The 57,671-nt window shown below is 30.6% G+C and carries 55 protein-coding genes (2 of these 55 cut by a window edge); 18 read left to right on the forward strand and 37 right to left on the reverse strand.

The window, feature by feature from the left end; translation table 11 throughout:
• A protein-coding gene (locus tag UEQ13_RS02455) for a hypothetical protein (protein WP_329804806.1) crosses the window boundary here: on the forward strand, positions 1-424 show its 3' portion. Its footprint begins 170 nt before the window's first position; the window shows 424 of its 594 coding nt (coding positions 171-594); the start codon falls outside the window, past its left edge; the stop codon is at positions 422-424.
• Positions 425-708: 284 nt separating this feature from the next.
• Here UEQ13_RS02455 and UEQ13_RS02460 read toward each other — a convergent pair whose 3' ends face one another.
• Positions 709-951, reverse strand: a complete 243-nt coding sequence (locus tag UEQ13_RS02460) for a hypothetical protein (protein WP_329804807.1) — start codon at positions 949-951, stop codon at positions 709-711.
• Between the two features lie 163 nt (positions 952-1,114).
• Here UEQ13_RS02460 and UEQ13_RS02465 point away from each other — a divergent pair, with 163 nt between their 5' ends.
• Positions 1,115-1,471: a helix-turn-helix domain-containing protein gene (locus UEQ13_RS02465; protein ID WP_329804808.1), complete on the forward strand. Its 357-nt coding sequence runs from the start codon at positions 1,115-1,117 to the stop codon at positions 1,469-1,471.
• A gap of 72 nt (positions 1,472-1,543) precedes the next feature.
• Here UEQ13_RS02465 and UEQ13_RS02470 read toward each other — a convergent pair whose 3' ends face one another.
• The 6 genes from UEQ13_RS02470 to UEQ13_RS02495 all read right to left on the reverse strand — a co-directional run bounded on the left by UEQ13_RS02470 (position 1,544) and on the right by UEQ13_RS02495 (position 11,336).
• Positions 1,544-1,918, reverse strand: a complete 375-nt coding sequence (locus UEQ13_RS02470) for a methylglyoxal synthase (protein ID WP_329804809.1) — start codon at positions 1,916-1,918, stop codon at positions 1,544-1,546.
• Between the two features lie 228 nt (positions 1,919-2,146).
• Entirely contained in the window at positions 2,147-3,298 is a 1,152-nt protein-coding gene (gene nhaA, locus UEQ13_RS02475; RefSeq protein ID WP_329804810.1) for a Na+/H+ antiporter NhaA, read from the reverse strand.
• 138 nt (positions 3,299-3,436) lie between these two features.
• Positions 3,437-4,288 carry an N-acetylglucosamine kinase gene (locus UEQ13_RS02480; RefSeq protein ID WP_329804811.1) on the reverse strand — a complete coding sequence of 284 codons (852 nt, stop codon included), beginning with the start codon at positions 4,286-4,288 and terminating at the stop codon, positions 3,437-3,439.
• 72 nt (positions 4,289-4,360) lie between these two features.
• Positions 4,361-5,371, reverse strand: coding sequence for a type I glyceraldehyde-3-phosphate dehydrogenase (gene gap, locus UEQ13_RS02485; protein WP_329804812.1), 1,011 nt, complete (start codon positions 5,369-5,371; stop codon positions 4,361-4,363).
• Positions 5,372-5,607: 236 nt separating this feature from the next.
• Positions 5,608-6,594 carry a 6-phosphofructokinase gene (gene pfkA / locus UEQ13_RS02490; RefSeq protein ID WP_329804878.1) on the reverse strand — a complete coding sequence of 329 codons (987 nt, stop codon included), beginning with the start codon at positions 6,592-6,594 and terminating at the stop codon, positions 5,608-5,610.
• Between the two features lie 227 nt (positions 6,595-6,821).
• A complete protein-coding gene (locus UEQ13_RS02495) occupies positions 6,822-11,336 on the reverse strand; it encodes a translocation/assembly module TamB domain-containing protein (RefSeq protein WP_456237518.1) in 4,515 nt (1,504 codons plus the stop codon).
• Positions 11,337-11,440: 104 nt separating this feature from the next.
• Between UEQ13_RS02495 and tsaD the strand changes: the two genes are divergently transcribed.
• The 12 genes from tsaD to UEQ13_RS02555 all read left to right on the forward strand — a co-directional run bounded on the left by tsaD (position 11,441) and on the right by UEQ13_RS02555 (position 20,921).
• Positions 11,441-12,475 (forward strand): tRNA (adenosine(37)-N6)-threonylcarbamoyltransferase complex transferase subunit TsaD, encoded by a 1,035-nt coding sequence (tsaD, locus tag UEQ13_RS02500; protein ID WP_329804814.1) that lies wholly within the window; start codon positions 11,441-11,443, stop codon positions 12,473-12,475.
• Positions 12,476-12,480: 5 nt separating this feature from the next.
• A complete protein-coding gene (locus tag UEQ13_RS02505; RefSeq protein ID WP_329804816.1) occupies positions 12,481-13,185 on the forward strand; it encodes a 16S rRNA (uracil(1498)-N(3))-methyltransferase in 705 nt (234 codons plus the stop codon).
• Positions 13,178-13,819: a DUF4159 domain-containing protein gene (locus UEQ13_RS02510; RefSeq protein ID WP_329804818.1), complete on the forward strand. Its 642-nt coding sequence runs from the start codon at positions 13,178-13,180 to the stop codon at positions 13,817-13,819. Before UEQ13_RS02505 ends, UEQ13_RS02510 begins: the two co-directional genes overlap by 8 nt.
• A 119-nt stretch (positions 13,820-13,938) precedes the next feature.
• Positions 13,939-14,892, forward strand: a complete 954-nt coding sequence (locus UEQ13_RS02515) for an isopenicillin N synthase family dioxygenase (RefSeq protein ID WP_329804820.1) — start codon at positions 13,939-13,941, stop codon at positions 14,890-14,892.
• A 165-nt stretch (positions 14,893-15,057) separates the two neighbouring features.
• Positions 15,058-15,456, forward strand: a complete 399-nt coding sequence (locus UEQ13_RS02520) for a GxxExxY protein (RefSeq protein ID WP_329804821.1) — start codon at positions 15,058-15,060, stop codon at positions 15,454-15,456.
• A 45-nt stretch (positions 15,457-15,501) separates the two neighbouring features.
• On the forward strand, positions 15,502-15,834 hold the full coding sequence (locus tag UEQ13_RS02525; RefSeq protein ID WP_091313569.1) for a translation initiation factor: 333 nt from the start codon (positions 15,502-15,504) through the stop codon (positions 15,832-15,834).
• A 78-nt stretch (positions 15,835-15,912) separates the two neighbouring features.
• Positions 15,913-16,779: a nucleoside phosphorylase gene (locus UEQ13_RS02530; RefSeq protein ID WP_329804823.1), complete on the forward strand. Its 867-nt coding sequence runs from the start codon at positions 15,913-15,915 to the stop codon at positions 16,777-16,779.
• Between the two features lie 172 nt (positions 16,780-16,951).
• The gene (locus tag UEQ13_RS02535; RefSeq protein WP_329804824.1) at positions 16,952-17,329 is read left to right on the forward strand and encodes a VOC family protein; all 378 of its coding nucleotides are present in this window, start codon (positions 16,952-16,954) and stop codon (positions 17,327-17,329) included.
• Positions 17,330-17,397: 68 nt separating this feature from the next.
• Positions 17,398-17,931 (forward strand): GNAT family N-acetyltransferase, encoded by a 534-nt coding sequence (locus tag UEQ13_RS02540; RefSeq protein ID WP_329804826.1) that lies wholly within the window; start codon positions 17,398-17,400, stop codon positions 17,929-17,931.
• Positions 17,932-17,961: 30 nt separating this feature from the next.
• Positions 17,962-18,966, forward strand: a complete 1,005-nt coding sequence (locus tag UEQ13_RS02545) for a GNAT family N-acetyltransferase (RefSeq protein WP_329804827.1) — start codon at positions 17,962-17,964, stop codon at positions 18,964-18,966.
• Between the two features lie 52 nt (positions 18,967-19,018).
• A complete protein-coding gene (locus tag UEQ13_RS02550; RefSeq protein ID WP_329804828.1) occupies positions 19,019-19,870 on the forward strand; it encodes a substrate-binding domain-containing protein in 852 nt (283 codons plus the stop codon).
• A gap of 82 nt (positions 19,871-19,952) precedes the next feature.
• Positions 19,953-20,921, forward strand: coding sequence for a transglutaminase (locus tag UEQ13_RS02555; protein ID WP_329804829.1), 969 nt, complete (start codon positions 19,953-19,955; stop codon positions 20,919-20,921).
• On the opposite strand, the gene ung is transcribed toward UEQ13_RS02555, so the two are convergent.
• Positions 20,893-21,564, reverse strand: a complete 672-nt coding sequence (ung, locus tag UEQ13_RS02560) for a uracil-DNA glycosylase (protein WP_329804830.1) — start codon at positions 21,562-21,564, stop codon at positions 20,893-20,895. The two genes, UEQ13_RS02555 and ung, sit on opposite strands and share 29 nt — an antisense overlap.
• 67 nt (positions 21,565-21,631) lie before the next feature.
• Here ung and UEQ13_RS02565 point away from each other — a divergent pair, with 67 nt between their 5' ends.
• Positions 21,632-23,797, forward strand: a complete 2,166-nt coding sequence (locus tag UEQ13_RS02565) for an endonuclease MutS2 (protein ID WP_329804831.1) — start codon at positions 21,632-21,634, stop codon at positions 23,795-23,797.
• Between the two features lie 715 nt (positions 23,798-24,512).
• Positions 24,513-25,529, forward strand: a complete 1,017-nt coding sequence (locus UEQ13_RS02570; protein ID WP_329804832.1) for a T9SS type A sorting domain-containing protein — start codon at positions 24,513-24,515, stop codon at positions 25,527-25,529.
• Here UEQ13_RS02570 and UEQ13_RS02575 read toward each other — a convergent pair.
• From UEQ13_RS02575 to UEQ13_RS02630, 12 genes are all read right to left on the reverse strand, one after another.
• On the reverse strand, positions 25,526-26,191 hold the full coding sequence (locus UEQ13_RS02575; RefSeq protein WP_329804833.1) for a DUF2461 domain-containing protein: 666 nt from the start codon (positions 26,189-26,191) through the stop codon (positions 25,526-25,528). The two genes, UEQ13_RS02570 and UEQ13_RS02575, sit on opposite strands and share 4 nt — an antisense overlap.
• A gap of 111 nt (positions 26,192-26,302) precedes the next feature.
• Positions 26,303-27,319, reverse strand: coding sequence for a dipeptide epimerase (locus UEQ13_RS02580; RefSeq protein WP_329804834.1), 1,017 nt, complete (start codon positions 27,317-27,319; stop codon positions 26,303-26,305).
• Positions 27,320-27,413: 94 nt separating this feature from the next.
• Positions 27,414-27,809, reverse strand: coding sequence for an acyl-CoA thioesterase (locus UEQ13_RS02585; RefSeq protein ID WP_329804835.1), 396 nt, complete (start codon positions 27,807-27,809; stop codon positions 27,414-27,416).
• Positions 27,810-27,913: 104 nt separating this feature from the next.
• Entirely contained in the window at positions 27,914-28,510 is a 597-nt protein-coding gene (hisIE, locus tag UEQ13_RS02590; protein WP_329804836.1) for a bifunctional phosphoribosyl-AMP cyclohydrolase/phosphoribosyl-ATP diphosphatase HisIE, read from the reverse strand.
• A gap of 110 nt (positions 28,511-28,620) precedes the next feature.
• On the reverse strand, positions 28,621-29,376 hold the full coding sequence (hisF, locus tag UEQ13_RS02595) for an imidazole glycerol phosphate synthase subunit HisF (protein ID WP_329804837.1): 756 nt from the start codon (positions 29,374-29,376) through the stop codon (positions 28,621-28,623).
• Position 29,377: 1 nt separating this feature from the next.
• Positions 29,378-30,133, reverse strand: a complete 756-nt coding sequence (locus UEQ13_RS02600; protein WP_329804880.1) for a 1-(5-phosphoribosyl)-5-[(5-phosphoribosylamino)methylideneamino]imidazole-4-carboxamide isomerase — start codon at positions 30,131-30,133, stop codon at positions 29,378-29,380.
• Between the two features lie 16 nt (positions 30,134-30,149).
• Complete coding sequence (gene hisH, locus UEQ13_RS02605; protein ID WP_329804838.1) at positions 30,150-30,731, reverse strand: imidazole glycerol phosphate synthase subunit HisH; 582 nt, start codon at positions 30,729-30,731, stop codon at positions 30,150-30,152.
• Between the two features lie 72 nt (positions 30,732-30,803).
• Positions 30,804-31,940 carry a bifunctional histidinol-phosphatase/imidazoleglycerol-phosphate dehydratase HisB gene (gene hisB, locus UEQ13_RS02610; RefSeq protein ID WP_329804839.1) on the reverse strand — a complete coding sequence of 379 codons (1,137 nt, stop codon included), beginning with the start codon at positions 31,938-31,940 and terminating at the stop codon, positions 30,804-30,806.
• Positions 31,940-33,001, reverse strand: a complete 1,062-nt coding sequence (gene hisC / locus UEQ13_RS02615; RefSeq protein ID WP_329804841.1) for a histidinol-phosphate transaminase — start codon at positions 32,999-33,001, stop codon at positions 31,940-31,942. The genes hisB and hisC overlap by 1 nt, the downstream gene beginning before the upstream one ends.
• Positions 33,002-33,016: 15 nt before the next feature.
• Positions 33,017-34,300, reverse strand: a complete 1,284-nt coding sequence (gene hisD / locus UEQ13_RS02620; RefSeq protein ID WP_329804842.1) for a histidinol dehydrogenase — start codon at positions 34,298-34,300, stop codon at positions 33,017-33,019.
• Positions 34,301-34,346: 46 nt separating this feature from the next.
• The gene (gene hisG, locus UEQ13_RS02625; RefSeq protein ID WP_329804843.1) at positions 34,347-35,204 is read right to left on the reverse strand and encodes an ATP phosphoribosyltransferase; all 858 of its coding nucleotides are present in this window, start codon (positions 35,202-35,204) and stop codon (positions 34,347-34,349) included.
• Between the two features lie 239 nt (positions 35,205-35,443).
• Entirely contained in the window at positions 35,444-35,947 is a 504-nt protein-coding gene (locus UEQ13_RS02630) for a hypothetical protein (protein ID WP_329804844.1), read from the reverse strand.
• Between the two features lie 82 nt (positions 35,948-36,029).
• Between UEQ13_RS02630 and UEQ13_RS02635 the strand changes: the two genes are divergently transcribed.
• Complete coding sequence (locus UEQ13_RS02635) at positions 36,030-38,126, forward strand: LTA synthase family protein (protein ID WP_329804846.1); 2,097 nt, start codon at positions 36,030-36,032, stop codon at positions 38,124-38,126.
• Between the two features lie 80 nt (positions 38,127-38,206).
• Here UEQ13_RS02635 and UEQ13_RS02640 read toward each other — a convergent pair whose 3' ends face one another.
• From UEQ13_RS02640 to fabG, 6 genes are all read right to left on the reverse strand, one after another.
• Complete coding sequence (locus UEQ13_RS02640; RefSeq protein WP_329804848.1) at positions 38,207-39,331, reverse strand: efflux RND transporter periplasmic adaptor subunit; 1,125 nt, start codon at positions 39,329-39,331, stop codon at positions 38,207-38,209.
• Positions 39,332-39,348: 17 nt separating this feature from the next.
• Positions 39,349-43,674: a CusA/CzcA family heavy metal efflux RND transporter gene (locus tag UEQ13_RS02645; protein ID WP_329804849.1), complete on the reverse strand. Its 4,326-nt coding sequence runs from the start codon at positions 43,672-43,674 to the stop codon at positions 39,349-39,351.
• A 60-nt stretch (positions 43,675-43,734) separates the two neighbouring features.
• A complete protein-coding gene (locus tag UEQ13_RS02650; RefSeq protein ID WP_329804850.1) occupies positions 43,735-44,121 on the reverse strand; it encodes a hypothetical protein in 387 nt (128 codons plus the stop codon).
• Positions 44,122-44,154: 33 nt separating this feature from the next.
• Positions 44,155-46,182: a hypothetical protein gene (locus tag UEQ13_RS02655; protein WP_329804851.1), complete on the reverse strand. Its 2,028-nt coding sequence runs from the start codon at positions 46,180-46,182 to the stop codon at positions 44,155-44,157.
• 67 nt (positions 46,183-46,249) lie between these two features.
• Complete coding sequence (locus tag UEQ13_RS02660; protein ID WP_329804852.1) at positions 46,250-46,618, reverse strand: four helix bundle protein; 369 nt, start codon at positions 46,616-46,618, stop codon at positions 46,250-46,252.
• Between the two features lie 81 nt (positions 46,619-46,699).
• Positions 46,700-47,446, reverse strand: a complete 747-nt coding sequence (gene fabG, locus UEQ13_RS02665; protein ID WP_166077196.1) for a 3-oxoacyl-[acyl-carrier-protein] reductase — start codon at positions 47,444-47,446, stop codon at positions 46,700-46,702.
• Between the two features lie 136 nt (positions 47,447-47,582).
• Between fabG and UEQ13_RS02670 the strand changes: the two genes are divergently transcribed.
• The gene (locus UEQ13_RS02670) at positions 47,583-48,773 is read left to right on the forward strand and encodes a cytochrome-c peroxidase (RefSeq protein WP_329804853.1); all 1,191 of its coding nucleotides are present in this window, start codon (positions 47,583-47,585) and stop codon (positions 48,771-48,773) included.
• Positions 48,774-48,830: 57 nt separating this feature from the next.
• Here the strand turns inward: UEQ13_RS02670 and UEQ13_RS02675 are convergent, their stop codons facing one another.
• The 11 genes from UEQ13_RS02675 to UEQ13_RS02725 all read right to left on the reverse strand — a co-directional run.
• The gene (locus tag UEQ13_RS02675; protein WP_329804854.1) at positions 48,831-49,259 is read right to left on the reverse strand and encodes a hypothetical protein; all 429 of its coding nucleotides are present in this window, start codon (positions 49,257-49,259) and stop codon (positions 48,831-48,833) included.
• A gap of 114 nt (positions 49,260-49,373) precedes the next feature.
• Positions 49,374-50,246 (reverse strand): succinate--CoA ligase subunit alpha, encoded by an 873-nt coding sequence (gene sucD, locus UEQ13_RS02680; RefSeq protein ID WP_329804855.1) that lies wholly within the window; start codon positions 50,244-50,246, stop codon positions 49,374-49,376.
• 76 nt (positions 50,247-50,322) lie between these two features.
• Entirely contained in the window at positions 50,323-50,685 is a 363-nt protein-coding gene (locus UEQ13_RS02685) for a nuclear transport factor 2-like protein (RefSeq protein WP_329804856.1), read from the reverse strand.
• On the reverse strand, positions 50,685-51,614 hold the full coding sequence (locus UEQ13_RS02690; protein WP_329804857.1) for a UDP-3-O-(3-hydroxymyristoyl)glucosamine N-acyltransferase: 930 nt from the start codon (positions 51,612-51,614) through the stop codon (positions 50,685-50,687). Before UEQ13_RS02690 ends, UEQ13_RS02685 begins: the two co-directional genes overlap by 1 nt.
• A gap of 9 nt (positions 51,615-51,623) precedes the next feature.
• Positions 51,624-52,190, reverse strand: coding sequence for an elongation factor P (gene efp, locus UEQ13_RS02695; RefSeq protein WP_166125385.1), 567 nt, complete (start codon positions 52,188-52,190; stop codon positions 51,624-51,626).
• Between the two features lie 32 nt (positions 52,191-52,222).
• Positions 52,223-53,008 (reverse strand): acyl-ACP--UDP-N-acetylglucosamine O-acyltransferase, encoded by a 786-nt coding sequence (gene lpxA / locus UEQ13_RS02700; protein ID WP_329804859.1) that lies wholly within the window; start codon positions 53,006-53,008, stop codon positions 52,223-52,225.
• A 2-nt stretch (positions 53,009-53,010) separates the two neighbouring features.
• A complete protein-coding gene (locus UEQ13_RS02705; RefSeq protein WP_329804860.1) occupies positions 53,011-54,405 on the reverse strand; it encodes a bifunctional UDP-3-O-[3-hydroxymyristoyl] N-acetylglucosamine deacetylase/3-hydroxyacyl-ACP dehydratase in 1,395 nt (464 codons plus the stop codon).
• Between the two features lie 2 nt (positions 54,406-54,407).
• Positions 54,408-55,196: a hypothetical protein gene (locus UEQ13_RS02710; RefSeq protein WP_329804861.1), complete on the reverse strand. Its 789-nt coding sequence runs from the start codon at positions 55,194-55,196 to the stop codon at positions 54,408-54,410.
• The gene (gene lpxD, locus UEQ13_RS02715) at positions 55,193-56,209 is read right to left on the reverse strand and encodes a UDP-3-O-(3-hydroxymyristoyl)glucosamine N-acyltransferase (RefSeq protein WP_329804862.1); all 1,017 of its coding nucleotides are present in this window, start codon (positions 56,207-56,209) and stop codon (positions 55,193-55,195) included. The genes UEQ13_RS02710 and lpxD overlap by 4 nt, the downstream gene beginning before the upstream one ends.
• A gap of 117 nt (positions 56,210-56,326) precedes the next feature.
• A complete protein-coding gene (locus tag UEQ13_RS02720; RefSeq protein ID WP_329804863.1) occupies positions 56,327-57,556 on the reverse strand; it encodes an HD domain-containing protein in 1,230 nt (409 codons plus the stop codon).
• Positions 57,557-57,605: 49 nt separating this feature from the next.
• On the reverse strand, positions 57,606-57,671 hold the final stretch of the coding sequence (locus tag UEQ13_RS02725; protein ID WP_329804864.1) for a hypothetical protein. Its footprint extends 558 nt past the window's final position; only the last 66 of its 624 coding nucleotides appear in the window; its start codon lies off the right edge, out of view — the gene reads right to left on this strand; the stop codon is at positions 57,606-57,608.

The following is a 57,671-nucleotide window of genomic DNA, read 5'->3' on the forward strand; positions in this document are numbered from 1 at the left end:
TTGGGTTAGTTATCAACCTCATTTATTATCAACCAAAATAGGAATTGTATTAATTATTTTAGCAATGACAGTTTATATTATCAGCTCAAGCCAAAATATAATTCCACATTTAAATAAGATAAACACAGCCCAAAGCAACAAAGATTATTTAACCAATTTATTAGTCTTTAAAGAAAAACAACAATTGATACAATCTAAAATCTCTAATTTATATTATGTTCTGTTTACCTCTGGAATTTGTTTGTATTTTTATGAAAATGCCTTAAAAATGTCTGTTAATAAAGCTATTTCTACTTATTTAGCAATAATAGCATTAATTATTTTGGGGAAATTTTATATAAAACCTAGGTTAATTAAAAAAAATCAAATTAAGCTTGATGAAATTATAGAGAAATTTGAAAATATTAATACTCAATTAGATTAAGAAAAGGCTCCCGCTAGCGCGAGCATCTTGCTCGTGCCCATTCCTATATTAAAACTTGATGGCACGGATTTCCATTCCGTCCCTTCCCTATCCACTCTTACCCACCACTTGTGCGCGAATCCTTTCGCGTTCGTTCTTTAACTATAAAAATTTGTAATTTACAATCGAGTAAAATGCAATTCCATTTTCATTTTTTATAATTTCATTCCCACTTTTAACAACTATATTTCCATTTTTTAAATAAACATTTCTATTTATTGAAAAGTTATTTCCATTAAATGCACTTACATTTCCATTAAATGCACCGACATTTCCGTTAAATGCACCGATATTTCCATTAAATGTACCGATATTTCCGTTAAATGCACCGATATTTCCATTAAATGCGCCGATATTTCCGTTAAATGCACCGATATTTCCATTAAATGCACCGATATTTCCGTTAAATGCACCGATATTTCCATTAAATGCACCGACATTTCCATTAAATGGATCGATATTTCCGTTAAATGCACCGATATTTCCATTAAATGGATCGATATTTCCGTTTAATGCACCGATATTTCCATTTATTAAGTAAATATTTCCACTTTTAACTACTTTATTCCCACTTTTATAAAAATTATTGGTAGTATTTGTAAAATATTTTTATATTTTACAAATACTATTAATCTAACTAACATAACTTATATGCTTTATTTCAACTTAGCACCCATATTTAAAGCCCGCGGAATCGAGAGACCTCACAACTTTTTAGTAAAAGCTGGTATATCATCCCATTCTGCTCAAAACATATTAAATAGTCAATCTAGAACATTCCGTTTAGATCACGTCGAAATATTGTGCAGAGTACTTATTTGCGAACCAAGCGACATCTTAACCTACAAAGAAAATCCAAACCATAAAATTTCAGAAGACCATCCATTAAACAACTTGATACAACCAGAATCTAGTATATCAATCAATGATACAATCACAACAATGCCCTATAAACAACTGAAAGAACTAACAAAGCAAATCAATCAGAAAGAAACAGAAAGCAAATAATAAAAATTTACCAAAAAAAAAGACCAGACAAGTTTTAAAAACCTGTCTGGTCTAATAATATATTCAAATTAGTTACTCCTCCAACAACAACGCATTCAACAACATTTGTGCTGTAGCCTCGTTTGTTGCTAAAGGAACATTATGCACATCACAAATACGAATCAACATATTTATATCAGGTTCGTGAGCATGACTGCTTGAGGGATCTTTAAAAAACAACACCATTTTAGTTTTGCCTTCTGCTACTCTAGCCGCAATTTGTGCATCGCCGCCTAATGGTCCACTTAGCATTTTCTTTACTTTTATGCCCGTAGCTTCCACTTTTCCACCAGTAGTTCCTGTAGCAATAATTTTAATATTTTCTTTTAGTAAAATGTTGCGGTTTTTGTTTAAAAACTGAACCATATCGGCTTTTTTACCATCGTGAGCAATGACTGCTATTTCCATTTTTTTATCCATCTTCTTCTATTTTCAGCCACGAATTAATTGATTTTATTTTAATCGTCCATAGAGTTCTGGATCATTAAAATTGAATTTAACTCGTTGGGTGTAATTATCAAATTGTTTTATTTTTTTCTTTTGCCACGAATTCTCAAATATCAAAAAAAGAAACATAAAAATTAGTTCATCTTTGATGAAAATTCGTGGCTAATTTCATTTAATCAAATAATAATTTCATTCTTCAATATGCGAATCTTTCAAAGTGGCTTTCAAAAATACAAATCCTACAACTCCAGCCACAAGTGAAGACAATAGAATAATAAATTTAGCATTATTAATTACGGTTTCATTATCAAAAGCCAATAAAGTAATAAAAATCGACATCGTAAAACCAATTCCACCTAAAAACCCAACACCTAAAACCGATTTCCAATTTAAGTCGCTAGGCAATTTACAAAATCCAACTTTTACTGCGATAAACGTAATTAAAAAGATGCCTAAAGGTTTTCCGATAATTAATCCGAGTGCAATTCCTAAACTATAATTTTCAGTCAGAATTTCTGAAATATTTCCACTCATTACAATGGCAGTGTTCGCCAAAGCAAAAATGGGAAGAATAATAAAAGCCACAGGTTTATGAAGAAAATGTTGTAAAATATACGAAGTTGATTTCTCTCCACCATTTCCAAAAGGAATCGCGAAAGCTAATAAAACTCCAGTAATTGTTGCATGAACTCCAGAATTCAGCATGAAATACCACATAATCACACCACCAATTAAATACGGAATTAAATTTTTGACTTTAAAATATTTTCCTAAAACATATAAGAACACAAACATACCTAATGCGATGAATAAATTGGTCCAAAGTAAGGTTTTAGTATAAAAAATAGCGATGATTAAAATCGCACCTAAATCGTCAATTACAGCTAAAGCAGTTAAAAATATTTTTAATGAAAGTGGCACTCTGTTTCCTAATAACGACAAAACTCCTAATGCAAAAGCAATATCTGTGGCCATCGGAATTCCAGCTCCTGATTGGGTTTCTGTACCAAAATTGAAAAACAAGAATAGTGCAGCTGGAACAATCATTCCTCCTATTGCTGCAAAAATAGGCAATAATGCATCTTTAATATTCGATAATTCGCCTTGATAAATTTCTCGTTCTAATTCTAAACCAATTAACAAAAAGAAGATAGTCATTAATCCATCGTTTATCCAATATTCGATGCTTTGTCCTGCAAATTCGGTTAACCAAAAATGATGATAACTTTCACCAAAAGAAGAATTAGCAAGTAATAAAGAAAGTAAAGTACAAATAATTAAGACTAATCCACCAAGTTTTTCGCTTTCAAAAAAGGCTTTAAATAGTTTGGTGATTTTCATAGTTAATAGAATTATATTAGTAAGTAGTCTTACAAAATTACGATTTTTTACTGACTTTTTCAAATAAAAAACCTTAGTAAATAGTACTACTCACTAAGGTTTTGATATTTTAACTAACGGAATTAGTTTTATTTTTTTTTAGCTATTGGCTACATGAAACTCAATTAAACCATCAATTGGTCTTCTTAAAACATTTCCTATTTTGATTCCATATTCATTTAAAATAGTTTCTAATTCGTCTTTTAAATAAAACGCTATAGAACCAATAAAATGAACGGGAACTTCTTTATGATTTTCAAATTGCATGATGTAATTCTCTACAAAAGCAATCATTTCTTCACGTATAAATCCTTGACAAATTTCCTCGTCTTTATTCTTGATTAAAAATTTGGCAAACGTTGCTAAATAGGCATTTGGATTAGGTTCTTTATAGAAGTTTTGCTTAATTACATCAGCTTCTAAATTATATTCTTTTTCAAAACTTTCTGCTAAATGTTTTGGCATTTTATTAAAATAATATGCTCTAATTAAATGACGTCCAAAACGGTTTCCACTGCAATCATCCATCGCAATATAACCCAACGATTGTACTTTTTGATGCAAAACATTTCCATCAAAATAACTACAATTTGAACCGGTTCCTAAAATACAAACAATGGCTTTTTCATTTTTGGGAGTAGTAGCAAAAACAGCTGCATACGTATCTTCATAAACTGAAACCTTTGCGTTTGAAAAATAGTCCTGAAACACTTCTGTTAAAAAAATTTTCATTCTATCTGTACCGCAACCTGCTCCGTAAAAATATAGGAAATCAGCTTTATCTTTATTGTGAGAAATATCAAATTTAGCTTCTAAACGAGCAATAATTTCTTCTTTTGTTAATACTTCTGGATTTAAACCCAAAGATTGTGTAGTAAATAAAATTTTTCCATTTGAATCAATGGCAATCCAATCGGCTTTTGTGGAACCGCTATCTACAAGTAATTTCATTTTAGTTTAGTTAGTGATTGGCAAAAATAAAAAAATTGATTCGTTAATAAAAACAAATCACTTTTTTAAATATTATTTTACAGAATTAATATGTACCGCTAAATCAATTAATTTGCTTGAATATCCGTATTCATTATCGTACCAAGAAACCAATTTGAAAAAGGTGGAATTTAAACCAATTCCGGCTTTTGCATCCACAATTGAAGTATGTGTATTGGAAACAAAATCTTGAGAAACTACGTCATCTTCTGTATAGCCTAAAATTCCTTTCATTGAAGTTTCTGAAGCATTTTTAAGGACTTTCATAATTTCTTCATAAGTGGTTTCTTTCGCTAATTTCACAGTTAAATCGACTACTGAAACATCGGCAACTGGAACTCGCATTGACATTCCTGTTAATTTTCCTTTTAATTCTGGAATTACTTTTGTAACCGCAACGGCAGCACCAGTTGAAGAAGGAATAATATTTAATAAGGCCGAACGTCCACCACGGAAATCTTTACGAGAAGGTCCATCAACAGTTAATTGCGTAGCAGTTGTCGCGTGAATCGTTGTCATTAATCCTTCTACAATTCCGAAATTATCATTGATTACTTTTGCCAATGGCGCTAAACCATTTGTTGTACAAGATGCGTTTGAAACAATAGTATCTGCAGCTGTAACTTTCTCGTGATTTACACCCATTACAAACATTGGTGCATCAGCAGAAGGTGATGAAATAACTACTTTTTTAGCACCACCTTTAATGTGAGCATTGGCAGTTTCTAAGGTTGTAAAAATTCCTGTACATTCGGCAACGACATCAACATCTACTGATGTTTCATCCCATTTAATTAATGTTGGATCTTTTTCCGATGTAACACGAATGTATTTATCGTTTACATATAATTTTCCGTCTTTTACTTCTACTTTTCCTGCAAAACGACCATGAACTGAATCGTATTTTAATAAATAAGCTAAATGATCAACTGCTAATAAATCGTTGATCGCAACAACTTCTACATTATCTCTGTTGTATGTTTCTCTAAATACAATTCTTCCAATTCTTCCGAATCCGTTTATTCCTATTTTTACTGTTGACATATCCTATAAATATTTGATTCCGATGGAATCATTAATGGTTTTAATTGCTTGTGGTTTATTATATATGATTTTGCTATAAATATTTGATTCCGCTATAAATATTTGATTCCGATGGAATCATTAATGTTTATCAAAATCGAAAAGCTCCTCTTAACTTAACTCTTTTTACTTTTTACTTTAGCCTTTTTACTTGGCTCTTTTTACTTTTTACTTTAGCCTTTTTACTTGGCTCTTCTCTATGAAGAAACAATATCTGAAACTTTTACTAATTCCATATCAATCTCACTTTGTCCTTTTATGGCTTGTTCTAATGGGGTTAAGGTAATTCTATCGTATTGCAATCCCACCATAAAATTTGATTTTCCTTCTAATAAAGTTTCAACCGCTTTTACACCTAAGCGAGATGCTAAAACTCTATCAAAACAAGAAGGTGCGCCACCACGTTGCATGTGTCCTAAAACAGAAACTCGTACATCGTATTCAGGCATATTTTCTTCTACATAATCTTTTAGTTCGAAAACATTTTTACCAATTTTATCACCTTCTGAAACTACTACAATACTTGATGTTTTTCCTGATTCTTTACTTTTCTTTAAAGATTCAATTAATCGATCTAAACCAAAAGCTTCTTCAGGAATTAAAATTTCCTCTGCTCCTGCTCCAATACCTGCATTTAAAGCGATATGACCTGCATCTCTTCCCATTACTTCTACAAAAAATAATCGGTTATGAGAATTGGCAGTGTCTCTAATTTTATCAATAGCTTCTACCACTGTATTTAATGCGGTGTCATATCCTAAAGTATGACTAGTTCCGAAAATATCATTATCAATAGTTCCAGGAATTCCTATTACAGAGAATCCAAATTCTTCATTAAAAATTTCTGCACCCGTAAAAGAACCATCTCCACCAATTACAACTAGTGAATCTACGCCACTTGCTTTTAAATTATCGTGAGCAATTTTTCTACCTTCTGGTGTCATAAAATCTTTTGAACGAGCCGTTTTTAAAATAGTTCCTCCTTTATTGATAATGTTTTTTACATCACGAGGTCCCATTGGTTTAAAATCGCCTTCAATCATACCTTGATAACCACGGTAAATTCCAACACATTCTACTTTATAATAAGCACAAGCACGAACAACAGCTCGAATGGCTGCATTCATTCCTGGAGAATCTCCTCCCGAAGTTAACACTCCTATTTTTTTAATTGTTGCTGACATATCCATATTATATTATTTGTAAAATTAGCAAAGGAAATTACTTATTATGCTAAAAAATAACTTATTTTTTAGCATAATATCAGTTTCAAACGTTTTCGTTAATAAATTTTTCAGATTTAAGAGAAAGTATTGATTTAATTCTTAGTTCGAGTTGTTTTTCTTGATGAATCTTGGTTTCAAAAAGTTTGTGTTACAAACGATGAAATAACTAAATCAATTGAAATGAATTAATTTACATCATTAATATCTGGAACTCTGTTTTTAGGATCGACTTTTTTCTCTTCTTTAATTTGTCGTTTTCTAGTTTCTTCAATAAAGTTAATAAACTCTGGGTTAGTTTCTGAATCTTGAGAATCATCAACAGGATTATTTAGGTTTTCTCTTGTTTTTTGAGATTTGAATAATTTGTGAAGTAATTCTTTAAAATCATCAAAATCGACGCTATATGATAAACCAATCCCTTGCGTATAGCCAATATTTTGACCAATTGAATTAGAATTTAAGTCATTTTCTTTATTGAAAACGTGAGCGGACAAGGTACCATCTGTATTTAATCTCATTACAACTTCTACATTTCCAACTACATACGATTGATTTACACCACCTACTGGAACTCCAACATTTCCATTAATACTTATCTTATCATTAATTTGAGTGGTTAAAGTAACTAAAGCTCTATCTGAAATTTCTTGTTGTCTATTACCTAATTGATAATTTACACCTAATTGTAATTTATTTTCACCATCTGATAAAACATCTCCAAAAATACTACTTGCTTTTTCAAATAAAGAACCAAAATAGTTGGTGTTTGTAGAAGAAGAGCTAAATTCTCCAGTTCCCATCAGAATAAATGCTTGTTGTTGTCTGAAATCTTTATCTTGTAATTTATAATCTAAATCACTTCTTAAAACAGAACTTACATTTGGGAAATTAATATTAAAATCAGATTGTGGTGCATTTAATTCTCCCGTAATCCCAATTGTTACTTCGGTTGGAATTTTTTGGTTAAAACTAGAATTTTCTAATAGAACACTTGGATTGGCTTGAGTTTTGTAAACGGCTTCTAAATTTAGTTTGGCTCCTAATGGATCACCTTCCCAACTTATAGTTCCACCTTTTTTTACCATAAATTTCTTATCGATAAAACTTCCATATCTAAATGAATATTCTCCTTTACTTACGATAAAGTCACCATTCATTTGGAATTTACCCAAAGTATTTATACTCATATACATAGAACCAAAACCACTTCCTTTCATGGCGTGTCCGTTATCTCTGTTTAAAATGACTTCAATTTCTGCATCTGGAGTGATTTCAAAATCGAAATTTAAATCGATTCCTTGATATGTTTTAGTTGGTTTGTTATTTGGATCTTTAATTCCATATTTTTCTTCACGAGTGGTAAAATGCACTACTCCATTATCACTCACACTTTCAGAATCGTTTACAGGAATTTTGATTGAAGTTCCTCTAGCACTTTCACCTTTAGCACTAATTACTAAAGCTTCGATTGGTCCTTCAATAGTCGCATAACCATCAAAATAAGCTTTCCCAAAATAATACGCATCATCCGAGTCTTTGGTATCTAAAACTAACAATCTATCAGATGCAATTTTCAAATCCATTTCCCAATCGGCAAATTTATCATGCGAAATGGTTCCACTTAATATTCCTCTTGTTTTATCCGGAGTAGTATCTACAATATCAATATTTCTGAAAATAAATTTTTCTTGGGTTAAATCAATTTTTGAATCTTTATCAAAATCGTAATCTACATTTAAATATGGGACTCTCATTCCGGCATTAGACAAATACAAAACACCGTCAACTTCAGGATTATCAATAGATCCAACAATATGTGCTTGCCCTTTTACAAAACCACGAACATTATCCAATATTCCTTTCAAGAATCCACCAATTGGCTTAATATTGAAATTTTCGAATCCAGCATCTAAATTCAACATTGTCTTATCATTGACCACTTCTACAAATCCAGTAGTAAAAAAAGTTTCTTGACCTTGATTTGATATCGTGGCGTCTACATTAAATTTTTTAAAACTTTGATCTCCAAAAACCTCTAATTTTAAATCTCCAACATCAATATCATTCACTACTAAACTATCAATAGTTAAGTTTGTGGAAGGTTCATAAATTAAATCGTCTTGTTTGTATTTTAATTCCCCATTTAATTTTCCGCCAAGGTCTAAATTCTTAATATCTGGTGTGACTTTAGAAATATCTACATCATTAAATGTAAAATTGAAATCTTTAAAAGTATCGCCTTTCATTACACCATTGAAATCAATATATTGATTATTGTGCGATAATGTTAATTGATTGAAATTGAAATTTTTAAAGCCTTTATCAAAAACGACAGTGTTTCCTTTAGTTTCATTTTCATTAATATACCATTGGTAATTTTTGAAGGTAATATCTGATTTTTTGAAACCAATTACAGATTGCTTATTCTCATCAATGGTATGATATAAGTTTAAATCAAATTTATCTTCTCCTTTGGCACCACCTTTAAACTCAGTTCTAGCGAATAAAGTATCGTTTAGTGTTAAATTAATTAAGCTAAATTCTGATATTTTGTAATTCTTGGTATTTAAACTATCTAACTCAATATAAGCATTATATAAAGGGTTTTTGTTGTCTATATCAACTTTAATTCCGTTAAATTTATTTTCGAAAGCATTTACAAATGGCGATTTAAAATCGAATTGAAACAAACCATCATCAGCATTTATTTTTCCTTTTACTCGTGTGTTTTCTCCAATTGTTACGTCTGGATAGAAAACTTCTAAAATCTTATTATAAATCGTAAAATCGAAATCTAAAAACTGATTTTTGTATAATTTATGAGGGGAATAATTGGCATATAAACTACCCACTGCATTTTCTACAATTTTGCGAATTTGTTTGGTTTGATATTTTCCAACTATTTGTCCATCAATCATATCTGAAGAATTCAGCGTGATTGTTCTAATGTTCTGACTATCAAAAGAAGACGTTATGTAAGCATTATCAAAAGTATAATCCGCCTTTTGATTTGAATATGAAATGTTTTCTAATTCAACAACACCAGCTAAATCTTCCAAGGTATTACCTTTGGCTTTCATTTTGATATTTCCAGAGAAAATAGATTTAGCATCTTTAGTATACAGATTTGTTTTTTTCAAATCAGCATAAGCAATTTTCGCATCGAAATCGTATTCTTTTTTCTTTTTACTTAAATCGACTAAACCATCGAATGTCATTTTTAAATTAGAGTCTTTACTGTTCAAAGAACCTTTAAAATAGGGCATCTTGAACGTTCCATCTACATCAATATTTCTGTAAGTATACCCGTTATATTTAAACTGACCAACATTTCCTTTCGCTTTGGTATTCAAATATTTTTTCGAAAACCCAGTACCATTTATATCTAAAACCACTGAAGTTCTACCTAAATCTTTTTCGTCTAAAAAGGCTCCTAAATCGAAATTATCTAACTGAAATTTTCCGTTATAAGTCGCGCGATCAATGTTATCCAATTTATCCATTTTGAAATCACCAACCACATGACCTAACTTTGAAAACAAATCCACATCAGCTATCACCCATTTCTGAGTCATTTCTACATCACCTTTTAAATCAACTCGTCCTAATTTTTGTAATTGTTTTGGTAAATTTTTTCCTAAAAGATTCGGTAAAACTTTACTAACACTTGCCTGACTAGCGGTTAATCTATCAAAACTTCCTTTCATGTAAAATTTCTGGTCGCCTTTACCGAAAAGATTTTTCAATTGAAGATTTCCAACAACTTCGTTATCATTTAAATCGTTGAACTTTAAATTATTAAATTTCAAATCGTTTAAAGTTCCTAAAATATGGGAATCGATATAAAATTTCTGATCTTTTCCGAATTCTGGATAAAAGTAATTTAAATCGTTACTAGAAATTTTTCCTTCTTTTATGTCTAAATCGAAAATAACTTTATTATTGAAATCTTTGAAATCTTTTCTATCGTAACGCAATTCTGTTCTTCCTTTAAAAGATGAATTTTCTGTTTCTAAGATTAATTCGTTTAATAAAATATTCTTTTTCGTGTAGGTGAAATCAGAAGTTAAGTTTTTCATTACTAAACCTCTATGATCTTTAAACGACATTTTATATACATATGCGTAAACATTCGAACCTTTTACGAAAAAATCATCTAATTGTCCGTTAAGATTCGTGAAATCTAAAAGTTTTGGGTTTTCTAAATTTTCATCAATATATCTAAAACGGCTATTTTGCAGCGCAATTGAATTAATTTTTAATCTGAATTTTCCTGTGGATGGCCTTCCTGAATCATCGTCAAAAGCAGCAACAAATTTATCTAAATTGGTTTCCTTCTCACCTTTATATTGTTTGATTTTTAAATTTAAACCATCTGCAAGCAAATCACCAAAGTAAGGATGACCATTTTCAAATAGTTTTTTATAACTTAATATAGAAGTATTGATTCTTGTAAAATGAAATAAAGTATCATTATGATGGTCTCTAGCTAAAACACCTTTTAATTTCACACCTCCGAACGGATTGATTGCTACTTTTTCAACGGTAATATCTACGCCATAATCTTTTTTCAATTCATCGGTTGCGTATTGTCCAAGTTTTGTTTGAACAACAGGTAAAGCCAATAGTATGGCTACTATAAGCAACAAAAGTAGTATTCCAATTAAGGAACGAACAAATATTTTTTTTACCGATTTGATATATTATTTATTTAATTTTGAAAAACAAATCTATTTTTATTTGCTTATAGCAACAAAAATAAGCAATTTTGTAAGACATTTACAATTGTTTTATACCAAATTTCATGCCTAGTATCACAAATTCGGAAAATATTTACACTTTAGCTATAGAAAGTTCATGTGACGACACCTCTGCCGCAGTTTTATGCAATGATAAAGTATTGTCAAATATTGTGGCTGGACAAAAAGTTCATGAAGAATATGGTGGCGTTGTTCCAGAATTAGCTTCTCGTGCACACCAGCAAAATATAGTTCCTGTAGTGGAAATGGCGATCAAAAAAGCCGGAATTACAAAAGAAGAATTAAATTGTATTGCTTTCACTCAAGGTCCAGGATTAATGGGTTCACTTTTAGTTGGTGGAAGTTTTGCCAAATCATTAAGTTTAGGATTAAATATTCCACTAATTGCTATCAATCACATGAAAGCGCATGTTTTAGCACATTTTATAGACGAAGAAGGATATGATAAACCTACATTTCCGTTTATAGCTTTAACTATTTCAGGTGGTCACACGCAAATAATTAAAGTTTCAAGCTTTTTCGATTTAGAAATTATTGGCGAAACAACTGACGATGCTGTTGGTGAGGCTTTTGATAAAAGTGCCAAAATATTAGGACTTCCCTATCCTGGCGGACCTTTGATTGATAAATACGCTAAACTAGGTAACCCGAAAGCTTTCCCTTTTACAAAACCAAAAGTGGATGGATTAAATTTTAGTTTTAGTGGTTTAAAAACTAATATTTTATACTTTATTCAGAAAAAAGTAGCTGAAAATGAAAATTTCATAGCCGAAAATTTAAACGATATTTGTGCTTCTATTCAATATACCATTATTGAAATTTTAATGGATAAATTGAAATTGGCTGTGGCCGAAACGGGTATCAACCAAATTACAATTGGCGGTGGAGTTTCCGCGAATTCAGGAATAAGAAATACACTTAAAGAAGCCGAATCAAAATACGGTTGGAAGACTTATATTCCAAAATTTGAATACACAACAGACAACGCTGCAATGATTGGAATTGTAGGTTATTATAACTTTTTAGAAGAAAATTTCAGTACATCTGATGTCGTTTCTAAAGCAAGAATTGAATTTTAAAAACTATGCAATTATTCTATAATTCCGAAATAAAATCAGGTGATAAAACGTTTACTTTTGATAAAGAAGAAAGTAAACATATTATTAAAGTTTTACGCAAACAAGAAGGTCATAAAATTCATATTACGAATGGATTAGGGTATTTATTTATTTCAGAAATAATTTTAGGATTAGAAAAAAAATGCGAAGTAAAAATCATTGAAGAACAGTTTTTTAAACCATCCACTTTTTATACACATATCGCCGTTGCTCCAACCAAAATGCACGACAGAATGGAATGGTTTTTAGAGAAAGCGACAGAAATCGGAATTCACGAAATCACACCAATTATTTGCGAACATTCTGAAAGAAAAATATTCAAAATTGATAGAGCAGAAAAAATCATTCAATCGGCAACAAAGCAATCCAATCAATATTATTTACCGAAAATAAATGAAGCGATAACGCTATCAGAATTCATTAAAAAAAATCATGAGGGTCAGAAATTTATTGCACATTGTGAAGAAACAGATAAAAAATCATTCTCAAAAGAAATTGAAAAAGAGCAATCAGTGACAATTTTAATTGGTCCAGAAGGCGATTTTTCTACAAAAGAAATTAAATTAGCTTTAGAAAATAATTTTATTCCTGTAACTTTGGGAACCACACGATTAAGAACTGAAACCGCTGCTTTAGTAGCTTGCCATACAATTGTATTGAAAAATGAATAAACTTTTAGTTTTTGGAATTTTATTAGTGTTTAATTTAGGATTTTCCCAAGACATTGCCGTTTTGAAATATTCTGGTGGTGGCGATTGGTATGCTAATCCGACTTCTTTACCTAATTTAGTTAAGTTTTGCAACCAAAACATAAATACAAAATTGAATCCTAAAGTAAATTCTGTAGATGTTGGTAGCGCTGAATTATTCCTCTATCCTTTTGTTCATATGACCGGACACGGAAATGTTATTTTTAGTAATAACGATGTTCAAAATCTTAGAAATTATTTAAATGCTGGTGGGTTTTTACATATTGACGACAATTACGGAATGGATGAATACATCAGAAAAGAAATTAAAAAATTATATCCTGATAATGCACTAATTGAAATTCCGAAAACACATCCAATTTTTCAAGCGCCTTATTCTTTCCCAAATGGATTACCGAAAATCCACGAACACGATAACAAACAACCCATGGCTTATGGTATTTTCATCGAAAACCGATTAGCTCTTTTATACACTTTCGAATGTGATTTAGGAGATGGATGGGAAAGTCCTGAAGTTCACAACGACCCTTTGACTATCAGAGAAAAAGCTTTAAAAATGGGTGCTAATATTTTAAACTACGTGTTTTCAAACTAATTCTATTTGTTAACAATTTTCTTTTCAACAATTTTACCTTAAAAATAAATATTTTTTTATATTTGTATAAGTAAGAATTCAACTCAATATCTGAGTTGGAAAACAAATAATTTTTTATAATGCAAAAAATTCCAAGTGTAGACTTACGTGATTTCCTGTCGGATGACCCGACACGTAAACAAAAATTTGTAAATGAAATCGGAAAAGCATACGAAGACATAGGTTTCGTAGCATTAAAAGGTCATTTTTTAGATGACAAATTGGTTGAAAACTTATATGCTGAAGTGCGAAACTTCTTCAGTTTACCAGTTGAAACTAAAGAAAAATATGAAATTCCAGGAATTGGAGGTCAAAGAGGTTATGTTTCTTTTGGAAAAGAACACGCTAAAGGTCGTTCAGCTGGAGATTTAAAAGAGTTTTGGCATTTCGGACAATACGTTTCAGAAGGTTCAAAATACGCAGGAGAATATCCAGACAATGTAACAGTTTCAGAATTACCAAACTTCAATAGTACAGGTAAAGAAGCTTACAAAATGATTGAAAAAACAGGTGTTTATGTGTTAAGAGCTTTAGCAATTCATATCGGGTTAGATGAATTTTATTTTGATAAGTATATTACTGATGGAAATAGTATTTTAAGACCAATTCATTACCCACCTATTACTGATGAACCTAAAGATGGTGCCGTTCGTGCAGCAGCTCATGGAGACATCAACTTGATTACTTTATTAATGGGTGCTCAAGGGAAAGGTTTACAAGTACAAAACCATGAAGGACAATGGATTGATGCAATTGCAGAGCCAGATGAAATGGTAATTAATGTTGGAGATATGTTAGCACGTCATACCAATAACAAACTAAAATCAACGATTCATCAAGTGGTAAATCCACCAAGAGAATTATGGGGAACTTCCCGTTTTTCTATTCCATTTTTTATGCATCCTGTAAGTGAGATGAAATTAGATTGCTTAGCAGAATGTATTGATGAAAATAATCCAAAATCTTTCGAAGATATTACCGCTGGTGATTTTCTACATGAAAGATTAGTAGAATTAGGATTGATAAAGAAATAACATTTCATAAAATTCCAAAATAAAAATTCCAAATTCCAAGTAAAATTGGGGTTTGGTTTTTTGTTTAAAAGTTTAAAATTATACGCCATATTAGAACGCGGATAAAACGGGTTTACTTCGTAAAACGCAGATTAAAACAGATTATAAACCATAAATATTTTATACATGCACTTATTATACAATGAATTAACGTCTTTAATTCTAAAAACTTATTATGAAGTTTATAATGAGTTAGGTTATGGTTTTCTTGAAAAAGTTTATCAAAATGCCTTACTTATTGAATTAAAAAATAAAGGTTTAGAAGTAACTCCTAACAAAAAAATAAAAGTTTATTATAAAGGAGAAAATGTAGGCGATTATTATGCAGACATAATTGTAAATGATACAGTTGTATTAGAATTAAAAGCTGCAGAATACATAATTGATCAATTTGAAAGCCAATTACTCAATTATTTAAAAGGTACAGATTGTGAAGTTGGACTATTGTTAAATTTTGGCAAGAAACCAGAATTCAGAAGAAAAATTTACGAAAACAAAAGAAAAAATAGAAAAAATCAGTTTTAATCTGCGTTTCGCTATAGCGAATCCGTTTAATCCGCGTTCTAAAATATGGATTTACAAGACCAACTAAAAAACCTTTTCCCAGACCACGTTCCTTCTAATGAACCAGAAGAAACGGAAGAAGTAGCACACGAATTATACGTTCAAAAAGAACCTATGATTTGTAAGTACGAAAAACGTAAAGGAAAAGCGACTACAATCATTGAAGGTTATGAAGGAACCGACGAAGATTTTAAAATTCTTGCCAAAGAAATCAAAACTAAATTGAGTGTTGGCGGTAGTTTTAAAGACGGAGCCATTATTCTTCAAGGCGATTATAGAGATAAAATAATGAAAATGCTTCAAGACAAAGGTTTCAAAACCAAACGAGTTGGAGGTTAATTTGTTTCAAATTTAATGTTTCAAGTTTAAAACAAACTAACTTGAAACCTAAAACCTGAAACTTTAAACAAAAATAACATGATAAAATCATCAGAATTAATATTAAATCCAGATGGAAGTGTGTATCACTTAAATCTAAAACCTGAAAACATTGCGCACGATATTATTTTTGTGGGTGATCAGGAACGTGTATCAAAAATCACGCAACATTTCGATAGTATTGAATTTTCGACACAAAAAAGAGAGTTCAAAACGGAAACTGGAATATATAAAGGAAAACGTTTAACGGTTCAATCTACTGGAATTGGTCCAGACAATATTGACATCGTTTTTAATGAATTAGACGCTTTAGTAAATGTCGATTTAAACACAAGAGAAATCAAAGAAAATCACACTGCTTTAAACATTGTTCGTATTGGAACTTCTGGTTCTTTACAAGCGGATATTCCTGTTGACAGTTGGGTGATGAGTAAATATGCGATTGGTTTAGACAACATGCTTCGCTCCTATTTAATTGAAGAACATTCGATTGCAGAATTAGAAGATGCTTTTATCACTCAAACCAATTGGGATTTAAGAAAAGGACGTCCAACTGTTGTTCCTTGTGCGGAAGCTTTAGAAAACAAAATTTTTTCGGATAAATTTCAAAAAGGTTTCACTGGAACTGCTGGAGGATTTTATGGTCCACAAGGTCGTGTTGTTCGTTTAAACATACAAGATCCACAATTAAATAGCAAAATGGATGCTTTTAATTACAACGGAACGCGTATGACAAATTTAGAAATGGAAACTTCGGCTATCTATGGTTTAGGAAAATTATTAGGTCATAATTGTTTGTCATTGAACGCTATTATTGCCAATAGAGCAGTTGGTGAATTTAGTTCGAATCCTGAAAAAACAGTTAATGAATTGATTGCTTATACTTTGGATAAATTAATAGGATAAAATTGGTACGCTGATTTAACAGATTTACTTCGTAAAACGCAGATTAAAACTGATAAAGGCAACAATAAAATTAGTTTTCCGAATTATTAATAAATGCAGGTAAAAAAATTAATTAAAATCAGTAAAATCAGCGTTTCGCTTTAGCGAATCCGTTTAATCAGCGTACCAAAATATGAAATTTCGCTTTGCCAGACATACCAATAATTTAGATAAACTTAAAAAGTTTTATACCACTATTTTAGGTTTTGAAGTTCTAGGAAGTTTTGAAAATCATAATAACTATGATGGAATTTTTGTTGGAAAACAAAACTTAGATTGGCATTTAGAATTCACACAAACAGATGAAATCGTTGCATTCAATTTTAATGAAGATGATATATTAGTATTTTATCCTGAAACCAATCTAGAATATGGTGTATTGATTGAAAACATTTCTAAAAACAATATCAGTTTTATTGCATCTAAAAATCCATTTTGGAATACTAATGGGAAAATGATTTTAGATCCAGATGGCTATAGAATAGTTATATCAAATTTAAAAGCAAAATAAAACAACACATATTAAAGAAATTATTCTAATTTTTAAAATTTCTCAAATCTGTGTTTAAAATAAAAGTTATGAATTTAATTATAGAAACCCCACGCCTAATCCTTCGCCCGTTTGAAAAATCAGATGCAGAAGAATTGTTTGATATGGACAAAAATCCTAACGTTCATAAATACTTATGGTTAAAACCTGTGGAAAGTATTGATGAAGTGTATGCCTATATTGAAATGGTTCAAAAACAATATGAAGAAAGAGGAATCGGAAGATTTTCTACGATTTTAAAAGAAACTGGCGAATTAATTGGCTGGACAGGCATCAAATTTGTAAACGATCATATCGAAAATGGGAATACTAATTTTTATGATTATGGTTATCGTTTAAACGAAAAATTTTGGAATAAAGGTTACGCTTCCGAGGCTACTAAAGCTTGGTTTGATCATGGTTTCAATGAAATGAAAATTGAATCGATGCATGCTTACACACATGCTGAAAATGGCGCTTCCAATCATGTTTTAGAAAAATATGGCATGCAATTTATGGAAGAATATACTGCAGAAGATGGCATCAATTGGAAATGGTGGCAAATGGAAAACCCCTTTTTATAGAAATTAGTAAAGAGTCAATTAATTAATCTTATGATTGAAACGTTTTACATAGAAACTGAAAGAACCATTTTGCGAAACCTTACAAGTACTGACGCAGAAGATTTTTATTTACTTAACCTTGACCCAGATGTTTTGAAATATACTGGTGATCAACCATTTAAAAATATAGAATCTGCTAAAAAATTTCTTGATGAATATGACCAATTTGAAAAATATGGTGTCGGTCGACTTGCTGTAATTGACAAAAAAAGTTTAAAATTTATTGGTTGGTGTGGGCTCAAATATGATCAAGATAAAGATGAATTCGATATTGGATTTCGTTTTTATAAAAAGTATTGGAATATTGGTTTTGCTACTGAAACTGCACGAAAATGTATTGACTTTGGTTTTAACAAATTAGGAATCCAAAGAATTGTTGGAAGAGCAATGAAAGAAAATATCGGTTCAATTAAAGTTCTTGAAAAGATTGGAATGATATTTAAAGAAGATTTTAACTTTGAGAATCAAGAAGGAGTAATTTTCGAAATAAAAAACGAAAGAGAATTTGAGAATTTAATAGAAAAAGTAAAACAAATCCCATACGGCAGAAACGCAAATCGTCATGATTTTTCATTAGTTGTTTCTGAAAACAAAGGAACTTGTAGCTCTAAACATGCTTTATTAAAAGATTTTGCGAATAATAATAACATTCCAAATGTGAAATTATATATTGGAATATTTAAAATGAATGAAGAAAATACTTCAAAAATTTTTCCTTTACTATCAGAAAATCAAGTTAATTTCATTCCTGAAGCGCATTGTTATTTAAAGATTAATGGAATTCCTTTAGACGTAACAACATCAGAGTCTTTTTATAATAAAATTGAAAATGATATTTTAGAAGAAATCGAAATAGAACCAATACAAGTTGCAGAATATAAAGTTAATTATCACAAAGAATATTTAAAAAATTGGATTATTGAAACCAATCAAAATAAAACTTTTGAAGAAATTTGGGCAATTAGAGAAAATTGTATTCAAAAGCTTTCAAAATAATCTATTCACAAAACCATTTAACCTTTTAAACTTCTAAACTCTTAAACTAAAAATGAAACTAGTAAAAATAGCAGGTGTACCAGAACATTTCAACTTACCATGGCAAATGTGTATTGAAAATGGAGAATTTAATGAAGCTGGAATCGATTTACAATGGACAGATGTTCCAGAAGGAACCGGAAAAATGTGTCAAATGCTTCGTGATAACGAAACAGATATTGCCGTTATTTTAACTGAAGGAATTATCAAAGATTTAACTGAAAACCCACACAGTTCAATAGTGCAAGTTTATGTGAAATCGCCTTTAATTTGGGGAATTCACGTAGATGGAAAAGCGAATTACACTACTATTTCCGATTTAGAAAATAAAGTTTCTGCTATTAGTCGTTTTGGTTCTGGTTCACATTTGATGAGTATTGTGAATGCAGAGAAAAATAATTGGAATACATCAGATATTAAATTCGAAATTGTAAACAACTTAGATGGTGCTATTTCTAGTTTATCAGAAGGAAAATCAGATTATTTCATGTGGGAAAAATATACTACAAAACCTTTAGTTGATGATGGAACTTTCAAACGTGTTGGCGAATGTCCAACGCCTTGGCCCTGCTTTGTTATTGCAGTTAGAAATGAGTTTTTAGCTGAAAATAAATCGGTTGTTGGGTTAATTTTAGATATCATTAATGCAACTACTGAAGAATTCAAGCAAATTCCGAGTATCGACAGAACTTTAGCGACAAGATACAACCAAAAATTAGAGGATATTCAGCAATGGTTGACGCAAACACAATGGAGTCAGAAAAATTTAGAGGAGAAAACATTCGATAAAGTTCAAAATAAACTTTCCGAGTTAAATATCATTTCCAAAAAAGCTGATTTTACTCAAATCGTAAAAAAAGCATAAAACAAGCAATCAAGTTAAGTTCTGGCACAAATTTTAACTACTTTTGAATTCAATAAAAAATTCGAATTCTCGTTATAAAAAAATGACATTTTCTCTGAAATCTCTTTTCGATAAAATTTCCGTTTGGCTTACAGCAAATAAGCTCAGAGAAAATGTCAGTATTATAACTTTAGCTTTTTTAATTTGTATTCCTATCTTCATCTATTTTAGAAAAAATATTTTTTATTTTGATGCAGAAATTCCAATTGATAAAATCTTAATTTTTTTAGTTTTATTATCACTGTTTGTTTTTATCTTAAAAGTATTCAGAAAGAAATTAGCATATTCCATTTCACTTTATGTTATAATCTTCTTAATTGCTTCTACACAAGGAAACTACACGCTTTTTCAAGTCATAAATGCCTATAAAATTATTTTCTTAAGCGACCAAATGCAAAAAGAAGAAGCAGTTTTAGAGCAAAAAACATTGAAACCTTTTCCAAACAAAACTAGAGTTTATGAAAGTGTCGATTTTTTAAATTCGAAAGTCAGAAATTTTGCGCTATTTGCTATCAACAAGCATTTTACAAAAACTCCTAATTATGTGGCGAATCGAAAATTAATTCAATATTTTGCCGTTTTTAAAGAGATAAATGCGCGTTGGAATTATGTAAACGATCCAAAAGGTCAAGAATATTTTGCTAGCGGAAGTGAAAGTTTACTTTATTTTTCTGGAGATTGCGACGATCATGCTATTTTAATGTGTTCAGCGATTAAATCTATTGGAGGAAGTATGCGATTAATTCATACCGGAAAACATATGTATCCAGAATTATTAATTGGAACCGCAAAAGATCTGGAAATTGCTACCTATTTAATTAGTAGTGAGTTATTTCCAAAACAATCTAAACACAAAACCATTTATTTTCATCGCGACGAAAGAGGTAAAATTTGGCTAAATTTAGATTACACGGCACGTTATCCAGGTGGACCGTTTTTAGGTGAAGAAGTATTGAGTATTTTAGATTTACAAGAACCCGAACTTACCAGTCAATCTGGGTTTTTCCAATAGCTTTTAAATAGTCATTCGCTTGGCTAAAATGTTTGTTTCCAAACCAAAAACCTCTATTCGCACTTAATGGAGATGGATGTCCTGATTCTAAAACCAAATGCTTTTCTCTATTAATTTTCAAACCTTTTTTATGCGCAAAACTTCCCCAAAGCATAAAAACAACATTTTCGTAATTTTCTGAAATATAACTAATTACACTATCTGTAAATAAGTTCCACTTTAAGTGTTTATGACTGTTCGCTTCATCTTTTCTAACAGTTAAACCTGCATTTAAAAGTAAAATTCCTTGTTCCGCCCAACGTTCTAAATTTCCATTCGTTGGTAAAAATATCGAATCAAAATCGGAATTAATTTCAGCAAAAATATTCTTTAACGAAGGCGGGATTTTCACACCATCATTTACCGAAAAACACAAACCATTCGCCTCACCTTCACCATGATAAGGATCTTGACCAATAATTACTACTTTCAAATCGTCTAATTTACATTTTTCAAATGCATGAAAAATTAGTTCTTTTGGTGGGAAACAAGTTGAATTATTGTATTCGTTTTCAACATCTTGCATCAATTTTAAAAAATAATCTTTTTGAGTTTCTATTTCAAAAAATGGTTTCCAAGAAAAATCAATATCTTTATAAAGCATATTTATAGTTTTTACAAATATAAAAACTTTATCTTTTGTAACTTTGCGAATATACTAGAATTACACAATGATTTCAATTACCGATAAAACACTAAAAGATTTAGAATTTCATACCATTTTACAAACCATTTCTGACCGATGCAATACAGAAATTGGAATGGAAAAAGCACTTCAAATTCAGCCCTTTAAAAGTAAAGAAATCTTGTTTTCAGAATTGGCTTATACGAATGAATATGTTTCTTCGTTTACCAACAATAATGCTTTACCTAATCATGGTTTCGAAACGGTAACTAGTGACTTGAAATTACTAGCGATTGAAGATAGTTTTCTAGAATTAGCCGCAATAAAAAAGATATTAGATTTAAGTAAATCTACCAACGAATACTTGAAATTTTTAAAGAAATTCAAGGAATATTATCCCGAATTATTTCAGAAATCAGCAGAAATTGAGTTCACACCTTTTATTACGAAATCTATTGAAGAAATCGTTAATAAATACGGTGAAATTAAAGACGATGCATCTCCTGATTTAGTCAATATTAGAAGAAGTATTAATGTAGTTCGAGGTAAAATCAACCAGAGTTTTGGAATGGCTTTATCGCACTTTAATTCTTTAGGTTATTTGGATGATATTAAGGAAACTGTTGTAGATAATCGTAGGGTTTTAGCGGTTCAAGCGATGTATCGAAAAAAAGTAAAAGGTTCTATTTTAGGAAATTCTAAAACGGGAAGTATTGCTTATATCGAACCAGAAACAACTTTAACTTATTCTCGAGAATTAAACAATTTAGAGTTTGAAGAACGTGAAGAAATTATGCGAATTTTACGCGTGCTTTCTGCTACAATCAGACCTTATGCGAACTTAATTGCACAATATCAAGATTTCCTTTCCGATATTGATGTGATTGCCGCAAAAGCAAAATATGCGAATAGAATCAACGGAATTCTTCCAAAAATTAATGACGAAAAGCGTTTGTTTTTTAGAGAAGCCTTCCATCCTATTTTGCTTTTAAATAACAAAGCCGAAAACAAACCCACTTTCCCGCAAACCATTGAATTAGAAAGCAATAACCGAATCATTGTGATTTCTGGTCCGAATGCTGGTGGAAAAACCATTTCCTTAAAAACCATTGGTTTGTTGCAATTAATGTTGCAATGCGGAATGTTAATTCCGGTTCATGAACGAAGCGAAACGTTTTTATTTGATAGAATTTTAACAGATATTGGCGACAATCAATCTATTGAAAATCACTTGAGTACGTACAGTTATCGTTTGAAGAATATGAATTATTTCTTAAAGAAATGTAACGATAAAACCTTATTTTTAATTGACGAATTTGGTACAGGTTCCGATCCAGAATTAGGTGGTGCTTTAGCGGAAATTTTCTTAGAAGAATTTTACGACCGAGAAGCATACGGAATTATTACGACACATTATACGAATTTAAAAATCTTAGCTAACGAATTGCCTTTTGCTAGTAATGCCAACATGCTATTCGATGAAAAATCTTTGGAACCGATGTATAAATTACATTTAGGTCAACCAGGAAGTTCGTTTACGTTTGAAGTCGCACAAAAAAATGGTATTCCGTACGGATTGATTAATCGTGCGAAAAAGAAAATTGAAGGTACAAAAGTACGTTTTGATAAAACTATTGCGACTTTACAAAAAGAGCGATCTAAAATGGAAAAAACTTCGGTTTCCTTGAAAGAAGAAGAAACCAAAGCGCGTGAAGAAAGCAAGAAAATGGAATCTATCAATAGTAAAATTCAAGATAAATTAGAACGTTATCAGGAATTGTACGATGCGAATCAGCGTTTGATTTACATGGGTCAAAAAATTGATGATATTGCTGAGAAATACTTCAATAATAAAGATAAAAAGACTTTAATTGGCGATTTCTTAAAAGTCGTAGAAATTGAAAATTCGAAACGTAAAAAAATATCTGCTAAAGAGAAAAAAATCAAAGAAGTTGTTGAAAAACAAGTCATTGAAGAAGTCAAAGTTAAGGTAGAAGAAATTCGTATCGAGAAAAAAGAAAAGAAAATTAAGGCCAAATTGGTTCCAGAAAAACCAGTTGTAGTTTTAAAAGTTGGTGATAGAGTTCGAATGAAAGACGGAAAAGCTATTGGAACAATTGAAAAAATTGAGAAAAACAAAGTTTCTGTGAACTATGGCGTTTTCATGTCGAAAGCGAATTTGGACGATTTGGAATATGTACAGCCTTTGTAATTTACTGTACTTCAACTATTTAGTTTATCTATTTATTTCGTCTTAAACTTTATAAATAAAACTATTTATTTTTTTTTAAAAATTCATACAGGAATTATAAATTTTTTTGTAAATTCATTTTTTATTAATTGCTTAATAGTCTCATTCATCTGAAAAACAAGATATATTCATTACGAATAGAATCCCTCCAAATCTTGTTAATTTACTTTTATATATAAATTTAAATTATTTGCAGAAGATGAAAACAGCTTATGAATATTTAATTGTTGAACTGCACTATCTTTATTAGTTTACTGACACTTGGCTAATATTAAAATATGCGAATTCATTAATTTTATAATGCCGAAGAGAAAGAACTATAATACGTAAAGAAAACAATAGTTCTCAATTTTGATCAAATATCGTAGTATGAATTTTCCTGCAAAGGATTTTTTTTAATGATAATATTAATTATTCCAATATTAATGGCTTTTATATAAATCTTAATCATTGATTTACAATTAAATACGTTTGTTTTAAATTAGCAACACATATTTTTTTGTATTTATTTGTAGTTGTATTCACTTCTATTTTTGAATTAAGAAAAAATAACTACTATATGTTTTGGGATTGAATTTCAAGTATTAAAAACAAAATAATTTTTCGAAAAAAATTTCTAGTAAATGGTTATACTAATTTTTTCAAAATTTTTAAATTAACTTTAAATCAAGTATTTATGAAAATTAAATTTTTAACATTATTATTATTTTGTTTTACAATTGGAAATTCACAAGTAACTAATTTACTTAGTGGATTAAATAATGGAATTACTAATTTAGTAGTTTTTGAAAACAATATTTATTTTAGTTCTTTTTCGAATAAAACAATTTATAAATACCCTGTAACTGGAAATAGCTCACAATCTCCAGAAGTTTTTAGAGTTTTAACAAGTAATCCAACGCAATTATTATTACATAATAATGATTTATTTATTGCCACAGAGCAAACAAGTCATATTTATAAAATAAATTTATTAGCTACTGACACTACTCCAATTGAAGTCACAGACATTTATGGCCCAATGGTCATTAAAAACAACTTTTTATATGTTGGTCAGTATGTAGATTCAAAAATTGTTAAAATAAACTTATCAAATGGTATTAAAACTGACTATTTAACTGGTTATAAGCCTAATTATTTTAATCTTCAAGGAGATGACTTATATTTTACATCAAATACTACAAATAAACTATATAAAATAAATCTTATAAATAATAGTTTGAATATAATTTTACAAAATTTAAATTATGTCTCTGGAATTGTAATCGAAAATAATATTTGTTATTTATGTGAAAGTCAAGCAGATAAAATTTCATATTACGATTTAAATAGTAATCAATTCGTAAACTTTGTTTCACTAACTTCAAGTTCTTGGCCAAATGGAATAACTATTTATAATGATACAATTTATTTTATTTCAACTGTTGGTGGGCAAGTTTCTAGTATTCCAATTTCAACATTAGGAATACCAACAAATCAAAAAAAAACGTATACCATTTATCCAAATCCTACTACAGAATTATTAAATATATTAACAGATGAAATTTTAGAAGAATTTCAAATTTTTGACACAACTGGAAAAGAAGTATTAAAAGGTAAATTTGAGACTAATCACATAAATGTTACTCAGTTACAAGCTGGCGCTTATATTTTAAAAATTAAGAATTCTATAACTCGTTTTGAAAAAAACTAATACAAACTTTCCCCATTTAAATCGGTAGTCAACACATCACTCATATAATTGAAAAATGGTCGCATCGCAGCAAAAGTGGCGATTACTTCTTCTTTAAAATTTGGTGATAAGACTTCTTTGTTTGTAAATTTTCTCGTCAATAAATATTGTTTTTTTCTAATCAAATCAATATTTGGATGTGTTTTATCAAAGTTTTTTGGAGCCGTTTTTAATTCTTCACCTTGTAACGTTCCGAAGAATTTTTTGAAAGTTTCATTTCCGATAATTTCTCTTAAATCGGAAGCATCTAATTCTAATTCTTTACGGATTCGTAATAAATCTTCGTTGTTAGGTTCCCAAAATCCGCCACCAACAAAGCTGGCGTCGTTTTCAATATGCAAATACATGCCACCACGAAGCATAGGCTTAGTTCTTGAAAAACCAACAGAAAAATGATTTTTATAAGGTAATTTATCTTTAGAAAAACGCACATCTCTATAAATTCTGAACACTTGCATTTTTTCTAAACTATCGATTTTTTCTAATTCTGAAAATACTTCTGTAAAAAAAGCTTTTGCTAAGTTATTTTCGGTTTCAAAGCGTTTTTTATTTTCGGTAAACCAATCTCGGTTGTTGTTTTTGGTTAGTAAGTCTAAAAATTCAAAAGTAGATTTTGTTAGCATGTTCTTAAGTATATTTGAATTATAAAAATAGTATTTTAAACACAGATTTCACTGATTTACAGAGATTATTTAATTGATACATCAACCTAATTGGCTAATTGTCTCATTGATTTATTGGCTAATTAACCTCGCTCCTGTTCCGTTTTCGGCACTATAAACCGTTTTTCCAAAATCAATTGAAACTCCGGTTGCAATATCTTTTTCTAACAATAAAGCGCCGTCCATATCTACATAATCCAAAAACGGTAACAAATGTGCAATCGCAGAAATTCCGATAGTTGATTCGGTCATACAGCCGACCATCGTTTTCAATCCAAGCGATTTAGCTTGATGAATCATTCGTAAAGCTGGTGTAATTCCACCACATTTCATCAATTTGATGTTGACACCGTGAAAATAGTTATGGCATTTTAAAACATCTTCTTCTTCGATGCAACTTTCATCTGCAATTATGGGTAAAACAGAATGTTTAAACACTTCGGCATGCCCTAAATAATCATCCGCTTTTAAAGGTTGTTCGATAAATTCTACACCTAAATCTTTTAAAATAATAGCGTTTTTTATGGTTTCTTCGACTGTCCAACCACAATTCGCATCAACACGGAAAATGGCGTTGGTTTCTTTTCGTAACGCTTTTACGATTTCAATATCGTTTGGAGTTCCTAGTTTGATTTTATAAATCGGCCAAGGCATTTCCTTCATTTTTGAAACCATCTTATCAATGGTTGAAATTCCAATCGTATAATTTGTTAATGGATTTTTTTCGATGGACAAATTCCATAATTCATATAATTTTTTACCTTTTTTTCGAGCAAATAAATCGTGGAAAGCAATATCTAAAGCACATAACGCGAATCGATTATGAGATAAATATGGGTTTAAAGTATTCCAAAATTCCTCTGGAGAAAAGTTTCCTGATTTTTCAATTATCGGAATAATTTCAGTAATATCAGCAGCAATTTTGTAGGTATCTAATTCGTAATATGCGTTTTCAGTAGCTTCACCAAAACCAGAAATCCCATCGCTAATTAATTCTACAATTAACGTGGGTTTTATATCAAACGATAAACGAGATATTTTAAAATTGTGTTTTAATTTTAAGTCGTAATGATGAAGTTTTATTTGCATTTTATTGAGATATAAATATAGAAAAAAAGGTTCTCGATACATTTTTGTTTCGTTTCACTTCACAAAAACACTCGAACTGACGTTACTAAAAAAATTATTTAGAACCTCCTAATCGATCTTCAATAAATTCAATTTGCGTTTTTCCATGAGGTTTTGACTTTCCGTCTTCGTCTAAATTCACCATCGTGATATTATCAATCGTAATGATTATATCTCGCGTCATCATGTTTCGAACCGCACATTTTAATACTAATGAAGATTTTCCGAATTTCACTACATCGATACCGATTTCAATAATATCGCCTTGTTTAGCTGCGCTCATAAAATTGATTTCACTCATGTATTTCGTAACTACTTTCGGATTTTCCAACTGTACGATGGAATACAAAGCGGCTTCTTCATCTATCCAAGCTAATAATTGCCCTCCAAATAAGGTTCCGTTTGCGTTTAAATCTTCGGGTTTTACCCATTTTCTGGTATGAAATCTCATTTTAGTTTATAAGTTTGAAGGTTAAGAGTTTAAAAGGTTTTGTGTTGAATAGTTATGTAAATATAAAAAAAACGAAACACTAAAAACTGAAAACTGCCAACTTTTTATTTCTCTCTACTTTTCAAAACTTCCACCACATCATTTAATTTAAAACCTTTAGCTTGTAGCAAAATAAGATAATGAAACAGTAAATCAGCGCTTTCTGATAAGAATAAATCGTCGTTATTATCTTTCGCTTCAATGACAACTTCTACGGCTTCTTCACCAACTTTCTGAGCGATTTTATTCATTCCTTTTTCGAATAAAGAAGCGACATAACTTTTTTCTGAAGTCGCATTTTCTTTTCGTTCTTGAATCGTGTTTTCTAGTTTTGAAAGAAAGCTATAACTCGAATTATTTTCTTCTTGCCAACACGTATCAGAACCCGTGTGACATGTTGGTCCAACAGGATTGACTTGAATTAAAAGCGTATCATTATCGCAATCGTTTTTAATAGATACTAGGTTTAAAAAGTTACCACTTTCCTCGCCTTTTGTCCATAATCTGTTTTTAGAACGACTGAAAAAGGTCACTTTCTGAGTTTCTAATGTCGTATCTAAAGCTTCCTGATTCATATAACCCAACATTAAAACCGATTTAGTTTCATTGTCTTGTATGATCGCTGGAATTAATCCGCTGTTTTTTGTAAAGTCTATTTTCATAATAATTTGCCACGAAGGCGCTAAGTCGCTAAGTTTTTTATTTGTTTTATGCTGATTTTTTAAACGCAGATTGGAGAAATTTCTAAAATTTTAATAATCTGTATTATTTGTTATATTCTTACTTGTATGTTTTGTTCTTTCAAAAATTGCTTTAATTCTGGGATTTCTATTTCTCCGAAGTGAAACACACTGGCTGCTAAAGCGGCATCAGCATTTCCTTTTTCGAAAGCATCTGCAAAATCCTGCATATTTCCAGCGCCACCAGATGCGATAATTGGAATATTTACTAATTGTGAAATCGTATGTAAAGCTTCATTGGCAAATCCGTCTTTGGTTCCGTCATTTTCCATTGAAGTGAATAAAATTTCACCAGCTCCACGATTCGCAACTTCCACTGCCCAATCGAATAAATTAATATCTGTAGCTTGTTTTCCACCAACCAAATGCACTTTCCAAATTCCGTCAATACGTTTGGCATCGATTGCAACCACTACACATTGACTCCCAAATTTTTGTGCCAATTGGTTAATTAAATCCGGGTTTTTAACTGCTGATGAATTTATAGAAACTTTATCTGCTCCGTTTTTAAGTAAATTTTCAACATCTTCAACAGAATTAATTCCGCCTCCAACCGTAAATGGAATATTTATGGCTTCCGCAACTTCTCGAACTAAATTTAGTAACGTACTTCTTCGTTCTTCCGTTGCTGAAATATCTAGAAAAACCAATTCATCAGCGCCAGTTTCCGAATATTTTTCAGCTAATTCTACAGGATTTCCAGCATCAATTAAATCGACAAAATTTACTCCTTTTACCGTTCTTCCGTTTTTAATATCTAAACATGGAATGATTCTTTTAGTCAGCATATTATTTAGAAATTATATAGTTTTCAAGCTGTTTTAACGAAATTCTATCTTCATAAATCGCTTTTCCGATAATCACACCTTTGCAACCTAATTCGGCTAATTTAGGGATTTCGTCAAATTCTGAAATTCCACCAGAAGCGATTAATTTGATATGATTTGTGTTTTCTTCTGTATTACAGTGTTCCAAAATTTGTTTATAAACTTCAAAACTTGGACCTGTTAACATTCCATCTTTACTGATATCTGTACAAACTACATAACTAATTTTGTTTTGCAAATAGTTGTAAATGAAAGGCAACAAATCTTCTTGAGATTCTTTTTTCCATCCTGAAATGGCAATTTTCGCACCTGTTTCATATGGATTAAAATCGGCACCTAAAATCATTTTATCTGCACCAAATCTTTCAATCCATTTTATAAATTTTTCAGCATCATTAACAGCAATACTTCCTCCTGTAATTTGATTGGCACCTGAATTAAAAGCGATTTTTACATCACCACTTGTTTTAATTCCACCACCAAAATCAATTTTTAGATTGGTTTTAGTTGCAATAGCTTCTAATACTTTGTGATTCACTATTTTGCCGGTTTTTGCACCATCTAAATCAATTAAGTGTAAATATTCAATTCCATGATCTTCGAAAGATTTCGCAACATCAAGTGGATTATCGTTATAGATAATTTTTGTTTTAAAATTTCCTTTTGATAATCGCACACATTTTCCATCAATGATATCAATTGCTGGTATAATTCTTATTTTATTGTTCTTCATTTTATAAATTCAAAAAGTTTTCTACTATTTTTTCGCCCCATTTTCCGCTTTTTTCCGGATGAAATTGTACGCCATAAAAATTGTTATTTTGTAAAGCTGAAGCATATTCTAGCTCATAATTTGTATTCGCAATCGCTAAACCTGAATTCGGAACATAAAAACTATGAACTAAATACATGAATTCGTTTTCATTAATATTTTTGAATAATTCCGATTTCAAATTGTAAATCGTATTCCAACCCATTTGTGGTACTTTGACAGCATTTGAAAATTTGACAACATTCGTTTCAAAAATCCCTAAGCCTTTGGTATTTCCTTCTTCAGAAGAATTACACATCAATTGCATGCCCAAACAAATTCCTAAAACAGGTTGTGTTAATGTTGGAATAAGTTGATCTAAACCACTTTCTACAAGCATTTTCATCGCACTACTCGCCTCGCCAACTCCAGGAAAAATGACTTTATCCGCTTGTTGAATTTCGATTGGATTTTTAGACAAAACAGCTTCAAAACCTAATCTTTTTACAGCAAATTGGATACTTTGTATATTTCCAGCGCCATAATCTATTATAACTATTTTCATTTTTTTTTGGTTTCAGGTTTCAGGATTCAAGTTAATTTTATGCAAAAAACAACTTGAAACTTAAAACAAAATTTATAGCATTCCTTTTGTGCTTGGTAAAATCATCTTTTGAACATCTCGTTTTACTGCCACTTTTATCGATTTTGCGAAAGCTTTAAAAATGGCTTCAATTTTATGATGTTCATTGGTTCCATCTGCTTTGATGTATAAATTCGCTTTGGCACCATCAGTGAACGATTTGAAAAAGTGATAAAACATTTCCGTTGGCATTTGACCAATCATTTCACGTTTGAAATCGGCTTCCCAAACCAACCAGTTTCTTCCACCAAAATCTAAAGCAACCTGTGCTAAACAATCGTCCATTGGCAAACAAAAACCATAACGTTCTATTCCTAATTTATTCCCTAAAGCTTTGGCAAAAACCTCACCTAAAGCAATAGCAGTATCTTCAATAGTGTGGTGTTCATCGACTTGTAAATCGCCTTTCACTTGAATATCTAAATCCATTTGTCCGTGACGTGCGATTTGATCTAACATGTGATCGAAGAAATGTAAACCTGTGTTTATATTACTTTTTCCAGTTCCATCTAAATTGACAGCAATAGAAATATCAGTTTCATTTGTTTTTCTGATAATGGAAGCTGAACGATTTTCTAATTTTAAGAATTCGTATATTTTTTGCCAATCGTTAGTTTCAAAGGCAATTGTTTCTGCAATTTGTGCTTCATTCAGAGAAATTTCAGCGGTTCCTAAATTGGTGTTATCATTGATGAAAATGGCTTTTGCACCTAAGTTTTTAGCTAATTCTACATCGGTTAATCTGTCGCCAATTACGAAAGAGTTATTCAAATCGTATGCTTCTGAAAAATATTTAGTTAGCATTCCGGTTCCAGGTTTTCTGTTTGGAGAATTTTCTTTTGGAAAACTTTTGTCGATGCATTCTTCTGAGAAAAATACGCCTTCACCTTCAAACGTTTTCATAATGAAATTGTGTACTGGCCAAAACGTACTTTCTGGAAAAATATCCGTTCCTAATCCGTCTTGATTTGTAACTAAAACCAATTCATAATCTAATTCTTTAGCTATTTTACCTAAGAATGATAAGCATTTGGGATAGAAATACATTTTATCAAAAGCATCAATTTGGTAATCGGATACTTCTTTAATCATTGTGCCATCTCGGTCGATAAATAATACTTTCTTTGCCATTATACTACTTTTAAGGTGTTGATTAATTTTAAATTTTCAGCTGATGTTCCGATAGTAATTCGCAAACAATTTTCGCATAAAGGTTGTGTAGTTCTGTTTCTAATCACAATACCATTTTCTAATAATTGCTGATATCTTTTGTTCGCATTATCTACTTTTATCAAAATAAAATTTGCATCAGACGGATATACTTTTTCAATAAATTTAACCTGAAGTAACTGTTTAAATAAAAATTCTTTTTCTATTTGAATATCAGATACTTGCTTAATTATTTTTTTTGTATTTTCTAACTTCTCTAATGCTTTATTTTGGGTTAAAATATTTACATTATATGGAGGTTTAATTTTATTTAAAACCGCTATAATTTCAGTTGATGCATATAAAATACCTAATCGAATTCCAGCCATTCCATATGCTTTTGACAAGGTTTGAGAAATGACCAAATTCGGATAATCGTTAATTTCAGTTAGCCAACTTTCTTTCGAAGAAAAATCAATATATGCTTCATCTAAGACTACCAAACCATTGAAGTTCTTAAGTAAAGTTACGATACTTTCATCTGAAAATGAATTTCCAGTTGGATTGTTTGGCGAGCACAGAAAAATAATTTTAGTATTTTCGTTAACTTCAGATAAAATTTGTTCTATATTCGGTTCAAACTCATCATTAAGTAAAACTTCTTTATTCTCTATAGCATTCAAATTCGCTAACACGCCATACATTCCGTAAGTTGGTGGCAACGTGATTACATTATCTTTATTAGGTTCACAAAATGCACGAAATAATAAATCTAGCACTTCATCACTTCCATTTCCTAACAATATTTGATTTTTTGATACTTTTTTAATTTCAGAAAGCAATTTTTTAACCGATTTTTGCTGTGTATCTGGATAGCGATTGATACCATTTTCATTTGGATTTTCATTCGCATCTAAATAAATCATTTTTTCTTCATAATCTTGAAACTCATCACGAGCAGAAGAATAGGATTGCATGGTTTTTATGTTATTTCTAATTAATTTATCTAAATCCATTTTCGTTTCTTTTACATACTTTTCCATTGTCAGAATAATATATTAATTTACTTTATTCAATCTTAGTGTTACTGCGTTTTTGTGCGCTTGTAAACCTTCGGCTTCCGCCATTATTTCAATACTTTTCCCAATATTCTGAATGCCTTTTTCTGTAATTTTCTGAAAGGTCATTGATTTCATAAAACTATCTAAATTCACACCGCTATAGGTTTTAGCAAAACCATTTGTTGGTAAGGTGTGATTGGTTCCTGAAGCATAATCGCCCGCACTTTCTGGAGTGAAGTTACCAATAAAAACCGAACCTGCGTTTTGAATTCCGTTAATGAAGAATTCTTCGTTTTTAGAACAAATAATAAAATGTTCTGGAGCATATTCGTTGATTAACTCTAAAGCTAACTGTTCGTTTTCTATAAAAATTAATTTCGATTTCTCAATAGCTTGAGCAGCGATTTCCTTACGAGGTAATTTTTCTAATTGTGAAAACACTTCTTTTTCAACAGCTTCTAAAACTTCATTACTTGTTGTAACTAAAACGACTTGACTATCCGATCCATGTTCCGCTTGGCTTAATAAATCGGATGCTACGAAACTTGGAATACACGTTTCATCTGCATAAACCAACAATTCACTTGGTCCGGCTGGCATATCAATTCCAACACCAAATTGCGTGGCTACTTGTTTGGCAACGGTTACAAATTGATTTCCTGGTCCGAATATTTTATACACTTGAGGAATGGTTCCTGTTCCGAAAGTCATGGCTCCGATGGCTTGAATTCCACCAACTTTGAAAATTTTGGTTACACCACACAAATTGGCAGCATATAAAATAGCTGGATTAATTTTCCCTTGTTTATTTGGCGGTGAACATAAAATAATTTCAGAACAACCTGCAATTTTAGCAGGAATCGCCAACATTAAAACCGTTGAAAATAAAGGCGCGGAACCACCTGGAATATACAAACCTACTTTTTGAATAGGTCTTTTTTCTTGCCAACACAAAACACCTTCAATTGTTTCAACTTCTATTTTTTGTACTTTTTGCGCTTCGTGGAATTTAAAAATATTGTTATAAGCTACATCAATTGCCATTTTTAATTCTTTAGAAACTAAAGCATTTGCTACTTCCATTTCTTCTTTAGAAACTAAACTGTTTTCTGAAGTGCTTCCATCAAATAAAGACGTATATTTTTGTACGGCAACATCGCCTTTTTGTTGGATTTCTTTAAAAATTCCTTTTACCGTTTCTTCAATATCAGCAAAGGATTGTGTTGGTCGTTTCAAAATTTCTGACCAAGTATTTTTTGTTGGGTTGTTTATTTTTTTCATTTTGTTTGGTTTAACCGCAAAGAGCGAAATGATTTTTTTAAAAAATTTATAATACCATTTTTTCAATTGGACAAATTAGAATCCCTTCTGCTCCAGCTTCTTTTAGTTTGTCTATTACATCCCAAAATTGTTCTTCATCAATAACAGATTGCACACTACTCCAACCACTTTCTCCTAAAGGTACAACAGTTGGGCTCTTTAATACTGGTAAAATGTTTGAAACGGCTTTAATATTTTCATTAGGTACATTCATTAAAATATATTTCGATTTTTTTGAACGTAAAACCGCTTGAATTCGGAATTGCAATTTATTTAAAATGGATTTAGCTTCTTCAGAAATTAAAGGCGAAACCGCTAAAACTGCTTCACTCCAACAAATGACTTCAACTTCTTTTAATCCGTTTTTGAAAAGTGTACTTCCACTTGAAACAATATCTACGATAGCATCTGAAAGTCCGATGTTTGGTGCAATTTCAACTGAACCAGAAATTTGGTGAATATCCACTTCAATTCCATTTTTTGCGCAAAATTGGTTCACTGTGTTTGGATAAGAAGTTGCAACTCGCAAACCGTTTAAATCTTGAATGGAATTATACGTGAAGTTTTTAGGAACTGCCACAGAAACTTTGCATTTTGAAAAGCCTAATTTTTCTGCAATTTGAATGTTTTTTCCTTTTTCGACTAATAAATTATCACCTACGATGGCAATATCTACCACACCGTCAATTAGATATTGAGGAATATCAGAATTTCTTAGAAAATAAACTTCTAAAGGAAAATTAGAAGCGGTTACACGAAGTTGATCGTTTCCATTATAAATAGAAATTCCACAGTCTTTAAGCAATTGAATGCTTTCTTCATTTAATCTACCTGATTTTTGAATGGCGATTTTTAATTTACTCATTTTGTTTTAAAATTGAGTTTGAGCCAAAAGAGAAGGAATAAAAAAACCCGCTTGATTTGACTCAAACGGGTTTGTAATTTATATTTGTTTTACACACATACCAAAATTACCTCGCTTGAGCGTGGGAAAGATGATGGATATGATGTAAAGAGTTTGTAAACATTTTTGTTTTTATTGATGTGCAAATATATGGTGATTATTTTTGATTAAACAAATTATTTTGAAATTTTATAATTTGTTTAATCTTTATCATCTGTGTTTTCAACAGCAGAATTTGCTTCTGAAGCATTACTATTACTAGTATTTTCTCTAATTTCTGTATGACGAACTTCTCCTCCAGTTGTTCCAGTTTGTTTACCTAAAAACACACCAATTAATGCAACAACTAAAGCTAAATAAGAAATTAAATTAGCTTTTGCATGATTTTTCAAGTTTGTATATAATCCTAAAATAGAAATTCCACCTAATATATATAAAACTAAAGCTAATTTTTCTGCCATTTCTTCATGTTCATGAATAATTTGATCGGTTACTGATGGTAAATTTTCAGCTATTTCTTCCGCTCCTTCGCCAGTTGACATACTAACTAGTCCAAAAATTGCAGCTACAATAAAAAGAACATAAGCCACGTTTTTAATCACCGAATTTTTCATAACTATTCCGGTAATTAATATTCCTAAACCAAAAATGGTTCCAATAATTGGAAAATGGTTTACTACCATGTGTAAATGTGCGTCATTCATAATACTTAGTTTTTAATTTATAATGTTTCTAAAATGTTAATCTAACTTAAATCTGTACATTTGACAATATAATTTATTTTTTATGAAAACCTTTATAAAACACCATATTGTCTACACAAATGTAGCAATATTTTATTTAATTATCAGCTTTTTAACGAGATTAGTTTTATTATTTCACCCAATTACACAAAGTAAATTTACGGGATTAGAGATTATTAAAATATTCGGATTTGGACTCCTTTCAGATTTTTTTATTTTTATACTTATTGGTTCCATTTTGTGGTTGTATCTCATCTTTTTATCCAATTCCAAATTTAAAAAACCTTATGGCTTTATTATTCTTGGTGTTTTTGTAGCTCTTTTAGTTTACATCGCTTCCGGAAAGAGTATTTTAAGTGAATATGGAGGAGTTTTGCCAGAAATTGGTTTAGCTTTTGTGGGTTTAAAAACCTTGTTTTTTGCAGCGTTGCTATTCACAGAAAAATATAGAAAACAAATTCGTTTGGCACTATTCTCATTAACAATCTTTTTTTTTATTTTGTTAATCATTCAAAATGCCGTTAGTGAATTCTTCTTTTGGAATGAATTTGGAGTTAGATATAATTTCATTGCTGTAGATTATTTGGTTTACACCAATGCAGTAATTGGAAATATTATGGAATCTTATCCTGTTGTTCCCTTATTTGCAAGTGTTGGAATTATAGCATTTACTTCAACTTATTTTATTATTAAAAAATCAAAATCGTATTTAGAAAACTTACCTGATTTTCCAAATAAATTAAAAATTGTTGCGCTACAGGTTGTTTTGTTTTTTAGCGCTTTGTTTTTTATTCCGAAAATTTCTTCTCAACAAAATAGTAGTAATGTTTACGCTAATGAACTACAAAGTAATGGTTTACAGAAGTTTCACAAAGCATTTACCAATAGTGAATTAGATTATTTTGAATTTTACGAAACAATTCCAGAATCTCAATTAGCTGAATTAGAATCTGTAACACATATTAATTACAAACATAACATCACACATATTACTTCAAATGGTGAAGAACATAAAAAAAATGTAGTTTTAATTACAGTAGAAAGTTTAAGTGCCGAGTTTATGAAACACTACGGCAATTCAAATAACATCACACCTTTTTTAGACAAACTTGCAGAAGAAAGTTTATTCTTTACGAATTTGTATGCTACAGGAAACAGAACTGTTAGAGGTTTAGAAGCCGTAACACTTTCTTTACCTCCAACTCCTGGTGAAAGTGTGGTGAAAAGAAAAGACAATAAAAATAAGTTTAGTATTGGAAGTGTTTTCAATTCAAAAGGATATACTTCAAAATTCTTATATGGAGGCGATGCGTATTTTGATAACATGCAAGATTTCTTTGGAGGAAATGGGTATGATATAATTGATAAATCGAGTTTAAAACCTAACGAAATTTCGTTTTCAAATATTTGGGGCGTTTGCGATGAAGATATGGCTAAAAAAGCCATTCAAATTATGAATGAAGAAGCAAAAACAGGAAAACCATTCTTTAATCATTGGATGACGGTTAGTAATCACAGACCATTTACCTATCCAGAAGGAAAAATTAGTATTCCAGGAACGGCTAAATCTAGAGATGGTGGTGTAATGTATACCGATTATGCTTTGAAACAATTTTTCGAAATGGCTAAAAAACAACCTTGGTTTAAAAATACCGTTTTCGTAATTGTTGCCGATCATTGCGCTTCAAGTTCAGGAAAAACAGAATTACCAATGGACAAATACAGAATTCCTGCTTTTGTTTATGCACCTGGATTTATTCAACCACAAAAAATGGATAAATTGGTTTCGCAAATTGACTTAATGCCAACCGTTTTAGGTTTATTAAACTTTGATTATCAATCGAAATTTTTTGGTCAAAATGTGTTGTTATCCACTTATAAACCTAGAGCATTTATAGCTACTTATCAAGATTTAGGTTATATTAGTAATGATATTTTAACTATCATTTCACCAGTAAAAAAAATTAAACAATTTGATTTAATTCAACAAAAAAACGAAGTACTTGGTGCAAATTATTCTATTCTTTACGAAGAGAAACCAAAAGTAAAAATAGATGAGAAATTAAAGAAAGAAAACATAGCGATTTATCAAACGGCCTCACATATTTTAAAAACAAAAAATTACCAAAAAATAAAATAAAACTTTTATTTAAGTAAAAAAAAAAAACTTCTTGAAAAACATCAAGAAGTTTTTTTTATGTCAATTCTAATCTAAAGAAATTATTCTTCTTTATTCTTTAAAACCATTAATAACGTATACGCATCACTAATTACTAGGTTTTTATTTTGTAACGATTCATAGTTTCTAATTTCTGAAACTTTATCCGTTACAATTCCGATTTGCACTTCTTGCATAGAAAAAGACTTTTTATTAGCATCTTGTACGAAAACGAATTTCTTATCTTCAAAATCTACAATCGCATCGTTACTTAAAACAAACGCATTGTTATTATCTGCTTGAATACTAGCGTTGATGTAATTTCCTGGAATTAATCTTTTAGTTGTATTGGAAATTTTCGCATACACTTCAATAGCATTTTCATCCGAATAACTTTTGTTTACAAACTCAATTTTAGTTTCGTAAAAAACATCTGGTTGTGTATTCGTGTAGACTTTAATTTTTTGTCCGATGGCTAAATTCGCCGCGTCTTTTTCAAACACGTTTAGTTTCGCATACATGCTTTGGTTATCCATAATTTGAAATAACATGTCTGTTGCATTCACATATTTTCCAATATTCACATCAATTTTTGTAACCATTCCAGAAATTGGCGCATAAATATTTACCGATTTTGAAATCGTATTCGCAGATAATGATGCTGGATTGATATGAATTAACTTCAATTTTTCCTCTAACGATTTTAAAGTGATTTTTTGTTTGGCGAATTCACTTTCCGCTAATTGGTAATTTTTTTCACTAACCGCTTGCGAAGAATTTAATTCTTTCTGACGAGCAAAATCTTTTGAAGCATAAGCCAATTGTTGCTTCGTAGTTAAATAATCTTGTTGAATTTGAACATAAGATTGATCTTCAATAACCGCCAAAACTTGCCCTTTTCCAATTACCATTCCTGGCATTACTTTGATATTTTTAATATATCCGCCAAGTGGCATACTCACACTGGCCATTGCATTTGGCGCTAAAGTAATTTTACCATTTACTTTTATCGTACTTGAAAGCGAAGTATTCGTTAAACTTCCGATTTTAATTTTCGAATTATCTAATTGATTTTTAGTCAATTCCACTACATTTTCTTTAACAGCAGTTTCTGTTGCTGTTTCTTCTTTTTTCGACTGACAAGCTATTGTAAGCGCTACAATCAGTATTAAATATATATTTTTCATTTGTTTCGATTTAAATTTTAATTGAAATACAAGATTTGGATGATATTGTTATTATACGATTGAATTTTATCGAAATAATCTGATTTTGCTTCAAGCGCTTGGTTCATTGTCCACGACCATTCCATAAAATTAATATCTCCATTTAAAATTTGCTTGTTCGCATTCGCTATAATTGAATTGGTATTTGGTAAAACAACTGTTTCATAATAAGACAAAACTTCTTGGTTATTGGCCTGTTTCACAGCATAGGTATTCCATATTTTTTGCAATTCTTGTTGTTGCATCGTTGTTTTATCGGTTAAAATGGTTTCGTTCATTTGAATTGCTTTTTGTCGAGCTTTGTTGGCCGAATTAAAAACAGGAATTCCTAAACTCAATTGAAAAGATTGAAATCGGTCGTTTTTCCCATAAAAATTATTGTCAGCGCCATTTCCTTGCATCGTTGTACTAAAATATCCGACAGCAACATCTGGAATTAAAGCCGATTTTTCAATTTTCAAAACTGAAGTATTGGCTTGTTTTTCTAATGCTAACATTTGCAACGCTACATTATTCGAAACAAAATCTTGTGAAGGCAAATTCTCAATTTTGGCAGATTTATAAATTGGTTCGATTGGTTCTGTTATTTGTAATAAATATTGCAATTGAGCTACCACTCTGAATTTTTCTTCCTGAATTAATTTGACTTGATTTTTAATCTTTACCATATACAATTCGGCTGAACTTTTTTCTAAAGCGTTACTTTCACCATATTTCAATCGCAAATTGGCTTTCTGAATAAAAGCTGCGAAAATAGAATCTGTTTGTTTTGTTACTTTTTCTTTTTCTGAAACCACCACTAAATCGTAAAAAGCTTGTGTAATTTCTTTTTTTATGGCATTTTCAGAAAATTTATAGTTCATTTGAGCCATTTCAGCTTGTTTTTGAAACCATTCTTTTTTCTTAGCGTTGATAAATGGAAAACTGATATTTTGAGAAATCCCAAATCTGTTATCAGTATATGCACTGTTTAACTGTCCGATTTCTCCAACTAAGTTTAAACTCGGCACTTCATTTGCAGAACGAATTAAAACTTTGGCTGCTTCCACTTTTTGTTTTTCGGTTTTCAATTGAATATTATTTGAAATTCCGATATTTAAAGCTTGTTCTAATGTCATTTTATTTTGTGAAAACGAAGTCGCAGTTCCTAATAAAAGTAAAACCGTAACAATTGCATTTTTATTCATTTTGATTTCTGATTTTTGTTCGAATACCAAGTATAAAATTGGTAAAATAAACAAGGTTAAAAAAGTTGCAATTAGTAAACCACCAATTACTACAGTGGCTAACGGACGTTGTACTTCTGCTCCAGAACCATTGCTGATTGCCATTGGTAAGAATCCTAATGAAGCTACGAATGCTGTCATTAAAATTGGTCGTAATCGTTTTTTAGTTCCATTCATAATAACTTTGATTGTATCAGTGTTTCCGCTAGCTTTTTGCGAATTAAATTCGGCAATAAGCACAATACCGTTTAAAACGGCGACACCAAAAAGGGCGATAAATCCGATTCCAGCACTTATACTAAAAGGCATTCCGCGAGCGGCTAAAAATAAGATTCCACCAATCGTAGATAATGGAATTGCCGTATAAATTAACAAAGCTTGTTTAACCGATTTGAAAGCAAAATACAACATCAAAAAGATCAAAAGCAAAGAAATTGGAACCGCAATCATCAATCTGTCTTTTGCAGCATTTAGGTTTTCGAAACTTCCACCGTAAGTGATATAATAACCTGGAGGAAATTTAATTTTGGCGTTGATTTCTTTTTCTAATTCGCCCACTAAACTTTGTACATCTCTATCGGCATTGAATCCTACAACAATTCTTCTTTTCGCATCTTCCCGTTGAATTTGATTTGGACCGCTAATAATTTTAACATCAGCTAAAACATAAAGCGGAATAGTTGTTCCTGTTTTGGTTGGAATTAATAGATTTTCGATGTCAATTAAGTCTTTTTTCTCTGAATTGTTTAATTTCACAACTAAATCAAATCGTTTTTCACCTTCAAAAAGCAAACCTGCAGTTTGACCCGCAAAAGCGGTATTCACTACTCTATTGATTTCATTTACACTTAAACCATATTGTGCCATTATTGGACGTTTGTAGTTGATTACTACCTGTGGCATTCCACCAATTGGTTCTTCGTATAAATCTTTTGTGCCTTGAATTGTCTTTACAATTTTTCCGACTTTACTAGCATAAATAGAAAGTGTATCTAAATTCTCTCCGAATATTTTACAAACCACATCTTGTCGTGCACCTGTCATTAATTCGTTAAAGCGCATTTGAACAGGATATTGAAATCCGGCTGTAATTCCAGGAACATCTTTTAAAGCCTCGCTCATTTTTTCGGATAATTCATTGAAAGTTGAAGCTGATGTCCATTCGCTTTTATCTTTCAGAATCACCATCATATCGCTGGCTTCCATTGGCATTGGGTCGGTTGGCACTTCACCACTACCGATTTTAGTCACTACTTTTTCAACTTCTGGAAATCTGTCTTTTAAGATTTTAGCGGCTTTTTGTGTGGAAGCCATTGTCGTATTTAAATTACTTCCTGTTAAAACTCTAGTATCGACTGCGAAATCACCTTCTTCTAAAGCTGGAATAAATTCTCCACCTAAAAATGACATCACTACAATCGAAGCAAAAAACACAACAACTGTTGAAATAATGATTTTTCTTTTGTTGTTAATGGCTTGAACTAATCGTTTTTGGTAGATATTTTCCAAATACGCCATCATTCTTTCAGAGAAATTATTTGGATTGTGTTTTAAGTTTTTCAACACAATAGAACTCATCATTGGAATGTAAGTCAACGATAAAATAAATGCGCCAATTAAAGCAAAAGCAACTGTTTGAGCCATTGGTTTGAACATTTTACCTTCGATTCCATCTAAGGAAAAGATGGGTAAATACACAATTAAAATGATAATTTGTCCGAAAACGGCACTGTTCATCATTTTTTTAGAAGAGGATTCCACTTCATGATTTACATTTTCTTGCGTTAAGGCAATGGCATTTTCCTTTTTATGATGCGAATAAATTTGATGTATGACGGCTTCGACAATAATTACGGCACCATCCACAATTAAACCGAAATCTAACGCGCCTAAACTCATTAAATTTCCGCTTACGCCGAATAGATTCATCATAATAATCGCAAAAAGCATCGCTAATGGAATTACTGAAGCTACTAAAAGTCCGGCTCTGAAATTTCCTAAGAACAAAACCAATACAAAAATTACGATTAATGCCCCTTCAATTAAGTTTTTTTCAACCGTTCCGATGGCGTTATTTACCATTTTGGTTCGATCTAAAAAAGGTTCAATGATGACTCCCTTTGGTAACGTTTTTTGAATTTGCGCAATTCTTTCTTTTACATTTTTGATAACTTCGCTACTGTTAGCTCCTTTTAACATCATCACAATAGCACCAGAAACTTCACCTTGATCGTTATAACACATTGCTCCGTAGCGAGTGGCGTATCCGTTTTTAATTTCCGCAATATCTTTTAAAAACAAAGGAGTTCCTGTTTTTGAAGTAAGCGCGATGTTTTCAATATCTTCTTTAGATTGCAGTAAACCTTCTGTTCTAATGAATAAGGCTGTTTCGTTCTTTTCGATATAACTTCCACCTGTATTTTGATTATTACTTTCTAAAGCATCAAAAACGTCATTTATGGTTATACCATGAGCTTTTAGCTTGCTGGGTTGAATACTAATTTCTAATTGTTTTAGTTTTCCTCCAAAACTACTGACTTCGGCCACACCTTTTACACCAGATAATTGTCTTTTTATAATCCAATCTTGTATGGTTCTTAATTCTGTAGCATCGAATTTTTTTTCGTAGCCTTTTTCTGGGCGCACTACATATTGATAAATTTCTCCTAAACCTGTGGAAACTGGGCCTAATTCAGGTGTTCCCATTCCTTTTGGGAGTTGACTTTGGACTTGTTGTAACCTTTCGGAAACTTGTTGGCGTGCCCAATAAATATCTGTATCGTCATCAAAAACTATCGTAACTAATGACAATCCGAATCTTGAGAAACTTCTAATTTCTTTTAATCCAGGAATGTTGTTATTGACTTGTTCTATTGGAAAAGTTACTAAGCGTTCAATATCTGTTGCTCCAAAAGAAGGTGCAATTGTAATGACTTGAACTTGATTGTTAGTAATGTCCGGAACGGCGTCAATAGGCAATTTCTGTACGTTGTAAATACCAAATACTATTAAAGCAAAAGTAAATAACGCAATGATGAGTTTATTCTTTACAGAAAACTCAATTATTTTATTTAACATGAGAATATTTTTATTTTATGAATAATGAAATCATCAACTATAAAAGTTGACTAAAATTTATTACGATAAAATAGTTTTCGGCGGTTGCCAAATAGAAGAAAGAAAATTGGATGTATTTACTTGATTTTCAAAACGAAAAGGCTTATGTTCTGAAGCTGAAAAAACGATAAAATTGAAATAATTAGTAGTTTCTGGTATGCTTAGAACCACATTTGGATGATTGTCTTGAAAATTTTTGAAAGGTAACTTCATATCCTTTTCAAAATCTGCATCTTTTACATTTCCGTTTAAATAGTGCATTTCTAAAAAAGTAAGCACAGATATTTCTTTTTTATCATTGTGTTCATAATAATGTTCCACAAGCAATGGTGCTTTCAAAATCTGATGCAATTCAGTCATTGAAAACATATAAATAAAAATTAGAAATAAAGTAATATACTTTTTCATTGCTACAAATTTAACAAAAAACAGGATAAATAGTTATAACAAACCGTTAAATTTTCTAATAAACCATTCTGAAGCTAAAGAAACAGCTAAAATGATTAACAAAATAATCCAATCGATAAGTGGTGAATTTTTTACAAGTGACTTTTCTACAGGTAAATACGTTTCTTTTTTAAGTAATTTTTGAATTAACTTATCAATTTGATTTGGATGAATGACTTCACCTTTATTTTGATTCGCTAATTGTTGTAATTTCGAAACATCTGGATTTACAAATTGTTTTTCTACATCGAAATCTAACACTTCAAAAGTTCCGTTATAACTTGCATTACTGCTTGATTCTTTAACTTGAAACGCATAATTTCCAGGTTCTAAACCGTCAAAAATAGCTTGATAGCCATTATTAGCTTTAGAGAAATTGTAGTTTTTTGTCGACTTCGTATTTTTATTCGTTAGGTTGATAGAAAGATTGGCGTTTTCTTCCAATTCATAGCTTTTATTGAAATATTGCGCGAAAATTTCGATCGTTTCACCAGAATTATAAAAACTTTCATGTTCTACTAAAAGTGATTTTTTTGCGGAATTTGTTGATAAATATTGAATTATCTTATCAATAAACTGGTCATATTTCTCATAAGATTGATTGATAACATGGCTTTCCATGCGCCATTTCCAAGAATTTTCTCCTAACAAATAAGCACTTCTAGTATTTCCTTTTTCTGAAAAAGTTAAGATTGGATTTCCAACATCAATTCCGTTTACTTTAGCTGTTAATAATGTATTTAGACTTCCTTTTTCAGTAATTTTTCCGAAAGGATTTTCTAACGGTGGCAATTGCGCAAACTGAATATCATTTTGTGAAAAAAGATTAAATCCTGTAACAAATGAAGAAGTAAAATCTTCTTTTTTATTGGTTAATTTGAAGTCTAAATCGGATTGCATTTGATTTAATAAATTGAAATCAGTAGACATTCCGGTTATAATAAATGTATTAATTCTAAGGTTTTTATTCGCATCAAAAACTTTTCTAAAAGAAGCAGTTGGTTGGTATAAAATTAATAAATTATATCTTTTTAAATCGCTGATTGAATTCGTTTTAAGTAAAGTTACTTTACGTTGTGCGTTAGATTCAATTGCGCGCTTTAAAGTACCTAAATCAGGATGAGAAATATCTGAAATGATGGCAATTTCTTTACGTTGATCAATTACTTCAACAGCGAAATTTTTTACATTATTATAACTATTTTTTTCTTTCGTTGCAGATGAAATTACTGCTTTATATTTTTGCAATCCTACTCTATCTGCTTCTAATAAAATTTGTACCGATTGTACTTTATTTTTTTTATCGAAATTAATAGCTTGACTTGATATTTTCTTACCATTCTTTTCAATAGAGAAATTAGCCGAAATAGCTTTGCTTCCATTATATTGCAAGAACACTTCTACCGGAAATTTATTCTTTAAAAAGGCGTATTTATTCGCGTTAAGCTGATTGATTTTTAAATCGAATGTCGTGGTTGTATCACCTAAAACAACTGGAAATATATTTGCGGTTTCTTGAAAACTATACACATAATCGTTTCCAATAGTCTGATTTCCATCTGTTAATAAAACTACCGGATAATAAGCGTTTTTATTTAATTGCTTTAAATTCGTAGCAACATTATCGATATTCGATTGATTTCCTTTGAAATCTAATGGTTTACCAGCAAAAAACTCTTCATCAAAAGAATACGTTTGAATTTCGAATTTCTCTTTTAATGCTGAATTGGAAGTTAATTTTTCAAATACTTCCTTTTCTACATCATTGGCTTTTAATTCGGATATAGAACGAGAATTATCTGCAACAATAGCTAAAGGGATTTTATTCGTTTCAATCGTTTTTCTTGAAATTACTGGATTAATTAGTAATAAAAGTAAAGAAAACACTGAAATAAAACGCAAAAAAGCCAATAACCAATTTGTTTTGTTTTGGTTATCGGCTTTAAATAAGTATTGATAAAAGGCAACAGCTCCAGAAATAATTACTGAAAGTAGAATTAATAGGATTGTGCTTGTTATCATTTATTTAGTTTATGAGTTTATATGGTTAAAAGTTTAAAAGGTATTGTGGATATGGATTGTGTGAAAATTATTTTATAGCTGAAACTTGTGACTTATATAAGCCATCGATTAGCATATTTACTTCTGTAATTTTTTCTCTAATTTGAATATATTGATTTTCATCGATATACTCAAAATCGTAACTTAATATCACTTGATTTAACAACTCAAGTGATGAACTATAAGCAATTTCAGAAAACCTGGCTTTATCTTTCATAGAACTTCTTCCTGAGCCTTCTGCTAAATTTGATGCAATTGAAATGGAACAACGTCTCATTTGACTGGTTAAACCAAATATTTCATCTTTTGGAAAATTTTTAGTTGTTTTATAAATCAAAATTGCTAATTCCCTACCTTTTTGCCAAGCAATTAACTTTTCAAAACTAAATATTCTCATTGTAATTTAATATTTACAATTTTTCAACACAAAACCTTTTAAACCTTTAACCATATAAACTTTTAAACCTTTTTTACAATCCTAAGTCAACATTCCACCATCAACGTTAATCACTTGTCCAGTAACATAAGCACTCATATCAGAACTTAAAAACACACAAACATTAGCTACGTCTTCTGGAGTTCCACCACGTTTTAAAGGAATAGATTCTCTCCAACCTTTAACTACATCTTCGTTTAATTTTGCAGTCATTTCAGTTTCAATGAAACCTGGAGCGATAGCGTTGCAACGAATGTTACGAGAACCTAATTCTAATGCGATAGATTTTGTAAAACCAATCATACCAGCTTTAGAAGCCGCGTAATTTGCTTGACCTGCATTTCCTTTAACTCCAACTACAGAACTCATGTTTACGATAGAACCTTTACGGTTTTTAAGCATGATTTTTTGTACTGCTTTAGTCATATTGAAAACAGATTTTAAGTTGATATTCATTACGGCATCAAAATCTTCTTCAGACATACGCATTAATAAATTATCTTTTGTAATTCCAGCATTGTTGATTAAAATATCGATATTTCCAAAATCAGCCATTACATCATCAACTAGTTTTTGAGCTTCGTTGAAATCAGCAGCGTTTGATTTATATCCTTTAGACTTAATACCTAAAGCGTTTAATTCATTTTCTAAAGCTAATGCTGATTCTGCAGATGAACTATAAGTAAATGCAACATTTGCTCCGTTTTGTGCAAATACTTTTGCAATTCCACTTCCAATTCCTCTACTTGCTCCTGTAATAATGGCAACTTTTCCTTCTAATAATTTCATATTATAATTATATTTAAATAATGTACTTTTTATTGAAGCCAAATATAATAATAATTTAAAGTAATAAAAAACATCTTTACCATTAAACCTTTTTGTTTTTTGTTAGTCTAAACCTTACCAACCTAAACTTACTTTTATGAAACTAACCAAAATTTTACACTTCTGCGTACTTATTGTTACATTATCTTCTTGTAATAATACTAATGAAGAAACTTATACTGAAATTACAGCAACTTATCCTGCGGTTGAAGCAGAATTTGGTAGTTCTATAGATTTGAACAATTTAGCAAATTATGCTAATCAAACTGTTCCTAGTTATATTACAAAAGACAATAGCGGATTAAATACAATTTCAGATAAAGGCGCTACTTTAGGAAGAGTATTATTTTATGACAAAAAAATGTCGGCAAATAACACTATTTCTTGTTCAAGTTGCCATAAACAAGAAGTGGCTTTTGGTGATAATGTTGTTGCCAGCACAGGAATAAACGGAACAACTGGAAGACATTCAATGCGATTGATTAATACTCGATTTGCTACTGAATCGAAATTCTTTTGGGATGAACGTGCTACAAGTTTAGAAATTCAAACTACGATGCCAATTAAAGATCATGGTGAAATGGGATTTAGTGGAACTGTTGGAGATTTATCTTTTAATGATTTGATTATTAAGTTATCTGCAGTTGATTATTATAAAGAATTATTCAAATTTGTTTATGGTTCCGAAGAAATTACAGAAACTAAAATACAATTTGCATTGGCAGAATTCATAAGAAGTATACAATCTTTTGATTCTAAATATGACGTAGGAAGAGCAAGTACTCCAAATGACGGTGTGAATTTTGCTAATTTTACAGCTCAAGAAAATCAAGGTAAAAATTTATTTTTAACTCCTCCTACTTTTAATGCATCTGGTGTGCGAACTGGAGGCGGAATTGGTTGTGCAGGTTGTCATAGAGCTCCTGAATTTGATATTGATCCCAATACTAGAAACAACGGCATAATTGGAACTATTTCAGGTATTGGAATTGATATTACGAATACTAGAGCTCCTTCTTTACGAGATTTAGTAAAAGTAGACGGTACTTTAAATGGACAAATAATGCACACTGGAGTTATTACATCACTTCAAACTGCTATTGGACATTATGGTACGATTACAATTGCACCAGGAAACACCAATTTAGATCCAAGATTAACACCAGGCGGATTTGGACAACAATTGAACTTAAATGCTACAGAAGTAAATGCAGTAATTGCGTTTTTAAAAACCCTTTCTGGAAATGATGTTTACACGAATACAAAATGGTCGACCCCTTTTAATTAAAAACAAAAATCCCGCTCCAATTATTTTAGAGCGGGATTTTTTATATCTATTTATTACTTAGAAAGCAACATTCCATTTTGGAAGTGTACCATTTTCAGTTAAATAACTTTGTAAAACTGTAGCTTCTACAAATGTTGGAATACCTTTTACTTTTTCTGTAAAAGTTTCATACCAAACAACTTCTAAAGATTCAATTTCTTCTTTTTTCATTTGTGCTGGCCAAGAATATTTTCTTCCTGTTTTAGCAAATTGGTGTCCGTTTACGATTTTATCGTACAAACCACCACTTTTTACTTTTAAAGTTCCGTCGTTTTGTACTGTTCCAGTTGAACCAACCATGATTAGTTCTTTTGCTTCGTTAGTTGTATCGTACACTAAGAAAACACCACTTGCGCCGTCTGGAGCGTTACAAACTTCTTCTAAATTTAAATCTGTATTAAATAAGAAACTATTTGTTGATTTGTATTTTTTTAATTCTTTTTCCATTTTTATTTGATTTGCCACAAAGTATTAAAAGAACTCTGTGAACTTGATTAATACATAGTAATAAAAGCTCCATAAAAAGGAGCTTTTATTACTATGTATTTTAAATACAGGATATTATCCCATAATTTCTTTAACTTTTTTACCAATTTCTGCTGGAGAATCTACTACGTGAATACCACATTCTCTCATGATGCGTTTTTTAGCTTCTGCAGTATCATCTGCACCACCAACAATTGCACCTGCGTGACCCATTGTTCTACCTTTTGGAGCAGTTTCTCCAGCGATAAAACCAACAACCGGTTTACGGTTACCGTCAGCTTTAATCCAATGCGCAGCATCAGCTTCTAATTGACCACCAATTTCACCAATCATAATGATACATTCTGTTTCAGGATCATTCATTAATAATTCAACTGCTTGTTTTGTAGTAGTTCCGATAATTGGATCTCCACCAATACCAATAGCAGTAGTGATACCTAAACCTTGTTTTACAACTTGGTCAGCTGCTTCATAAGTTAAAGTTCCTGATTTAGAAACAATACCTACGTTTCCTTTTTTGAAAACGAAACCTGGCATAATACCAACTTTAGCTTCACCTGGAGTAATAACACCTGGACAGTTAGGACCAACTAAACGACACTCTTTACCTTGGATAAAGTCGTACGCTTTGATCATATCTGCAACTGGAATTCCCTCAGTAATACAAATAATTACTTTAATACCTGCATCGGCAGCTTCCATAATAGCATCTGCAGCAAATGCTGGCGGAACAAAAATAATTGAAGTATCAGCACCAGCTTCTTTTACAGCATCTTTTACTGTATTGAAAACGGGTCTGTCTAAATGTAAAGTACCACCTTTACCTGGAGTAACTCCACCAACTACGTTTGTACCATATTCAATCATTTGAGAAGCGTGAAAAGTTCCTTCACTTCCTGTAAATCCTTGAACTATAATTTTTGAATTTTTATTTACTAAAACACTCATGATGTTATTTGTTTTTTAAAAGTTGAGCAAAAATAAGTTTTTTGCCAGTAATAAATTAATTTTTTTTTACTTTTTTTTAGATAGGTTTGCTAATTTGGTATCCTTTAATGATTTTATCATTTTCAAATTCCCAAATAGCCATAAATCGTCCAATCAAAATCAAATCTTTTTGATTTTCAATACTGGCTCCAAAATGATTAAATGCAATAGACACTAAATTATTTTCAGCTGCTAAATGTAAAATTTCAGAGCTAAAAATAGAGAAGTTGTTTTTTAACTCAGTAGCTAATTCTAATAACGAATTTTTATCTTTAACTAGCAAACCTTCAGAACTGTGCCATTCTAAAAGGATATTTTCATGAAGTACTTCATTTAAAAAATCTCTATTTCTTAAACCATCATTAGCATATAATTCTTGTACAATTTCTTTTGGAGTCATTATTTTAGTTTTTCAATGATTTCAGGAATACGTTTAATATTTGCCAGTTGTTTTAATTTTTCTCTAGATTCTTCAATTGGAGTTCCAAAATACGATTTTCCACCTTCAACAGATTTTGTTACTCCGGTTTGTCCCATAATTACTGCTTTTGCACCAATGGTAATTCCGCTAGTTGTACCAACTTGTCCCCAAAGCGTTACTTCGTCTTCAATTATTACACAACCTGCAATTCCGGTTTGAGAAGCGATTAAGCATTTTTTACCGATTACAGTATCGTGTCCAACATGAACTTGATTGTCAATTTTAGTTCCTTCACCAATTGTTGTATCACCTGTAACGCCTTTGTCAATCGTACAAAGTGCTCCAATTCCAACATTATTTTCAATCACTACTCGCCCACCAGAAAGCAATTGATCAAAACCATCAGGACGCTTTTTGTAATAAAAAGCATCGGCTCCTAAAATAGTTCCAGCATGAATAATTACGTTATCACCAATTAAGGTATTATCGTAAATAGAAACATTTGAATGAATTAGGCAATTTTTTCCGATTTGAACGTTATGTCCAACGAAACAATTCGGTTGAATTAAAGTGCCTTCTCCGATTTTTGCTGAATCTGAAATAGAAACATTTGAAAATTGAAAAGGTCTGAAATGTTTGGTTAACACATTAAAATCTCTGAACGGATCATCAGAAATCAACAAAGCTTTTCCTTCTGGACAATCAACTTCTTTATTAATAAGAACAATTGTAGCGGCAGATTGCAAGGCTTTATCGTAATATTTAGGATGATCTACAAAAACAATATCACCAGGTTCCACCACATGAATTTCATTCATACCATGAACTGGAAAATCATCAGTTCCAATATACTTAGAATTGATGATTTCAGCAATTTGTTTTAAGGTGTATGTTTTGTTAAATTTCATTTATTTCAATTACTCTTTTACACGTTCCATATAAGAACTAGAGGTTGTATCAATTTTAATTTTATCACCTTCATTAATAAATAAAGGTACATTTATAGTTGCTCCAGTTTCAACAGTTGCAGGTTTTGTAGCGTTAGTAGCTGTATTTCCTTTCAAACCTGGTTCCGTATAAGTAACTTCTAAAATAATAGATGCTGGCATATCTACTGATAAAGGTAAATCTGTTTCCGTATTAATTTGAACCATTACATTTGTACCTTCTTTTAATAAATCTGGTGCATCTAAAATGTTTTTATTCAACGTAATTTGTTCAAAAGATTCGATATTCATAAAGTGAAAATCATTTCCTTCAGGATATAAAAATTGGTAGGTTTGAGTTTCCACTCTTACCACATCAATTTTATGACCCGCTGAAAAAGTATTATCTAACACTTTCCCATTAGTTAATGATCTTAATTTGGTTCTCACAAACGCTGGACCTTTTCCTGGTTTAACGTGTAAAAATTCAATAATTTTATAAATATCGTGGTTAAATTTTATACATAAACCATTTCTAATATCTGATGTACTTGCCATTTTGTTTGTTTTAATTTTATGTTTTTAATAATTTATACGCTTCCAGTATAACCTTTCATGATACCACGAGAAGAATTTCTGATAAAATCTAAAATTTCATCTCTTTCTGGAGTGGCTTCCATTTCTGCTTCAATAATACTCATTGCTTGAGAAGTATTGTAATTTTTTTGGTATAAGATTCGGTAAATATCTTGAATTTGTCTAATTTTTTCAGTAGAAAAACCTCTTCTTCTTAATCCAACTGAGTTGATTCCTACATAAGATAAAGGTTCTTTTGCTGCTTTAGAAAAAGGTGGTACATCTTTACGAACTAAACTTCCACCAGAAACCATTGCGTGATCTCCAATTGAAATAAACTGATGCACAGCGGCTAAACCACCAATAACAGCATATTCGCCAATAGTAACGTGTCCGGCTAAAGCGACACCATTAACAATAATTGCATTATCTCCAATAACACAATCGTGAGCAATATGTGCTGTTGCCATAATTAAACAGTTTTTACCAATTACTGTTTTTCCTGACGCAACTGTACCTCTATTTATGGTAACACATTCTCTAATTGTAGTATTATCGCCAATTACAGCTAATGAATCTTCTCCACCGAATTTTAAATCTTGTGGTACGGCAGAAATTACTGCTCCTGGAAAAATATTACAATTTTTACCAATACGAGCGCCTTCCATAATAGTTACGTTAGAACCAATCCAAGTTCCTTCGCCAATTTCTACATTATTATGAATGGTTGTAAAAGGATCGATAACTACATTTCTTGCAATTTTTGCTCCCGGATGTACGTATGCTAAGGGTTGGTTCATAATTAATCGTTTTTAACTTTTACAATTTGTGCCATTAATTCTGCTTCTGAAACTAATTTCCCGTTCGCATATGCATAGGCTTGCATGTGACAAATTCCTCTTCTAATTGGAGTAATCAATTCACATTTAAAAACTAAGGTATCTCCTGGTAAAACTTTTTGTTTGAATTTTACATTGTCTATTTTCATAAAAAATGTAAGGTAATTTTCTGGATCTGGAACCGTACTTAAAATTAAGATTCCTCCTGTTTGTGCCATAGCTTCAACTTGTAAAACACCTGGCATAACTGGCGCTCCAGGGAAATGCCCTACGAAGAAAGGTTCATTCATAGTAACATTTTTCAATCCAACTACATGCGTATCCGATAATTCTAAAATTTTATCTACTAATAAGAATGGTGGTCTGTGTGGTAACAAATCCATAATTCCGTGAATATCTAAAACGGGTTCTTTATGTAAATCGTAAACTGGAATGTTGTTTTTCTCTTCTAGTTTAATAATTTTTGATAATTTTTTCGCAAATTGAGTATTTACAAAATGACCTGGTTTATTAGCAATCACTTTACCTTGAATTCTTGTTCCAATTAAAGATAAATCACCCACAATATCTAATAATTTATGACGAGCGGCTTCGTTCGGAAAATGCAACGTCAAATTATCTAAAATTCCGTTTTCTGTAACAGAAATAGATTCTTTATTGAAAGCTTTCTTTAAACTTGTCATTGTTTCTGAAGAAATTTCTTTGTCTACATATACAATTGCGTTATTTAAATCGCCTCCTTTAATTAAACCATTATTTAAAAGTGCTTCTAATTCATGTAAAAAACTAAACGTTCTACAAGCTGATATTTCCGATTTAAAATCAGAAATACTTTTCATATTAGCATTTTGAGTTCCTAATACTTTCGTACCAAAATCTACCATTGCTGTTACACAGTAAGTATCACTTGGAATAATTGTAATTTCACTTCCTGTAGCTTCATCTAAATAAGAAATAACGTCTTTTACAACGTATACTTTTCTTTCTGCTTCTTGCTCTATTGTTCCAATTTTTTCTAATGCTTCCACAAAATATTTTGAAGAACCATCCATAATTGGTAACTCTGATGAATTTAATTCGATAATTACATTGTCTAAATCACAACCAACTAAAGCAGCTAATACATGCTCAGGAGTTTGAATCATTACACCTAACTTCTCTAAATTAGTTCCGCGTTGAGTATTTACTACATAATTGGCATCAGCTTCAATAATTGGAGCACCTTCTAAATCGATTCGTACAAATGTAAAACCATTATTTACTGGTGCTGGTTTAAAAGTCATTGTTACTTCCTGACCAGTATGTAATCCTACACCTGTTAATGAAATTTCGCTTTTTAAAGTCGTTTGTTTTAACATGATTATTTATAAATTAATTTTCCTTCTGAATTATATTGTAAAATTATGCTTGATTGGTATTTTATGTAATATGGATTAACATTAAGAACAGTATGCTTTCTGTAATTATTATTTGAAAGTGATCTTTTAAACATATCCTCAAAGATTGTTAATTGTTTGAATGGATTTTCACTATTATCATATTCTTCAAACACTTCCTTTTCATATGTATTTCCAATAGTATAAGTAATATAATTATCATCATAAATTTTAGGCTTATAACAAATACTATCTAAATTATTATTTCGATTATAATAAAAAAGTGCTAATTTACTCCTAGTCTCTAATTTATTTATTTTATTATTTAAATAACTATAAAGAATCGTATCGTTATCGTCTAAACTAAAACTTAAATTATGTTTAACTTTATAAATTATTTTTCTATTTTGATTAAATTTATATTCAATTTTGTCAGGTGCAACACTAGTAAACCCATTAAAAGGAATTATTCTTTTTTCAATATAAACTCTATCTAGGTTTTGATATATTGTATCATACAAATTATCATTAACAACATTATGCATGTATGCGTAACCTATTTTTTTTTCTAACTTACCATTAGAATATCCCAATTTAATATTTCCTAGAACTGATTGATTAGTTACTGAAATATCTGTAAAAACTTGCTTATACTGATCCAAAGTGTATGGTGTTAATAAATCTATTTGACTATTATTTTCAGATATATCATTTTCTTCAGTACATGCAACTAAAAAAAACAAAGCAACAAAAACAATTCCTAACTTATTCATATTCCTTTTTTTAAATCTTCTAATTCTTTTACAATTTTTGGCAAGTTTTTAAAATGCACGAAAGATTTTGCGAAATCCCCATAATTAAAGGCTGGACTTCCCTGAACCACTTCTCCATCTTTTAAACTCTTACCAATACCTGATTGTGCCTGAATTTTAACATTGTTGCCAATTACTAAATGTCCGGCAATACCAACTTGGCCACCAATCATACAGTTTTTACCAATTTTTGTAGAACCTGCAATACCTGTTTGCGCTGCAATTACAGTATTTTCGCCGATTTCAACATTGTGTGCGACTTGTATTTGATTGTCTAATTTAGCCCCTTTTCTAATAAAAGTTGAACCCAATGTGGCTCTATCCACTGTTGAACACGAACCTACTTCTACATTATCTTCTATAATTACATTTCCAATTTGCGGAATTTTCGAATACGTTCCGTCTTCTTGTGGTGCGAAACCAAAACCGTCTGAGCCAATAATAGTTCCGGAATGAATGGTTACGTTATTTCCAATTTCAGTTTCCGAATAAATTCGAACGCCTGCAAAGAAAACACAATTATCTCCAATAACCACATTATCACCAATGAAACTATTTGGATATATTTTTACATTATTGCCAATTTTAACATTTTGTCCTAAATAACAAAAGCTTCCTAAATATAAATCCGTACCGTATTGAACACCTTCAGATATCACAGAAGGCTGTTCTATTCCCGACTTCATCAATTTTACTTGATTGTAATATTCTAACAATTTTGAAAAAGCTTTATAAGCATCATCCACCTTAATTAAAGTGGCTTTTACTTCTTGTTCTGGCTCAAAAGTTTTATTTACAATAACAATTGTTGCTAGTGTTGAATAAATATAATTGACATATTTTGGATTAGCTAAAAAAGTCAAAGAACCTTCAATTCCTTCTTCAATTTTAGATAATTTATATACTTCAGCATTAGGATTTCCTATAACTTCTCCTTCTAAAATGCCTGCTATTTGTTCTGCTGTAAATTTCATCTAATCTGCTTAAAATTACCACTTAAATAAAATGGAACTCGCCTTATTTTCTCTATTTCATTAACAAAAACTAATTTTTGCCCTTTTCATAAGTATGCAAAAATATAAAAATTAACCTTAATCTATCACTTTCGGATAACAAATAAAATATTTAGTCACCGTTTTAGACAATGCTTTTAAATGCATTTGGTCTGATGCTTCCACTACCGTTTCAATCGTTTTATCCTTTTTTAAGATACGAATAGGCTCTGAAGATTTACTGTAAGCTTCGTTTTTTATTTTTCCTTTAAATACAAAATATTCTACTTCTTTATCGGAAAGATTATATTGTTTCGAATACTTTTCTTTTAAATCTAACCATTTGATTTTATCTATTTTATCTTCACTTAATTCAATCTTTAGTAGATTACGATTGATGATCATTTTACTTAAAGAACTCAGCACAAAATCGTCATGATATTGCCATTGTTTAATCGCACCCAACACATCATAATCATCTAAATTAGAAAATTTATCTAAAGTAGCTTTATCAATTTGATTCAATTCAATTTTATTATTTAAGAAAAATAATAAAAACGGACTTCCGAAAAGCACTTCGCCTTTTGTAGCCAACTCTTTCGCGCGTTTTAAGATTTTTGTTAAAGTCAATTCGGCAACTAAGCTAGTTTTATGCAAATACGCTTGCCAATACATTAATCGACGCGCCATTAGGAACTTTTCTATAGAATAGATTCCTTTTTCTTCCATTACTAAAACATCATCTTGCACGTTTAGCATTTGAATTAAACGTTCACTATTTACGTTTCCTTCGTTCACACCTGTATAAAAACTATCGCGTTTTAGATAATCCATTCTATCCATATCTAACTGACTAGAAATCAATTGCAACATGAATTTCCTATGGTATTCTCCTTTAAAAACTTGGATAGCTAATGACAATTTTCCGTCAAATTCGGTGTTTAATTGTTGCATAAACAACAGCGATAATTCTTCGTGATGCACTTCTTCCACCACACTATTTTCTAAAGCGTGACTAAAAGGACCGTGACCGATATCGTGTAATAAAATCGCAACATATAAAGCATTTTCTTCTTCATCTGAAATTTCTACGCCTTTAAATTTAAGCGTTTGCACGGCTTTTTGCATAATATGCATACAACCTAAAGCGTGATGAAAACGAGTATGATGCGCACCTGGATAGACCAAATACGACATGCCCATTTGAGAAATACGTCGCAAACGCTGAAAATACGGATGCTGAATTAAATCGTAAATTAAAGTATTTGGAATGGTTATGAAACCATAAATAGGATCGTTGAGTATTTTTAATTTATTGATTTGGCTCACAGAATATGTTTTTGTGTAACAAATGTAAGAAAAAGTTAAAAAACTATTATTAATATTTTACGATTACTTCTTGAGTACCTTTATTCCAATAAAGTTTAGAAGAATTATCTTTCAT

Source organism: Flavobacterium facile, from assembly GCF_036321945.1.
GTDB classification, from domain to species: domain Bacteria; phylum Bacteroidota; class Bacteroidia; order Flavobacteriales; family Flavobacteriaceae; genus Flavobacterium; species Flavobacterium facile.

Bases quoted from the DNA above. Each gene is read 5' to 3' on its own strand.
- UEQ13_RS02460 (WP_329804807.1), bottom strand. From the start codon at position 951: ATGGAAATATCGGTGCATTTAACGGAAATATCGATCCATTTAATGGAA.
- UEQ13_RS02465 (WP_329804808.1), top strand. From the start codon at position 1,115: ATGCTTTATTTCAACTTAGCACCCATATTTAAAGCCCGCGGAATCGAG.
- UEQ13_RS02470 (WP_329804809.1), bottom strand. From the start codon at position 1,918: ATGGAAATAGCAGTCATTGCTCACGATGGTAAAAAAGCCGATATGGTT.
- nhaA (WP_329804810.1), bottom strand. From the start codon at position 3,298: ATGAAAATCACCAAACTATTTAAAGCCTTTTTTGAAAGCGAAAAACTT.
- UEQ13_RS02480 (WP_329804811.1), bottom strand. From the start codon at position 4,288: ATGAAATTACTTGTAGATAGCGGTTCCACAAAAGCCGATTGGATTGCC.
- gap (WP_329804812.1), bottom strand. From the start codon at position 5,371: ATGTCAACAGTAAAAATAGGAATAAACGGATTCGGAAGAATTGGAAGA.
- pfkA (WP_329804878.1), bottom strand. From the start codon at position 6,594: ATGTCAGCAACAATTAAAAAAATAGGAGTGTTAACTTCGGGAGGAGAT.
- tsaD (WP_329804814.1), top strand. From the start codon at position 11,441: ATGCCTAGTATCACAAATTCGGAAAATATTTACACTTTAGCTATAGAA.
- UEQ13_RS02505 (WP_329804816.1), top strand. From the start codon at position 12,481: ATGCAATTATTCTATAATTCCGAAATAAAATCAGGTGATAAAACGTTT.
- UEQ13_RS02510 (WP_329804818.1), top strand. From the start codon at position 13,178: ATGAATAAACTTTTAGTTTTTGGAATTTTATTAGTGTTTAATTTAGGA.
- UEQ13_RS02515 (WP_329804820.1), top strand. From the start codon at position 13,939: ATGCAAAAAATTCCAAGTGTAGACTTACGTGATTTCCTGTCGGATGAC.
- UEQ13_RS02520 (WP_329804821.1), top strand. From the start codon at position 15,058: ATGCACTTATTATACAATGAATTAACGTCTTTAATTCTAAAAACTTAT.
- UEQ13_RS02525 (WP_091313569.1), top strand. From the start codon at position 15,502: ATGGATTTACAAGACCAACTAAAAAACCTTTTCCCAGACCACGTTCCT.
- UEQ13_RS02530 (WP_329804823.1), top strand. From the start codon at position 15,913: ATGATAAAATCATCAGAATTAATATTAAATCCAGATGGAAGTGTGTAT.
- UEQ13_RS02535 (WP_329804824.1), top strand. From the start codon at position 16,952: ATGAAATTTCGCTTTGCCAGACATACCAATAATTTAGATAAACTTAAA.
- UEQ13_RS02540 (WP_329804826.1), top strand. From the start codon at position 17,398: ATGAATTTAATTATAGAAACCCCACGCCTAATCCTTCGCCCGTTTGAA.
- UEQ13_RS02545 (WP_329804827.1), top strand. From the start codon at position 17,962: ATGATTGAAACGTTTTACATAGAAACTGAAAGAACCATTTTGCGAAAC.
- UEQ13_RS02550 (WP_329804828.1), top strand. From the start codon at position 19,019: ATGAAACTAGTAAAAATAGCAGGTGTACCAGAACATTTCAACTTACCA.
- UEQ13_RS02555 (WP_329804829.1), top strand. From the start codon at position 19,953: ATGACATTTTCTCTGAAATCTCTTTTCGATAAAATTTCCGTTTGGCTT.
- ung (WP_329804830.1), bottom strand. From the start codon at position 21,564: ATGCTTTATAAAGATATTGATTTTTCTTGGAAACCATTTTTTGAAATA.
- UEQ13_RS02565 (WP_329804831.1), top strand. From the start codon at position 21,632: ATGATTTCAATTACCGATAAAACACTAAAAGATTTAGAATTTCATACC.
- UEQ13_RS02570 (WP_329804832.1), top strand. From the start codon at position 24,513: ATGAAAATTAAATTTTTAACATTATTATTATTTTGTTTTACAATTGGA.
- UEQ13_RS02575 (WP_329804833.1), bottom strand. From the start codon at position 26,191: ATGCTAACAAAATCTACTTTTGAATTTTTAGACTTACTAACCAAAAAC.
- UEQ13_RS02580 (WP_329804834.1), bottom strand. From the start codon at position 27,319: ATGCAAATAAAACTTCATCATTACGACTTAAAATTAAAACACAATTTT.
- UEQ13_RS02585 (WP_329804835.1), bottom strand. From the start codon at position 27,809: ATGAGATTTCATACCAGAAAATGGGTAAAACCCGAAGATTTAAACGCA.
- hisIE (WP_329804836.1), bottom strand. From the start codon at position 28,510: ATGAAAATAGACTTTACAAAAAACAGCGGATTAATTCCAGCGATCATA.
- hisF (WP_329804837.1), bottom strand. From the start codon at position 29,376: ATGCTGACTAAAAGAATCATTCCATGTTTAGATATTAAAAACGGAAGA.
- hisH (WP_329804838.1), bottom strand. From the start codon at position 30,731: ATGAAAATAGTTATAATAGATTATGGCGCTGGAAATATACAAAGTATC.
- hisB (WP_329804839.1), bottom strand. From the start codon at position 31,940: ATGGCAAAGAAAGTATTATTTATCGACCGAGATGGCACAATGATTAAA.
- hisC (WP_329804841.1), bottom strand. From the start codon at position 33,001: ATGGAAAAGTATGTAAAAGAAACGAAAATGGATTTAGATAAATTAATT.
- hisD (WP_329804842.1), bottom strand. From the start codon at position 34,300: ATGAAAAAAATAAACAACCCAACAAAAAATACTTGGTCAGAAATTTTG.
- hisG (WP_329804843.1), bottom strand. From the start codon at position 35,204: ATGAGTAAATTAAAAATCGCCATTCAAAAATCAGGTAGATTAAATGAA.
- UEQ13_RS02630 (WP_329804844.1), bottom strand. From the start codon at position 35,947: ATGAATGACGCACATTTACACATGGTAGTAAACCATTTTCCAATTATT.
- UEQ13_RS02635 (WP_329804846.1), top strand. From the start codon at position 36,030: ATGAAAACCTTTATAAAACACCATATTGTCTACACAAATGTAGCAATA.
- UEQ13_RS02640 (WP_329804848.1), bottom strand. From the start codon at position 39,331: ATGAAAAATATATATTTAATACTGATTGTAGCGCTTACAATAGCTTGT.
- UEQ13_RS02645 (WP_329804849.1), bottom strand. From the start codon at position 43,674: ATGTTAAATAAAATAATTGAGTTTTCTGTAAAGAATAAACTCATCATT.
- UEQ13_RS02650 (WP_329804850.1), bottom strand. From the start codon at position 44,121: ATGAAAAAGTATATTACTTTATTTCTAATTTTTATTTATATGTTTTCA.
- UEQ13_RS02655 (WP_329804851.1), bottom strand. From the start codon at position 46,182: ATGATAACAAGCACAATCCTATTAATTCTACTTTCAGTAATTATTTCT.
- UEQ13_RS02660 (WP_329804852.1), bottom strand. From the start codon at position 46,618: ATGAGAATATTTAGTTTTGAAAAGTTAATTGCTTGGCAAAAAGGTAGG.
- fabG (WP_166077196.1), bottom strand. From the start codon at position 47,446: ATGAAATTATTAGAAGGAAAAGTTGCCATTATTACAGGAGCAAGTAGA.
- UEQ13_RS02670 (WP_329804853.1), top strand. From the start codon at position 47,583: ATGAAACTAACCAAAATTTTACACTTCTGCGTACTTATTGTTACATTA.
- UEQ13_RS02675 (WP_329804854.1), bottom strand. From the start codon at position 49,259: ATGGAAAAAGAATTAAAAAAATACAAATCAACAAATAGTTTCTTATTT.
- sucD (WP_329804855.1), bottom strand. From the start codon at position 50,246: ATGAGTGTTTTAGTAAATAAAAATTCAAAAATTATAGTTCAAGGATTT.
- UEQ13_RS02685 (WP_329804856.1), bottom strand. From the start codon at position 50,685: ATGACTCCAAAAGAAATTGTACAAGAATTATATGCTAATGATGGTTTA.
- UEQ13_RS02690 (WP_329804857.1), bottom strand. From the start codon at position 51,614: ATGAAATTTAACAAAACATACACCTTAAAACAAATTGCTGAAATCATC.
- efp (WP_166125385.1), bottom strand. From the start codon at position 52,190: ATGGCAAGTACATCAGATATTAGAAATGGTTTATGTATAAAATTTAAC.
- lpxA (WP_329804859.1), bottom strand. From the start codon at position 53,008: ATGAACCAACCCTTAGCATACGTACATCCGGGAGCAAAAATTGCAAGA.
- UEQ13_RS02705 (WP_329804860.1), bottom strand. From the start codon at position 54,405: ATGTTAAAACAAACGACTTTAAAAAGCGAAATTTCATTAACAGGTGTA.
- UEQ13_RS02710 (WP_329804861.1), bottom strand. From the start codon at position 55,196: ATGAATAAGTTAGGAATTGTTTTTGTTGCTTTGTTTTTTTTAGTTGCA.
- lpxD (WP_329804862.1), bottom strand. From the start codon at position 56,209: ATGAAATTTACAGCAGAACAAATAGCAGGCATTTTAGAAGGAGAAGTT.